General features: G+C 67.1%; 42 protein-coding genes (1 of these 42 running past the window's edge). 17 read left to right on the forward strand and 25 right to left on the reverse strand.

Features of this window, described 5'->3' with window-relative positions:
• Positions 1-170, reverse strand: partial view of a glutamine synthetase gene (locus QMX85_RS05585; protein WP_282339212.1) — the 5' portion only. It extends 223 nt beyond the left edge of the window; 170 of the gene's 393 nt are visible here — the first part of the coding sequence; it begins with the start codon at positions 168-170; the stop codon falls past the left edge of the window.
• Between the two features lie 120 nt (positions 171-290).
• Between QMX85_RS05585 and zigA the strand changes: the two genes are divergently transcribed.
• Positions 291-1493 carry a zinc metallochaperone GTPase ZigA gene (zigA, locus tag QMX85_RS05590; protein WP_282339180.1) on the forward strand — a complete coding sequence of 401 codons (1203 nt, stop codon included), beginning with the start codon at positions 291-293 and terminating at the stop codon, positions 1491-1493.
• Between the two features lie 9 nt (positions 1494-1502).
• Here zigA and QMX85_RS05595 read toward each other — a convergent pair whose 3' ends face one another.
• Entirely contained in the window at positions 1503-1862 is a 360-nt protein-coding gene (locus QMX85_RS05595; protein WP_273233906.1) for an NADH:ubiquinone oxidoreductase, read from the reverse strand.
• Positions 1863-1963: 101 nt separating this feature from the next.
• Here QMX85_RS05595 and QMX85_RS05600 point away from each other — a divergent pair, with 101 nt between their 5' ends.
• Positions 1964-2959 carry a CobW family GTP-binding protein gene (locus tag QMX85_RS05600; RefSeq protein WP_282339181.1) on the forward strand — a complete coding sequence of 332 codons (996 nt, stop codon included), beginning with the start codon at positions 1964-1966 and terminating at the stop codon, positions 2957-2959.
• 378 nt (positions 2960-3337) lie between these two features.
• Here QMX85_RS05600 and QMX85_RS05605 read toward each other — a convergent pair whose 3' ends face one another.
• The 3 genes from QMX85_RS05605 to QMX85_RS05615 all read right to left on the reverse strand — a co-directional run bounded on the left by QMX85_RS05605 (position 3338) and on the right by QMX85_RS05615 (position 7981).
• Entirely contained in the window at positions 3338-4648 is a 1311-nt protein-coding gene (locus QMX85_RS05605; RefSeq protein ID WP_282339182.1) for an MFS transporter, read from the reverse strand.
• 232 nt (positions 4649-4880) lie between these two features.
• Positions 4881-6218 (reverse strand): sigma-54 dependent transcriptional regulator, encoded by a 1338-nt coding sequence (locus QMX85_RS05610; protein WP_282339183.1) that lies wholly within the window; start codon positions 6216-6218, stop codon positions 4881-4883.
• On the reverse strand, positions 6203-7981 hold the full coding sequence (locus QMX85_RS05615; RefSeq protein WP_282339184.1) for an ATP-binding protein: 1779 nt from the start codon (positions 7979-7981) through the stop codon (positions 6203-6205). The genes QMX85_RS05610 and QMX85_RS05615 overlap by 16 nt, the downstream gene beginning before the upstream one ends.
• Before the next feature lie 132 nt (positions 7982-8113).
• Between QMX85_RS05615 and QMX85_RS05620 the strand changes: the two genes are divergently transcribed.
• Positions 8114-8998 carry an alpha/beta hydrolase gene (locus QMX85_RS05620; RefSeq protein WP_282339185.1) on the forward strand — a complete coding sequence of 295 codons (885 nt, stop codon included), beginning with the start codon at positions 8114-8116 and terminating at the stop codon, positions 8996-8998.
• Between the two features lie 4 nt (positions 8999-9002).
• On the opposite strand, the gene QMX85_RS05625 is transcribed toward QMX85_RS05620, so the two are convergent.
• From QMX85_RS05625 to QMX85_RS05635, 3 genes are all read right to left on the reverse strand, one after another.
• On the reverse strand, positions 9003-9455 hold the full coding sequence (locus tag QMX85_RS05625; RefSeq protein WP_282339186.1) for a DUF3301 domain-containing protein: 453 nt from the start codon (positions 9453-9455) through the stop codon (positions 9003-9005).
• Between the two features lie 100 nt (positions 9456-9555).
• On the reverse strand, positions 9556-10479 hold the full coding sequence (locus tag QMX85_RS05630; protein WP_282339187.1) for a hydroxymethylglutaryl-CoA lyase: 924 nt from the start codon (positions 10477-10479) through the stop codon (positions 9556-9558).
• A 108-nt stretch (positions 10480-10587) separates the two neighbouring features.
• Positions 10588-11784 carry a CaiB/BaiF CoA-transferase family protein gene (locus QMX85_RS05635; RefSeq protein WP_282339188.1) on the reverse strand — a complete coding sequence of 399 codons (1197 nt, stop codon included), beginning with the start codon at positions 11782-11784 and terminating at the stop codon, positions 10588-10590.
• Positions 11785-11961: 177 nt separating this feature from the next.
• Here QMX85_RS05635 and QMX85_RS05640 point away from each other — a divergent pair, with 177 nt between their 5' ends.
• The 4 genes from QMX85_RS05640 to QMX85_RS05655 all read left to right on the forward strand — a co-directional run bounded on the left by QMX85_RS05640 (position 11962) and on the right by QMX85_RS05655 (position 16728).
• The gene (locus tag QMX85_RS05640; protein ID WP_282339189.1) at positions 11962-12864 is read left to right on the forward strand and encodes a LysR family transcriptional regulator; all 903 of its coding nucleotides are present in this window, start codon (positions 11962-11964) and stop codon (positions 12862-12864) included.
• Positions 12865-13056: 192 nt separating this feature from the next.
• Positions 13057-14055 carry a TRAP transporter substrate-binding protein gene (locus QMX85_RS05645; RefSeq protein ID WP_282339213.1) on the forward strand — a complete coding sequence of 333 codons (999 nt, stop codon included), beginning with the start codon at positions 13057-13059 and terminating at the stop codon, positions 14053-14055.
• Positions 14056-14176: 121 nt separating this feature from the next.
• Positions 14177-14578, forward strand: a complete 402-nt coding sequence (locus QMX85_RS05650) for a DUF2946 domain-containing protein (protein ID WP_282339190.1) — start codon at positions 14177-14179, stop codon at positions 14576-14578.
• An 83-nt stretch (positions 14579-14661) separates the two neighbouring features.
• A complete protein-coding gene (locus QMX85_RS05655; protein ID WP_282339191.1) occupies positions 14662-16728 on the forward strand; it encodes a TonB-dependent copper receptor in 2067 nt (688 codons plus the stop codon).
• A gap of 45 nt (positions 16729-16773) precedes the next feature.
• Here the strand turns inward: QMX85_RS05655 and ybaL are convergent, their stop codons facing one another.
• Both ybaL and QMX85_RS05665 read right to left on the reverse strand, forming a co-directional pair.
• The gene (gene ybaL / locus QMX85_RS05660) at positions 16774-18444 is read right to left on the reverse strand and encodes a YbaL family putative K(+) efflux transporter (RefSeq protein ID WP_282339192.1); all 1671 of its coding nucleotides are present in this window, start codon (positions 18442-18444) and stop codon (positions 16774-16776) included.
• A 155-nt stretch (positions 18445-18599) separates the two neighbouring features.
• Entirely contained in the window at positions 18600-19085 is a 486-nt protein-coding gene (locus QMX85_RS05665; protein WP_090231474.1) for an acyl-CoA thioesterase, read from the reverse strand.
• 164 nt (positions 19086-19249) lie between these two features.
• On the opposite strand from QMX85_RS05665, the gene QMX85_RS05670 reads away from it, so the two are divergent.
• Together QMX85_RS05670 and QMX85_RS05675 are read left to right on the forward strand one after the other, a co-directional pair.
• A complete protein-coding gene (locus QMX85_RS05670; protein ID WP_282339193.1) occupies positions 19250-19660 on the forward strand; it encodes an antitoxin Xre/MbcA/ParS toxin-binding domain-containing protein in 411 nt (136 codons plus the stop codon).
• Positions 19660-20352: an RES family NAD+ phosphorylase gene (locus tag QMX85_RS05675; RefSeq protein ID WP_282339194.1), complete on the forward strand. Its 693-nt coding sequence runs from the start codon at positions 19660-19662 to the stop codon at positions 20350-20352. Before QMX85_RS05670 ends, QMX85_RS05675 begins: the two co-directional genes overlap by 1 nt.
• Here the strand turns inward: QMX85_RS05675 and QMX85_RS05680 are convergent.
• Complete coding sequence (locus QMX85_RS05680) at positions 20349-21044, reverse strand: Crp/Fnr family transcriptional regulator (RefSeq protein WP_282339195.1); 696 nt, start codon at positions 21042-21044, stop codon at positions 20349-20351. The two genes, QMX85_RS05675 and QMX85_RS05680, sit on opposite strands and share 4 nt — an antisense overlap.
• A gap of 193 nt (positions 21045-21237) precedes the next feature.
• On the opposite strand from QMX85_RS05680, the gene QMX85_RS05685 reads away from it, so the two are divergent.
• Positions 21238-21843: an HD domain-containing protein gene (locus QMX85_RS05685; RefSeq protein ID WP_273233925.1), complete on the forward strand. Its 606-nt coding sequence runs from the start codon at positions 21238-21240 to the stop codon at positions 21841-21843.
• 99 nt (positions 21844-21942) lie between these two features.
• Here the strand turns inward: QMX85_RS05685 and QMX85_RS05690 are convergent, their stop codons facing one another.
• Together QMX85_RS05690 and QMX85_RS05695 are read right to left on the reverse strand one after the other, a co-directional pair.
• Positions 21943-23310: a glutamine synthetase family protein gene (locus QMX85_RS05690; RefSeq protein ID WP_282339196.1), complete on the reverse strand. Its 1368-nt coding sequence runs from the start codon at positions 23308-23310 to the stop codon at positions 21943-21945.
• 110 nt (positions 23311-23420) lie between these two features.
• Positions 23421-24812, reverse strand: a complete 1392-nt coding sequence (locus QMX85_RS05695; RefSeq protein WP_282339197.1) for an aspartate aminotransferase family protein — start codon at positions 24810-24812, stop codon at positions 23421-23423.
• A 284-nt stretch (positions 24813-25096) separates the two neighbouring features.
• On the opposite strand from QMX85_RS05695, the gene QMX85_RS05700 reads away from it, so the two are divergent.
• The gene (locus tag QMX85_RS05700; protein ID WP_282339198.1) at positions 25097-26854 is read left to right on the forward strand and encodes a cation:proton antiporter; all 1758 of its coding nucleotides are present in this window, start codon (positions 25097-25099) and stop codon (positions 26852-26854) included.
• Between the two features lie 43 nt (positions 26855-26897).
• Here QMX85_RS05700 and QMX85_RS05705 read toward each other — a convergent pair whose 3' ends face one another.
• On the reverse strand, positions 26898-27305 hold the full coding sequence (locus tag QMX85_RS05705; RefSeq protein WP_090231480.1) for an SMI1/KNR4 family protein: 408 nt from the start codon (positions 27303-27305) through the stop codon (positions 26898-26900).
• A gap of 151 nt (positions 27306-27456) precedes the next feature.
• Positions 27457-28317: a TIM44-like domain-containing protein gene (locus tag QMX85_RS05710; RefSeq protein ID WP_282339199.1), complete on the reverse strand. Its 861-nt coding sequence runs from the start codon at positions 28315-28317 to the stop codon at positions 27457-27459.
• 248 nt (positions 28318-28565) lie between these two features.
• Between QMX85_RS05710 and QMX85_RS05715 the strand changes: the two genes are divergently transcribed.
• Entirely contained in the window at positions 28566-30248 is a 1683-nt protein-coding gene (locus tag QMX85_RS05715; RefSeq protein ID WP_282339200.1) for a methyl-accepting chemotaxis protein, read from the forward strand.
• A 55-nt stretch (positions 30249-30303) separates the two neighbouring features.
• Here the strand turns inward: QMX85_RS05715 and uvrD are convergent, their stop codons facing one another.
• Positions 30304-32502, reverse strand: coding sequence for a DNA helicase II (gene uvrD / locus QMX85_RS05720; protein ID WP_282339201.1), 2199 nt, complete (start codon positions 32500-32502; stop codon positions 30304-30306).
• A 160-nt stretch (positions 32503-32662) separates the two neighbouring features.
• Here uvrD and QMX85_RS05725 point away from each other — a divergent pair, with 160 nt between their 5' ends.
• A complete protein-coding gene (locus tag QMX85_RS05725) occupies positions 32663-35527 on the forward strand; it encodes an EAL domain-containing protein (protein WP_282339202.1) in 2865 nt (954 codons plus the stop codon).
• Between the two features lie 4 nt (positions 35528-35531).
• On the opposite strand, the gene yegQ is transcribed toward QMX85_RS05725, so the two are convergent.
• The 7 genes from yegQ to QMX85_RS05760 form a co-directional block, all read right to left on the reverse strand.
• The gene (yegQ, locus tag QMX85_RS05730) at positions 35532-36866 is read right to left on the reverse strand and encodes a tRNA 5-hydroxyuridine modification protein YegQ (RefSeq protein WP_282339203.1); all 1335 of its coding nucleotides are present in this window, start codon (positions 36864-36866) and stop codon (positions 35532-35534) included.
• 121 nt (positions 36867-36987) lie between these two features.
• Entirely contained in the window at positions 36988-37722 is a 735-nt protein-coding gene (locus QMX85_RS05735; RefSeq protein WP_282339204.1) for a hypothetical protein, read from the reverse strand.
• A 48-nt stretch (positions 37723-37770) separates the two neighbouring features.
• Positions 37771-38151 carry a RidA family protein gene (locus QMX85_RS05740; RefSeq protein WP_090231487.1) on the reverse strand — a complete coding sequence of 127 codons (381 nt, stop codon included), beginning with the start codon at positions 38149-38151 and terminating at the stop codon, positions 37771-37773.
• A gap of 67 nt (positions 38152-38218) precedes the next feature.
• Positions 38219-40327 (reverse strand): bifunctional GTP diphosphokinase/guanosine-3',5'-bis pyrophosphate 3'-pyrophosphohydrolase, encoded by a 2109-nt coding sequence (gene spoT / locus QMX85_RS05745; protein ID WP_282339205.1) that lies wholly within the window; start codon positions 40325-40327, stop codon positions 38219-38221.
• 56 nt (positions 40328-40383) lie between these two features.
• Entirely contained in the window at positions 40384-40647 is a 264-nt protein-coding gene (rpoZ, locus tag QMX85_RS05750) for a DNA-directed RNA polymerase subunit omega (RefSeq protein WP_090231489.1), read from the reverse strand.
• Between the two features lie 141 nt (positions 40648-40788).
• A complete protein-coding gene (gene gmk / locus QMX85_RS05755) occupies positions 40789-41403 on the reverse strand; it encodes a guanylate kinase (RefSeq protein ID WP_090231490.1) in 615 nt (204 codons plus the stop codon).
• 12 nt (positions 41404-41415) lie between these two features.
• Complete coding sequence (locus tag QMX85_RS05760; protein ID WP_282339206.1) at positions 41416-42279, reverse strand: YicC/YloC family endoribonuclease; 864 nt, start codon at positions 42277-42279, stop codon at positions 41416-41418.
• Between the two features lie 145 nt (positions 42280-42424).
• On the opposite strand from QMX85_RS05760, the gene rph reads away from it, so the two are divergent.
• Together rph and QMX85_RS05770 are read left to right on the forward strand one after the other, a co-directional pair.
• Entirely contained in the window at positions 42425-43147 is a 723-nt protein-coding gene (gene rph, locus QMX85_RS05765) for a ribonuclease PH (RefSeq protein WP_090231492.1), read from the forward strand.
• 23 nt (positions 43148-43170) lie between these two features.
• Positions 43171-43557: a DUF4870 domain-containing protein gene (locus QMX85_RS05770; protein WP_090231493.1), complete on the forward strand. Its 387-nt coding sequence runs from the start codon at positions 43171-43173 to the stop codon at positions 43555-43557.
• Between the two features lie 39 nt (positions 43558-43596).
• Here QMX85_RS05770 and QMX85_RS05775 read toward each other — a convergent pair whose 3' ends face one another.
• Complete coding sequence (locus QMX85_RS05775; protein WP_090231513.1) at positions 43597-44376, reverse strand: exodeoxyribonuclease III; 780 nt, start codon at positions 44374-44376, stop codon at positions 43597-43599.
• Between the two features lie 81 nt (positions 44377-44457).
• Between QMX85_RS05775 and pyrE the strand changes: the two genes are divergently transcribed.
• Both pyrE and QMX85_RS05785 read left to right on the forward strand, forming a co-directional pair.
• A complete protein-coding gene (gene pyrE / locus QMX85_RS05780; RefSeq protein WP_282339207.1) occupies positions 44458-45099 on the forward strand; it encodes an orotate phosphoribosyltransferase in 642 nt (213 codons plus the stop codon).
• Positions 45100-45154: 55 nt separating this feature from the next.
• Positions 45155-45730 carry a DUF4124 domain-containing protein gene (locus QMX85_RS05785; RefSeq protein WP_282339208.1) on the forward strand — a complete coding sequence of 192 codons (576 nt, stop codon included), beginning with the start codon at positions 45155-45157 and terminating at the stop codon, positions 45728-45730.
• A gap of 63 nt (positions 45731-45793) precedes the next feature.
• Here the strand turns inward: QMX85_RS05785 and argB are convergent, their stop codons facing one another.
• The gene (argB, locus tag QMX85_RS05790; RefSeq protein WP_282339209.1) at positions 45794-46699 is read right to left on the reverse strand and encodes an acetylglutamate kinase; all 906 of its coding nucleotides are present in this window, start codon (positions 46697-46699) and stop codon (positions 45794-45796) included.
• Positions 46700-46847 lie beyond the last annotated feature (148 nt).

The raw sequence follows: 46847 nt of genomic DNA on the forward strand, positions 1-46847 counted from the left end.
CCGACTTTCGCCACCGCATAGGCATTGCCCAAGCGGTCTTCGCAGACCAGCAGATTGGCGCTGCGCAGACAGTCCGTCTTCGGTAGCGGCAACAGCAGACGTGCCTGTGCCGGTCCGTACGCGAGCAGGGCGAGGACGAAACTGCAGCGGATCAGCGAAAGCGATTTCATCGACACGGGCGATTTTCCAGTCTTCTTTAAATGTTATGGTATAACAAAAAAACAGCCGCCCGGAGTGAAACCGGAAGCGACGGCAAAAACACCTACGTGATGCCCGATGAGGTAACCCGCATGACCCACCGTCTTCCCGTCACCGTGCTGTCCGGCTTCCTCGGCGCCGGCAAGAGCACCGTGCTCAATCATGTGCTGAGAAACCGCGAAAACCTGCGTGTGGCGGTGATCGTCAACGACATGAGCGAGATAAACATCGACGGCAGCGAAGTGCAGCGCGACGTCGTCCTCAACTGCGCCGAGGAAAAGCTCGTCGAGATGAGCAACGGCTGCATCTGCTGCACGCTGCGCGAGGACCTGCTGGAGGAAGTCAGCCGACTTGCCCGCGAAGGCCGTTTCGACTACCTGCTGATCGAGTCCACCGGGATCGCCGAGCCGCTGCCGGTGGCGGAAACTTTCACCTTTCGCGATGAGCAGGGGCAGAGCCTGGCCGACCTGGCGCGCCTCGACACGCTGGTCACAGTGGTCGACGGGGTGAATTTCCTCCGCGATCTGCATGCCGCCGACAGCCTCGCCAGCCGCGGTGAAAGCCTGGGCGAGGACGACGAGCGTTCGATCACCGACCTGCTGATCGATCAGGTGGAATTCGCCGACGTCATCCTGATCAGCAAGATCGACCTGATCGCTTCTGCCGAACGCGAGGAGCTGATGGCGATCCTGCGCCGGCTCAATACCCATGCCGAGATCCTGCCGATGAGCATGGGTGCGGTGCCGCTGAAGAAGATTCTCGACACCGGCCGCTTCGACTTCGAGCGCGCTGCCCAGGCGCCCGGCTGGCTGAAGGAAATGCGCGGCGAGCACATCCCGGAAACCGAGGAATACGGCATCGCTTCCGGCGCTTACCGCGCGCGGCGTCCGTTTCATCCGCAACGGTTCTTCGCCTTGCTAAACCGCGAATGGACCAACGGGCGCCTGCTGCGCTCCAAGGGCTTCTTCTGGCTGGCGAGCAAGCCGCAGGAGGCCGGCAGCTGGTCGCAGGCCGGCGGGCTGATGCGTTACGGCTACGCCGGGCGCTGGTGGCGCTTCGTGCCGAAGAACCAGTGGCCAGATGACGACGAAGGGGTGCGCACGATCATGCGCCACTGGAGCGCGGACAGCGGCGATTGCCGCCAGGAACTGGTGTTCATCGGGCAGAACATCGACTTCGACCGGCTCACCGCCGAGCTCGATGCCTGCCTGCTCAGCGATGCGGAAATGGACCTCGGCACCGAGGCCTGGTTGCAGCTTCCTGACCCCTTCGGACCCTGGACGGAGGCCGCCTAGCGGTGTCGCTCAGTCCGCCTTCGGGGTTATCCACTGGCCCTGGCTCTGGCCCTCGCAGGCCGGCTTGAGGAAGCGCGCGTCGCTGGCAACGCCGTAGTAGTGGATGTCTTCGAGGTAGGGCATGTTGGAGGTGCGCGCGCCGCTGCATACGCCGAAGGCGCCGCCCGGGCACTGCTCGACGAAACTCACGTCGACCTTCTGGTCCTTGAGTTGCGGCTCGCAGTAGCCGCTGCGGAACAGGCCGCTGGGAATGCTGCGGTTCTGCTGGCAGATCTTCACTTCGACGTGCTCGTCCTGGCTGTGCACCACGCAGGCCTCGGCGAACGCCAGACCGGGCAACAGCAGCAGGCTCAAGAGTAGGGCGCGCATCGGCATCTCCCATGGAAGGCCGGCGACTTTAGCACGCCGGATCGGCGTCGTTGAGCGCGCAGGGGCTTCACCGATGGCGAACGAAACCGCACCATGTGCAGATGCTGAAGAACATCCCGACCCACCTCATCGCCGGGCCCCTGGGCGCCGGCAAGACCAGCCTGATCCGCGCGCTGCTGGCGCAGAAGCCAGCGGCCGAGCGCTGGGCGGTGCTGATCAACGAGTTTGGCCTGATTGGCCTGGATGCCGCGCTGCTCAGTACCGACGCCGACGGTGTCAGCCTCGCCGAGGTCGCCGAGGTCGCCGGTGGCTGCCTGTGCTGCGTCAATGGCGCGCCCTTCCAGGTCGGCCTTGGTCGGCTGCTGCGCAAGGCACGGCCCGACCGGCTGTTCATCGAGCCGTCCGGGCTCGGTCATCCCGCCGAGCTGCTTCGCCAACTGAACGAGCCGCCGTGGGTCGGCGTGCTGGCGATACAGCCGCTGGTGATGGTGCTCGATGCTGCGGCGCTGGCGGCGGGCCAGGCGTTGCCGGACAGCCAGCGCGGCGCGCTGGACGAGGCGGGTCTGCTGCTGCTGAACAAGGCCGAGGGCCTCGACGACGCGACGCGCGTCAGGGTGCTTGCCGGATTGCCCGCGCGGCCCTGGCGCTGGACCCGGAATGGCGAGCTGGTCCTGGCCGACCTGCCCGGCCATGCGGCTACCGGCGAGACCGGCGGCGACACCGCCGCGCTGCCGGACGGCGCCTCCACGCCCGCGGCGCTCTGGCGCGATCCCGCGCAGGCGATCCGCCAGGTGCGTGAGCAGGCGGACGGCTGGAGCATCGGCTGGCGCTGGCACCCAAGCCAGCGTTTCGAGCTGGCGCGGTTGCAGCAATGGCTGATGCTGCTGCGCTGGCGACGCGCCAAGCTGGTGCTGCGGAGCGACGCCGCCTGGCTGTCGGGCAATGCGCTGAACGGCGAGGCCCTGCACTGGCGCGACAGCGAGTGGCGCCGCGATTCGCGGATCGAGCTGATCTTCACCCAGGCGCAGGATGTCGAGGCGCTATCGGCGGGGCTGGAGGCGTGTCGCTTGCCGGATGACAGGGCGGTGGTGGGCTGAAGCCCACCCAGCGGCGGCCGGACAAACAACACCTTCCTGATCATTGCGCTGCGTAGGGTGCGCCATGCGCACCACTGGTCCCGGCGCGCTGGTTGCGGTGCGCGCGGCGCACCCTACGGGCCGAGCGAGCGGCGCGTTCCCCGGTGGTGCCCCCAGCGGTGGCCGGACAAACAACACCTTCCTGATCGTTGCGCTGCGTAGGGTGCGCCATGCGCACCGTGGGAGCGGCGCGGTGGTTGTGGTGCGCGCGGCGCACCCTACGGGGCCGGCGAGCGGTGCATTCGCGGCGGCACTACGAACGAGAAACGGGCCCTTGCGGGCCCGTCGTCGGGAATAAAACGGCCACGGGTTAACGTGGCCAGAGCCAGTACGGCTCAGTCAATCCTTGTCCATCTGCGAATGGGTGCGGGTGTCCTTCATGAACACGTAGACCAGCAGCGAGCAGGCGATGCAGCCGGTCACGTACCAGTAGAAGCCGCTTTCCAGGCCGATGCTCTTGAACCACAGCGCGACGTACTCGGCGGTCCCGCCGAAGATCGACACGGTCAGCGCATACGGCAGGCCGACGCCGAGGGCGCGGATCTGGGTGGGGAACAGCTCGGCCTTCACCACGGCGTTGATCGAGGTGTACCCGCTGACGATGATCAGCGCCGCCATGATCAGGAAGAACGCGCCCCACCAGGTCTGGACGGTGTGCAGGGTGGTGAGGATCGGCACCGTGCACAGCGTTCCGAGCACACCGAAGGCGATCAGGATCGGGCGCCGTCCGATCTTGTCGGAGAGCGCGCCCACCAGCGGCTGCAGCAGCATGAACAGGAACAGCGTGGCGGCGGAGATCATCGTCGAATCGGTCTTGCTCATCCCGACGGTGTTCACCAGGTATTTCTGCATGTAGGTGGTGTAGGTGTAGAACGCCAGCGTACCGCCCATGGTCAGGCCGACCACGGTGAACACCGCCTTGGGATGACGCATCAGCGTGCGCATCAGGCTTTCGGTCGGCTTGTCCTTCTTCTTGGTGAAGGAATCGGTCTCTTCCATCCCGCGACGCAGGAACATGGCGACCACCGCGCACAGCGCGCCGATCAGGAACGGTACGCGCCAGCCCCAGCTTTCCAGCTGCTCGACGGTCAGCGTCTGCTGCAGGACGATCAGCACCGCCAGGGCGATGAGCTGGCCGGAAATCAGCGTGACGTACTGGAAGCTGGAGAAGAAGCCACGGCTTTCCTTGGTCGCCGTCTCGCTCAGGTAGGTCGCCGAGGTGCCGTACTCGCCGCCGACCGAGAGGCCCTGCAGCAGGCGCGCGACCACCAGCAGCACCGGCGCGGCCACGCCGATGGTTTCGTAGCTCGGGGTCAGCGCGATCATCAGCGAGCCGAAGCACATCAGCAGCACCGAGGCCAGCAGCGCGGCCTTGCGGCCCTTGCGGTCGGCGTAGATGCCCATTAGCCAACCGCCGATGGGACGCATGATGAAGCCGACGGCGAAGATCGCCGCGGTGTTCAGCAACTGCGCGGTCTGGTCGCCCTGGGGGAAGAAGGATTTGGCGAAGTACAGGGAGAAGGCGGCGTAGACGTACCAGTCGTACCACTCGACCAGGTTGCCCACCGAGCCACTGAAAATCGATTTGATGCGTTGCGAGGTGCTGCGGGGTGCTGCGTTGGAAGCAGACAGCGTGCTGGAGCTATCCATCGTTATTCCTCTGATGTTGTTGTTTTTGGGCGCCGCCTCGGCCGCGCGAGTGCCGGTTGTCCATAGCAGATGCTGTGCCATGGGCCGGAAGGCCCGTATCAGAGGGGTTGCGAGGGTTTTTAGGGGAGTCGATGCGCGGAATTATGCCGACTGCTGCGGCTGGATAAGCGGAAATCCGCCTGTTTGAGGGGCTCTCGGTGCGCACGGCGCACCCTACGGCGGGCCGATCATCTCATTCCTCGTCACGCAGGAATTCGCCGCGGGCCAGACCGTGGCGCTGCATCTTCTCGTTCAGCGTGCGCCGCGGCAGTTGCAGCAGGTTCATCGCCGTCTTGATTTCGCCCCCGCTGCGCGCCAGCGCCAGGCGCAGGCACTGCGCCTCGTAGGCTTCCATCAGCTCGGCCAGCGATGGCTCGCCGGCAGTGGCCGGCAGCGGGCTTTCGTCGAGGCCGAGCACATGGCGTTCGGCGGCGTTGGCCAGTTCGCGCACGTTGCCCGGCCAGTCGTGGCTGAGCAGTTGCGCCAGGTGCAGCGGCGTCGGCGCGGTGGCCTCGCGACCGAGCCGGCCGCCGGCCTCGCGGGAGAAATGGGCGAACAGCAGGGCGATGTCCTCGCGCCGCTCGCGCAGCGCCGGCAAGTGCAATTCGGCGACGTTGAGGCGGTAGAACAGGTCCTCGCGGAAGCGCCCGGCGCGCACTTCATCGCGCAGGTCGGGCTTGGTCGCGGCGATCACCCGCAGGTCGATGGCGATGCTCTGGTTCGAGCCGAGCCGCTCCAGGCGCTGCTCCTGCAGCACGCGCAGCAGCTTGACCTGCTGCGCCAGCGGCATGCTCTCGATCTCGTCGAGAAACAGCGTGCCGCCGTCTGCGTGCTCCAGCTTGCCGACGCGCTTGCCCTGGGCGCCGGTGAAGGCGCCGCTTTCGTGGCCGAACAGCTCGGTCTCGAACAGGTGCTCGGGAATCGCCGCGCAGTTGAGCGCGACGAAGGGCTTTTGCGCGCGCGGTCCGAAGTCGTGCAGGCAACGCGCGACCATTTCCTTGCCGCTGCCGGTCTCGCCACGCAGCAGCACGTTGACCGGCGTCTGCGCCAGCGCCAGCAGCTGCCGGCGCAGCGTGCGGATCGCCGGGGAAACGCCGAGCAGGCGCGACTCGAGCGCGTCGCCGTGCTCGACCTGGGCACGCAGTCGGCGGTTTTCCTGCACCAGGCGGCGCTTCTCCAGCGCCCGTCCGAGGGTTTCCAGCAGGCGTTCGGGGTCCACCGGTTTCTCGATGAAGTCGTAGGCGCCCAGGCGCATCGCTTCCACCGCCTGGGGCACGTCGCCGTGGCCGGTGACCATGATCAGCGGCAGCTCGGCGTCCATCGCGCGCACCGCCTGCAGCAGCGCCATGCCGTCCATGCCGGGCATGCGCAGGTCGCTGATCAGCACGCCGGCGAAGTCCGCGTCCAGGCTCGCCAGGCAGTCCCGGGCGTTTTCGAACAGGGTCACGGCGTAGCCGGACAGCTGCAGCCATTCACCGACCGCCTGGCGGATCACCGCCTCGTCGTCGACCAGAATCACCGGTCCGCGCATGCTGTTTCCTCCGGGGTGTGGATCGGCAGGCGCAGGCTGAACAGTGCGCCGTCGTCCAGGTTGGTGGCGCTCAGCTGGCCGCCGAGTTCGCCGACGATGGCGGCGGATACGGCCAGGCCGATGCCCAGCCCGGCGCCGGCCGGTTTGGTGGTGAAGAAGGCGTCGAAGACCTTGGTCAGGTGTTCCTCGGCGATGCCACCGCCATTGTCGGCGACTTCCAGCAGCCAGTCCCCGCCGTCGCGCCGCAGGCTCAGGCGGATGCGCGGCTCGACCTTGCCGGTGACCGCGTCCAGCGCGTTGCTGAGCAGGTTGACCAGCACCTGCTCGAGGCGAATCGCGTCGCCGCTCACCCAGGCCGGGCGCTGCACGCGCTGCTCGATGTGCACTTGCGCCTGCCGCAGGTTCGGCGCCAGCAGCTGCAGCGCCTTGTCCAGCACGCCGCCCAGCTCCAGGCGCTCGCGGTTGCCGCCGGGGCTCCGGCGCGCGTAGGTCTTCAGGTGGCTGGTCAGTGCGCTCATGCGCTGCAGCAGTTCGTCGTGGCGGGCGAGGGCGGCGCGCGCCTGCTCCAGCTGGCCCTGGTCGAAGAGCAGGCGCAGGCTGGCCAACTGCATGCGCAGGGCGGTCAGTGGCTGGTTGATCTCGTGTGCCAGCGCGGCGGACATCTGCCCCAGCGCGGCCAGCTTGGCCGCCTGCACCAGGCCGTCCTGGGCGGTGCGCAGGTCGGCGGTGCGCTGTTCCACCAGGCGTTCCAGCTCCGCCCGGCTGCGCTGGCGCAGGCGCGCCAGGCGCCAGCGCTGGTGCAGGAAAAGGCCGAGGAAGACCAGCGCCAGCCAGACGCCGCCGGCGGCCAGGCTCGCATCGCGGGCGGCGTTGCCGCTCTGCGGCGCGCTGAGCAGGTGCAGCGTCCAGCCCTCGTTGGGCAGCGCCATCGATTCCCAGAGCAGGTCCTCGGCGCCGTCGGGGCCGGCCACGCGCCGCAGGTGGCTGTCCTCGCCCAGCGTGCGCAGCTCGCCATAGCGAAGCGGCTGCAGAGGTTGCTTGTCGTACTGCCGGGTGGCCGCGAGTTCGGCGCGCTCGGCCTCGCCGAGCGGGCGCAGCTCGCGGTAGCGCCAGGCCGCGCGGTTGGCGAGGAACACCACGTCCTTGGCGTCGCTGGCGAGGATCAGGTCCGGGCGCGCGCTCCAGTCGGCCTCCAGGTCGGGAAACTCCAGCTTGACCACGATGGCGCCGAGGAAGCTGCCGTCGTCGTCGCGGATCGCCTGGGACATGAAGTAGCCGGGAATCCCGCTGACCACGCCCACCGCGTAGAAGCGTCCGCTGCCTTGCCGGCGGGTGTCGAAGAAGTACGGCCGGTAGCCGTAGTTGTGGCCGACGTAGCTGGTCGGCAGGCGCCAGTTGCTGGCGGCGACGGCCAGACCGTCGCGGTCCATCAGTTCGAGGATCGCCGAGCGCGCGGCGCCGTTGATGGCCTCCAGCTTGAGGTTCAGCCGCTCGCGCAGCGCGCCGTCTACCGGGCCGCGCAGGGCTGTCTTCAGCTCCGGATCGAGCGCCAGCACCGCCGGCAGCGAGCGGTAGCGCTCGATCAGCGTCTGCAGGTTGCCGCCGATCAGGCTGAGCTGTTCGCGCGCCTGCACGCTCTGCTCGCGCAGGGCCTGGCGTTCGGCCTGGCGCCCGGCGAAATGCATCGCCAGCAGCAGGCCGGCGGCGAGCAGCAGGATCATCACGATGAGGCGCAGGGAACGGGGTGGCACGGGTGAACTCATGGTGTGGCCGGGTGAGCCGGGGAGCGAGCGATCGAGGCAGGCCAGACCTTAACACGAGCCGTCGCCACGCTCTGCCCTTGTCCACGCCGACTGGATACACTGCGCTCCTCGAACAACAACGATTGCGCCCACATGCACTTGCATCCCTGGTCTTTACCCGTCGCCGAGGGATTCACCCTGCGCGGCTGGCACAGCGAGCCGTCCGGCAAACCGCTGCTGCATTTCCTCCACGGCAACGGTTTCTGCACTCGCACCTACGAACCCTTGCTGCGCCGGCTGAGCGACGATTTCGATCTGTGGCTGGGCGATTTCCAGGGCCACGGCGAAAGCGACCATGGCGGTACCTTCGTCGGCTGGAACCGCAGCGCCGAACTCGCCGTGCAGTGCTTCGAGTCCGGCCGCGGGCTGTTCGGCGAGGTGCCCCGGCTGGCCCTCGGGCACAGCTTCGGCGGCGTGCTCACCGGCCTGATCCTGGCCGAGCGGCCGGACCTGTTCCAGCGCGCGGTGCTGCTCGACCCGGTGCTCTTCAGCCCGCGCATGCTGATGGCGATGCGCTTCGCCGCGCTGTTCGGCCAATACGGCCGGCACCAGATGGCGCGCCGGGCCGCGGCGCGGCGCAACCACTGGCCGGACCGCCCGGCGGTGCGCGCCAATTTCGAGGGTCGCGGGATCTTCAAGGGCTGGTGCGAGGAGGCGCTCGACGCCCACATCGAGCACGCGCTGCGCCCGGCGGCGGACGGCGGCGTGGAGCTGAAATGCCGGCCGAGCCGCGAAGCCGAGGTGTTCTCCTCGTCGCCGCAGCGCCTGTGGCCGACGCTGCGCCAGGTGCGCACACCGACCCGGGTGATCCACGGCCGCGACAGCTACGCCTTCATCGCGCCCTCGGTGGCGCGCTGGTGCGCGGCGAGCCCGTCGCTCAGCGAACAGGCGGTCGACGGTGGGCATTGCTTCATGCAGGAACACCCCGAGCATACTGCCGTGCTGGTGCGCGGCTTCCTGCTGGAGCAGTCGTTCTGAGCCGCTAGCTCTTGCGCTTCCACTGGTCGATGCGGACCACGTTGTCGGTGCGCCGCGGCGTCGCTGGGGCGCTCGGCACGCTTTCCAGAATCACGCTGGCGGCGACTTCCACCACCGGCGCCGGGGGCGGTTCGGCGGCGCTCGGCAGCGGGTGCGCTTCCAGCTCGATACGGCCGAGGTGATTGCCGAACATCACCAGGGTGCCGGCGTGGCGCTGCTCGCCGGTGACGGTGAACTCGAAGGCGTAGACCCGCGCGAAGCGCTTGCGCCCGCGGCTGTCGGCGAGCAGGCCGAAACGACGGAAGGCGACGTTCTCGTCGAGTAGTTCCACCTGCACCTTCGCGCAATGCTGGCGCGCCAGGATCAACGCGCGCTCGCGCACGCCGTGGCCATGCCAGAGCCAGGCGCCGGCGCCAGCCAGTAACAGCAGCAGGAACAGATTGCCGAGGGTCAGCATGGAGGGTCCAGTCGAGGGGCGGAGACAGGAGCTTACCCCAACCCCGGCGACTTTCAACGGGGCGCATCCGGGCTTTTTTCGCGGCCCGCATGCGCCGCCTTCAGCCCTGCAGCGAACGCGGTTTCGGGTAGCGGCGGTCGGCCTTGCCGGCCTTCAGCACCTGCCCGGGCAGGGTGTGGCCGACGATCGCCGGCAGCCCGGTGGCGACCTCCAGCAGGGCGTCGAGATCGACCCCGGTGTCCTCGCCCATCTGCGCGAACATGTGTACCAGGTCCTCGGTGCAGACATTGCCGGTGGCGCCCGGCGCGTAGGGGCAGCCACCGAGCCCGCCGAGGGAGGTGTCGAAGCGGCGGATGCCGACCTGGAACGCCGCCAGCGCGTTGGCCAGGCCCATGCCGCGGGTGTCGTGCACATGCAGGGTGAAGCCGACCTGCGGCCAGCGCGCCAGCGTTTCGCGGCAGATCCGCGCGACCTGCGCCGGGTTGGCCATGCCGGTGGTATCGCACAGCGTCACGCCTTGCACGCCGATTTCCAGCAAGCGCTCGATCAGGTGGTAGACCCGTTCTTCCGCGATCTGGCCCTCGAATGGACAGCCGAAGGTGGTCGACAGCGAAGCGTTGATGAACACGCCGCTGCCGCGACTTACATCGATGATCTCGGCGAACTGCGCCAGCGACTGCTCCGGAGTCATGCGCAGGTTGGCCAGGCCGTGGGTGTCGCTGGCCGACATTACCAGGTTGATCTCGTCCACCCCGCAGGCCAGGGCGCGCTCGCAGCCCTTCACGTTGGGCACCAGCACGGTGTATTCGACGCCCGGCACACGGGTGATGCCGCGCATCACCTCCTCGGCATCGCGCAGGTTGGGAATCGCCTTGGGCGAGGTGAACGAGGTCGCCTCGATCTTCGCCAGGCCGGTGCGCGAAAGCGCGTCGATCAGGGCGATCTTGGTCTCGGTGGCGATGAAGTCGGCTTCGATCTGGAAGCCGTCTCGGGTAGCGACTTCCTGGATGTAGAGACGGGTCATGGGGCAATCCTGTTGGGTCGGATGTGGCCCGGGTCGAGCGCAGCGACACCCGGGACGGATCTCCTGGGTATCACGTCGTTCAACCCAGGCTACCGGCGATGGCTGGCTTCAGATGATCCCGCGCTCACGCAGGCCGGCGACCTGCGCGTCGCTGAGGCCGAGGCCGGCGAGCACGTCGTCGCTGTGTTCGCCCAGCTGCGGGCCGCCGGCGCCAATTCGTCCCGGGGTGCGGCTCAGCTTGGGCAGCACGCCAGGCACCTTCAGCGGACCGGCGCTGGTCTGCACCTGCTCGATCATGCCGCGGGCCAGGTAGTGCGGATCGGCGACGATGTCGGCGGCGGTGTAGGGGAATCCAGCCGGTACGCGGGCCTCCTTGAGGGCCTCGATCACCTCGTCACGACCGTGTTGCAGGGTCCACTCGGAAATCGCCGTGTCGATCCGCTCGGCCTGCAGGCTGCGCCCGTCGTTGTGCGCCAGGGCAGGATCGTCAGCGAGGTCCATACGGCCGATGAGGCGCATCAGGCGCTTGTAGATGGAATCGCCATTACCAGCGATCAACACGTAGCGGCCGTCGTTGCAGGGGTAGGAGTTGGACGGGGTGATGCCCGGCAGCGCGCTACCGGCCGGTTCGCGGACATAGCCGAAGGCGTCGTACTCGGGCACCAGGCTTTCCATCATGGCGAACACCGACTCGTACAACGCCACGTCGATCTCCTGGCCCCGACCGCTGCGCGCCCGCTCCTGCAAGGCCAGCAGCACGCCGATCACGCCATACAGCGAGGACAGCGAGTCGCCAATGCTGACACCGACGCGCACCGGTGCCTGGCCCGGGTAGCCGGACAGATGGCGTAACCCGCCCATCGCTTCGCCGATCACGCCGAAGCCGGGCAGGTCGCGATAGGGGCCGGTCTGCCCGTAACCGGAGATGCGCAGCATGATCAGTTTCGGGTTCAACGTCGCCAGTTCGCGATAGCCCAGGCCCCAGCCCTCGAGAGTGCCGGGACGGAAGTTCTCGATCAGCACGTCGGCCTCGGCGATAAGCCGGCGGGCGATCTCCTGGCCTTCGGCGGCTTTCAGGTCGAGGCTCAGCGAGCGCTTGTTGCGCGATTGCACGTGCCACCAGAGCGAGGTGCCGTCCTTGAGCTTGCGCCATTTGCGCAGCGGGTCGCCGACGCCCGGCGGCTCGATCTTCACCACGTCGGCGCCGAATTCGCCGAGCATCTTGCTGGCGAAGGGGCCGGCGATCAGCTGACCCATCTCCACCACCTTGATGCCCTGCAGCGGCAGGCTGCTGCTCTGGGTCATGTCTGCTCTCCTCGCAGGATGTGTTGCGTATGGCACTGAGCATGGAACAGCGCCTGACCCCGGACAATCAATGAATTGCCAAGTTATGCTTCGCCAAACGCGAAGACCGGCTGATTTTTATCGCCAAACGTTCGATTTCATTCCTTTCAATTCGTGATTCACGAATGCAGGAGCCCCATGCGCCGCATCGATTTCGTCACTCTCAAGCTCTTCGTCAGCATCGCCGACGAGCGCAGCCTGACACGCGCCGCCGAACGCGAGCACCTGGCCCTGGCCGCGGTGAGCAAGCGCATCAGCGACCTGGAAGGCCAGCTCGGCAGCGCGCTGCTGTACCGACAGCCGAAGGGCGTCGAGCTGACCCCGGCGGGCCACGCGCTGTTGCACCACGCGCGCACCCTGCTCGACAACCTGCGCCAGATGAGCGCCGACCTCAGTGAATTCAGCCTCGGCGTCAAAGGCCACGTGCGCATCCATGCCAACACCTCGGCGGTGATCGAATTCCTTCCCGAGGACCTGAGCCGCTTCGCCCGCGCGCACCCGGAGGTGAAGATCGACCTCGAGGAGCGGGTCAGCAGCGAAACCATCCGCGCGGTGCGCGAGGGCCTCACCGACATCGGCATCTTCGCTGGCCACGTGCAGGCCGACGAACTGCAGGTGTTCGGCTATCGCCGCGACCAACTGGCGCTGGTCACCCCGCGCGATCATCCGCTGGCGTCGCGCAGCCAGGTCAGCCTGCGCGATGCCATCGGCTACGACTTTATCGGCCTGCAGCAGGATGCCTCGTTGCACAGCCTGCTGCAGCACACCGCGCACCAGCTCGGCGAGCCGCTGCGGATGCGCATCCAGGTGCGCAGCTTCGAGGCGATCAGCCGGATGATCCAGACCGGCATGGGCGTCGGCGTTCTGCCCGACGAAGCGGTGCGCAGCCTCCTGCCGGCGCTGGACGTCGCGGTGATCCCGCTCATCGACCCCTGGGCGAAGCGCGAACTCAAGGTCGGCGTGCGCAGCCTGGAGAGCCTCTCGGTCACCGCGCGGCAGATGCTCGAACACCTGATTGGCGGTAATCCGCTGGCCGGCTAGGCGCTTTTTTGTGCGCCAAGCCCTCGCGGACGACGAAGCCTGATCCCGCTTTCGCGCGTTCACGGCGGCCGATTGAAGGCTGCCTTCGCGAAATCCGAAGGCTCGCTTAGCCAATTAAGAATTTCAGCGGCTTGCCGCCGCGTCGTAGATTCATCCGCGGCTCGACAACTACAACTAAGGGGCTCCTCCATGATGCGTACTTTCCTGCGCGGCACCGGCCGCATGCTCGCCGCTTCGGCACTGTTCCTCTGTCTCGGCGCCCAGGCTGACCCGATCCTCATCAAGTTTTCCCACATCACCGCCGACTCCACGCCCAAGGGCCAGGGTGCGCTGCTGTTCAAGAAACTGGTGGAAGAGCGCATGGCCGGCAAGGTGGCGGTGCAGGTCTACGCCAACTCCTCGCTCTACGGCGACGGCAAGGAAATGGAGGCGCTGCTGCTCAACGAAGTGCAGATGCTCGCCCCGGCACCGTCCAAGCTGGAGCAGTACACCAAGCAGCTGCAGCTGTTCGACCTGATGTTCCTGTTCGATGACGTGGCGGCCGCGCAGCGCTTCCAGAATTCCCCGCGCGGCAAGGCGCTGCTCAAGTCGATGGAGCCCAAGGGCGTCACCGGGCTGGCCTACTGGCTCAACGGCATGCGCCAGCTGACCGCCAACAAGCCGCTGCTCGAACCCAAGGATGCCCGCGGCCTGAAGTTTCGCGTGCAGCCTTCCGACCTGCAGGCCGCGCAGTACAGCGCACTGCGCGCGGTACCGCGGAAGATGGCTTTCGCCGAGATCTATCAAGGCCTGCAAACCGGCGTGGTGAATGCCCAGGACAACCCCTGGTCGAACATCTACAGCCAGAAGTACTACGAAGTGCAGAAGTACATGGTCGAATCCAACCATGGCATCGGTAACTACGTGCTGATCACCAACACGCAGTTCTGGAACGGCCTGCCGGCGGACATCCGCAGCCAGCTGGAGACGATCATCGACGAGGTCACGGTGACCGTTAACCAGCAGGCCGAAGCGCTCAACAACAAGGCCCGCCAGGCGATCGTCGATGCCGGGCAGAACGAGTTCATCGTGCTCACTCCGGAGCAGCGGGCGAAGTGGCGCGATGCGGTGCGGCCGAGCTGGAAGCCCTTCGAGGCCGACATCGGCGTCGACCTGATCGAGGCCGCTCAGGCGGCCAACACGGCGCCCTGATCGCGGGCTATACGCGGCCCGGCGGCGCTCGCCGGGCCGCGGCGTTTTGTCTCAAATCAGCCAGCAGGACGGCGTAGCCGGGTAGGATGGCGACCCTTCCGGCCAATCTCCCGACCCTCACGTGAGCCATTCCCGACGAACCCGCAGCAGCGCCTGGCTTGGCCTCTTCGCCATGCTGCTGGTGTTCGCCGGTCCTTTGCTGTCGCAGGGGATGGCGCACCACGCCATGCCGGGGATGCAGGCGTCGATGGACATGGCCGCGATGCCGGGCATGCACGACATGCCGGGCATGGCGCATGCCGACGCCCATCCCGCCAGCACCGGCGCCGACGATGCGCTGTGGGCCCAGTGCGGCTACTGCACCCTGTTGTTCAGTTGCCCGGCCCTGGTCGCGGCGCCCTTCGATCTGCCGCCGGCGGGTCTGTTCATCACCCCGCTGGCAACCCCGCGGATCGTCGACGGCCACGCCGCCTCGGCGGTGTTCCCCGGCGCACGCAGCCGCGCGCCACCGCTGTTTTCCTGATCGTCCCCCCGACCCGCTAACCTCGCCGGCGCGCCTGTGCGCGCGCGGCGCAGCGGCATCCGTCTCCCGATCATGGAAAGCACATGTCCACATTACGTACCCGCGCGCGCCTGGTTTTCGTCGCCAGCCCGCTGCTGCTAAACGCGCCTTTCGCGTTGTCTGCGCCTGACGAATCGAGCCCGCTCGAATTGGAAACCCAGGTGGTCACGGCGGTTGCGCCGGAATCCCCGCTGACCGTCGTCACCGACCCGAAACAGCCACGCCAGCCGGTGCCGGCCAGCGACGGCGCCGATTATTTGAAGACCATCCCCGGCTTCTCGGTGATCCGCGCCGGTGGCAGCAACGGCGATCCGGTGCTGCGCGGGATGTTCGGCTCGCGGCTGAACATCCTTACCAACGGCGGCCAGATGATCGGCGCCTGCCCCAACCGGATGGATGCGCCGACGTCCTACATTTCGCCGGAAACCTTCGACAGCCTGACCGTGATCAAGGGCCCGCAGAGCGTGCTCTACGGTCCCGGCGCCTCGGCCGGCACGGTGCTTTTCGAGCGCGATCCGGAGCGCTTCGGCGAACTCGGCGCGCGCCTCGACGGCAGCGTGCTGGTGGGCTCCAACGGGCGCTTCGACAAGGTCGTCGACGGCGCCGTGGGCGGCTCGCAAGGCTATCTGCGGGTCGTCGGCAACCAGGCCCGCGCCGATGACTACCGCGATGGCAACGGCCACCACGTGCCGTCGAAATGGGACAAGTGGAACGGCGATGTCGCCCTCGGCTGGACGCCGGACGCCGACACCCTGGTCGAGCTCAGCGCCGGTGCCGGCGACGGCGAGGCGCGCTACGCCGGGCGTGGCATGGACGGTGCGCAGTTCAAGCGCGAAAGCCTGGCCCTGCGCCTGAAGAAGTCCAACATCGGCGAGGTGCTGCAGGAGCTGGAGGCGCGGGTGTACTACAACTACGCCGACCACGTGATGGACAACTACAGCCTGCGCACGCCCTCAGGGACCGGCATGATGGCCGGGCCTATGGCGGCCGACGTCGACCGCCGCACCCTCGGCGGGCGCGTCTCGGCCACCTGGCGCTGGGCCGACTGGCAACTGATCGGCGGGGCCGATGCCCAGGTCAGCGAACACCGCGAGCGCAGCGCCTCGGGCATCGACACCTACGACGACCAGCCCTGGAGCCACGACGCGACCATGCGCAACGCCGGGCTGTTCAGCGAGCTGACCTGGTACGCCGCCGAGCGCCGCCGGCTGATCGGCGGCGCGCGCCTCGACCGCGCCTCGGCCCGCGACTACCGCTCCAGCCTCGGTTCGGGCATGGGCGCGGCGGCCAACCCCACCGCCGGCGACACGCGCAGCGACAGCCTGCCAAGCGGCTTCCTGCGCTTCGAGCAGGACCTCGCCGACTCGCCGACGACGCTGTATGCCGGCGTGGGCCACGTGCAGCGCTTCCCCGACTACTGGGAGCTGTACTCGCCGGACGCCGGCCCGGCCGGCTCGGCGAACGCCTTCGACGGCGTCCGCCCGGAAAAGACCACCCAGCTCGACATCGGCGCGCAATACGCCGGCGAGCACCTGCAGGCGTGGGCCTCGGCCTATGCCGGCCAGGTCCGCGACTACATCCTCTTCGAGTACCGCAACGGCGGGATGATGGGCAGCAGCTCGCAGGCGCGCAACGTCGATGCGCGGATCATGGGCGGCGAGCTGGGTGCGGCCTATCACCTGAGCGAGCACTGGAAGGCCGACGCGACGCTGGCCTATTCCTGGGGCAAGAACAGTTCGGACGGGGAGGCACTGCCGCAGATGCCGCCGCTGGAATCCCGCCTCGGGCTGACCTACGAGCGTGACGACTGGAGCGTCGGTGCCCTCTGGCGGCTGGTCGCCGAGCAGGGCCGGGTGGCGCAGGACAAGGGCAACGTGGTCGGTAAGGACTACGGCGACAGCAGCGGCTTCGGCGTCTTCTCGCTCAACGGCAGCTATCGGCTGAGCGAGCAGGTCAAGCTCAGCGCCGGCGTCGACAACCTGTTCGACAAGGCCTACGCCGAACACCTCAACCTGGCCGGCAACGCCGGCTTCGGCTACGCCGCCGACGATCCGCAGCCGGTGCAGGAGCCGGGACGCACGCTGTGGACCAAGGTGAACTTCAGCTTCTGACCGCAGGCGTTCGCAGGGCGGGCCGCGGCCCGCCCTGCGTTCCGCTCAAACCGCCGCTACCCGACGCTCTTCCAGCCGCTCGAACATGCTGCGGGCGATTTCCCGCTCGCCCATCACCACGAGATCCGCGCCGCTCTGTTCGAGGTGTTCCACCTCGGCGTCGAAATGCGCGCGGGCGATGATGCACAGCCGCGGGCACAGCTCGCGCGCGTGCTGGACGATCTTCGCCGCCTCGAACCCATTGGGTATCGCCACCAGCAGCCAGCGCGCCGAGCCGATGTTGGCCTGCTCCAGCACGCCCGATTTCACCGCGTTGCCAAGCACCGCACTGATGCCCGCTTCGCGCAGACCGTCGATGCCGCCCAGGTCATCCTCGATCACCACCAGCGGCGTGCCGGTTTCGCGCAGGCGCGCGCTGATCAGCCGGCCGACGCGGCCGTGGCCGATGAGGATGGCGTGGTCGCGCTCGTCGATCGGCGGCGGCGCGTCGACCTCCGCCGGCGCCGGTGCCGGGCCGGGTTCGCGCCGGTCGAGCCAGGGTTTGAGGCGGGTGATGGCGATGAACAGCAGCGGGTTGACCAGGATCGACAGGATCGCGCCGGCCAACAGCAGGTCGCGACCCTGGGCCGGTAACAGCTCCAGGCCGATGCCGAGGGCGATCAGGATGAAGCTGAACTCGCCGATCTGCGCCAGGCTGGCGGCGATGGTCAGCGCGGTGGACAGCGGGTGGCCGAAGGCACGAACGATCAGCAGCGCGCCGATCGACTTGCCGAGGACGATGACCAGGAAAGTCGCCAGTACCGGCAGCGGTTCGGCGATCAGGATGCTCGGGTCGAAGAGCATGCCGACCGAGACGAAGAACAGCACCGCGAAGGCGTCGCGCAGCGGCAGGGTCTTCTCCGCCGCGTCGTGGCTGAGTTCCGATTCGTTGAGGACCATCCCGGCGAAGAACGCGCCCAGGGCAAAGGACACGTCGAACAGCACCGCCGAACCAAAGGCGATGCCCATGGCGATGCTCAACACGGCGAGGGTGAACAGCTCGCGCGAGCCGGTGCTGGCCACCTTGCCCAGCAGCCAGGGCACGAAGCGGCGGCCGCCGACCAGCATCAGCACGATGAAGGTGGCGACCTTGCCGAGGGTCAGCAGCAGCTCCATCGGCAGGCTGACGTCGGCATTCGCCTGCTTGCCGCCGAGCAGCCCCGACACCGCCGGCAGCAGCACCAGCACCAGCACCATCAGCAGGTCCTCGACGATCAGCCAGCCGATGGCGATGCGCCCGCGCTGGGTGTCGAGCAACTGGCGTTCCTCCAGCGCGCGCAGCAGCACCACGGTGCTCGCCACCGACAGCGCCAGGCCGAACACCAGGCCGGCGCCGAGCGTCCAGCCCAGCGCCCGGGCCAGGCCCATGCCGAGCAGGGTGGCGAGGACGACCTGCACCAGCGCGCCGGGAATCGCGATGCCCTTCACCGACATCAGGTCTTTCAGCGAGAAGTGCAGGCCGACGCCGAACATCAGCAGGATCACGCCGATCTCGGAGATCTCCAGCGACAGCGCCTGGTCAGCGACGAATCCGGGGGTGAACGGGCCGGCGACCACGCCGGCGAGCAGGTAGCCCACCAGCGGCGAGATGCGCAGGCGGTTGGCCAGGCCGCCGAAGATGAACGCCAGCACCAGCCCGGCGGCGAGGGTGGCGATCAGCGGGGTTTGATGGGGCATGCGGCTCTCCTTGGCGCGGGACCCGGTCGCCGCGCGCCGCGGAGCGGCCTGGGGCGAAGCGGGGGCAGACGCGCGAAGCGCGCCTTCCACTCCTCAGAGTAACCGCTCAAGGACCCCGGTTGGCGCCGGTTTGTCCTTGATTTTGCAACGGAATCTTACTCGTAGCTGTCCTTCAGCCCCTGGTAGCGCTGCTCCAGTTCCTGGCGGATCTGGCGGCGCTGCTGGGCCTGGGCGAAACGCCGTTTCTCGTCGTAGGTTTCCGGCTGCAGCGGCGGCACCGGCGACGGTTTGCCGTCCTGGTCCATCGCCACCATGGTGAAGAAGCTGCTGTTGGTATGCCGCACCGAGCGCTCGCGGATGTTCTCGGTGACCACCTTCACGCCGACCTCCATCGAGGTGCGCCCGGTGTAATTGACTGAGGCGAGGAAGGTCACCAGTTCGCCGACGTGCACCGGCTCGCGGAAGATCACCTGGTCCACGGACAGCGTCACCACGTAGCGACCGGCATAGCGGCTGGCGCAGGCGTAGGCGACTTCGTCGAGGTACTTGAGCAGGGTGCCGCCGTGCACGTTGCCGGAAAAGTTGGCCATGTCCGGCGTCATCAGCACCGTCATCGTCAATTGGGTGGTTCCGGCTTCCATGGCGTCCCTCGTCTGTTCGTGGCTGGTTTCGCGCAACCATAGCCGAGGCGCAATCCTGGCGTCGCCTGGCTTCTGCCTCGGCGGCGGGATTAACGCTGCGCCGATTTGCATTTGTTGAGATATCGACAAATAATGTAGATATGTCTACGAGATGAGTGCCTTCCATGGTCATGTCCGCCCTGCGTTCCGATTCGTCCGAATTCGCTTCGGAAGAAAGCCGCCGCGACCTGGCGCGGATCGTCGCGGCGCTCTTCGAGCGCTGGCGCCTGGATACCGACCTGCAGATGCAACTGCTCGGCATGAGTCCGAAGAGCCGCAAGCAGCTGCCGAAATACCGTGCCGGCGAACTGGCGCTGCCCAACAGCCGCGACACCCTGGACCGTGTCGGCTACCTGCTCGGCATCCACAAGGGGCTGCGCCTGCTGTTTCCCGAGGACGAGGCGCTGCGCTTCTCCTGGGTGCACCGGCGCAACCGCGTGCTCGAAGGCGCCACGCCGCTGGAGGTGATGGTCCGCGACGGCCTGCTCGGGGTGGCGCGGATCGCCCGGCTGGTCGATTTCCAGCGGGGTCGCTGATGGCCTTGCTCGACAGCACCTGCGATTTCTCCGCCGCGACCTACCGCAACATCGCCTCGTTGCGGGTATCCGCCAACCTGTTCGACGACCTGGTCGACGACGCGCGCGCGCAGGAACTGGCCAACGCCGCAGAGATGCGCGTGCGCCGCGTCGGCCCCGGCGTGATCGAGCGCGGCCTGGCCTACAGCGAGGCCATCGGCTATCCGTTCGAGGCCGACGGCATCGTCGCCAGCCGCTACGGCGACGGCAGCATCCGCGTCTGGTACGGCGCACTGGACGAAGACACCGCGCTGGCCGAGACCTGCTACCACCAGATCCAGATGCTGCGCGACATCGAGGGCGTGGACGGCCCGGTGACCCGCTACCGCAAGGTCTGGCGGGTGCAGGCAAGCGGCCTGTTCGTCGATTTGCGCGGCAAGACCGGGGAATTCCCCGACCTGCTCGGCGACGACTACGGCTACCCGCAGTCGGTCGGCAAGCGCCTGTCCCACGAAGGCCTGCCCGGTGTGCTCTACCCGTCGGCACGCTGGCGCGGCGACTGCCTGGCGGCGTTCCGCGCCGATCCGCTGTCCTCGCCCGTGCAACTCTACGACCTGACCTACCGCATCGATGCGGCGGCCGGCAGCGTCGAGGTCGAGCGCGAGCCGGGAAAACTGCTGGTGCGCCTGAACCTGGCGCAGCTGCGTCGCTAGGCGTCGTCTTCCAGTGCGCGCAAAAGCGGCAGCGAGAGGATGTGCACCTGGCCATAGCCGAGGGTGATGGCGCCCGCCGCGACCATCGTCTTCAACTCCAGCGCCAGCGTCTGCCGGGTGATGCCGAGCATCATCGCCAGCGCGTCCTGGGTCACCTGCACCACCGCGCGGCCGCTGTCGGCCATGGTCGCGTCGCCGTGGGCGAGCTGTTCCAGGCGGCGCACGATGCGTGCACGCGTCGAACGCAGCATGGCGTCCTCCAGCAGTTTGAAGGCGAGTCGCGTATGGGCGGCCTGCAGCACCGCGATGGCATGGGCGAAGCGGCCGTGGCGCATCAGCGCGGCGAACGCCGCCGGTTCGATGCAGAGCAGTTCGGCGTTGCCCTGCGCGGTGATGTCGTGGATGCGCGGCAGGCCATCCAGCGCCGAGGCCTCGCCGAACCAGTTGCCCGGCTCAAGCAGGCCGAGGATCGCTTCCTTGCCGTCCGCACGCAGCGTCGAGACCTTCAGCGTGCCCGCCACCAGCCCGTAGAAGGTGCTGCCGGCGTCGCCCTGGCGAAACACGAACTCGCCGCCGTTCAGGCGCTTCGGCTTGCCGGCGGCGAGCAGCTCGTCGCGGATGTCGGCGGGCAGCGCGGCGAACCATGGGTTGCCGAGCATTCGCGCGGCGAGGAGATCGTCAGCGAAGGGCATTCGCGTGCTTCCTTGGAGTTGTCGAGGCACTGTGACCCGAGTCGCCGGGAGCCGCAACCCGCCGAATGGCGGAGCTGCCGTGGCCAGCCAGCCTGGCCAATTGCAAGAAACCTTGCAGTTCGCCGGCCGCGCTTTCTCTAGGCTGCGATGACGCCAGCGGCCCACGCCGGCGATCCATAACAAGGAGAGCGCCATGAGTGCCCGTGCCGGTTTCACCTCGTTCCAGAACAGTACCCGCGATGACTGGCAGCTGATCGGCGCCGAATTCGTCGGCTTCGCCAAGGGGCTTCCCGACCGCGTCATCGCCCACCTGCGCCTGCTGGAGGGCGACTACGGCGGCTTTCCGATCGACCGTTACGCCCACTCGCTGCAGACCGCCACGCGGGCGCTGCGCGACGGACGCGACGAGGAATACGTGGTCTGCGCGTTGCTGCACGACATCGGCGATACGCTGGCGACCTTCAACCACCCGGATATTGCCGCGGCGATCCTCAAGCCCTTCGTCAGCGAGGCCGATCACTGGATGGTCCAGCACCACGGGATTTTCCAGGGCTACTACTTCTTCCATCACCTGGGCCTGGACCGTGATCTGCGCGAGCAGTACGCCGACAGCCCGCACTACGAGCGCACCGCCGAGTTCTGCGAGCTGTACGACAGCCCGGCGTTCGACCCGGCCTACGCCAACCTGCCGCTGAGCGAGTTCGAGCCGATGCTGCGCCGCGTGCTGGCCAAGCCACGCAACAGCATCTACGGCAAGGCGCTGGAGCCGGCAGCGATGCCGGCGCAGCAGCCGGCCTGAGAGCGTTCGACGGGACGTCCAGGTCGCGCGTTTACCCCGGGTAAACCGCGTTCCTGGCGGCTGGCTTCAGCCCGCCAGATCCAGACGGGTTGCGACGGCTCAGGCCTGGGTCAGGTACCAGCGCCAGTCCTGCTCGCCGACCTCGCCCATGAACTGGCGGTATTCGGCCTGCTTGATCGCCAGGAACACCTTGAGGAACCCCTCGCCCAGCGCTTCGCGTGCCCAGCTCGAGTGTTCCAGCGCGCGCAGCGCGGTGAGCCAGTCGGTGGGCAGGAAGTCCGTAGCCTGGTCGTAGCCGTTGCCTTCGATGGGCGCGCCCGGATCGAGTTGCAGGCGGATGCCGTGGTGGATGCCCGCGAGGATCGCCGCGGCGGCCAGGTAGGGGTTGGCGTCGGCGCCGCAGATGCGGTGCTCGATGTGGCGACTCTTCGCCGGCCCGCCCGGCACGCGGAACGACACGGTGCGGTTATTGATGCCCCAGCTCTTCGCCAGCGGCGCGTAGCTGTTGGCCTGGAAGCGGCGGAACGAGTTGGCGTTGGGGCAAAACAGCGCCAGGGAGTCCAGCAGCGTGGCCATCATCCCGGCGATCGAATGACGCAGCAGGGGCGTACCGGCAGGGTCTTCGCTGGCGTAGAGGTTGTTGCCCTCGGCGTCGGCGAGGCTGACGTGCATGTGCATGCCAGTGCCGGCAAGGTCGGCGAACGGCTTGGCCATGAAGCAGGCCTGCAGCCCGTGGCGGTTGGCGACGCCCTTGACCAGGCGCTTGTAGCGGATGCCTTCGTCGATGGCCTGCAACGCGTCGAAGCGGTGCTCCAGGGTGATTTCCACCTGGCCGGGCGCGTATTCGGAAATCGCCGTGCGTGCCGGCAGACCCTGAGCCTCGCAGGCGTCGTAGAGATCGTCGAGGAAGGGTTGCAGCTGTTCCAGTTCGTAGATGCCGTAGACCTGGGTGGCGTGCGGTCGCGTGCCGTTCATCTGCCGCGCCGGCAACGGGCGGCCGTTGGCGGCGCGTTCGCGGTCGAGCAGGTAGAACTCCAGTTCCACCGCCATCACAGGGTGGTAACCGTCGCCCTTGAGGCCGTCGATCACCCGCGCCAGGAGATGGCGCGGATCGGCCGGGGTCGCCGGCAGGCCCAGGGTCGGATGCATGCTCACCTGCAACTGCCCGGTCGGGCGCTCGCGCCAGGGCTGCAGGCACAGGCTGCCAGGCAGTGGGAAGGTCCAGCAGTCGGCATCGCCGACCTCCCAGACCAGCCCGGTCTCGTCGACGTCCTCGCCGTTGATGGTCAGCCCGAGGATGGTGCTCGGCAGCGGCCGGCCGGACTCGAACACGGCGAGCAGTTCCTCGCGGTGCAGCAGCTTGCCGCGCGGCACGCCGTTGGCATCGACGAGGAACAGCTCGATGCTGCGCACCTCGGGGTTGGCGGCGAGGAAGTCGTGGGCTTCCTGGATATCGGCGAATTGCATGGTGAGGTCCTTTTTTCTCCCCTCTACCGTTTACGGGAGAGGGGCCGGGGGAGAGGGGCGGAGGACGCGACAAGGGCCCTCTTCCCAACCTTCCCATGAATGGGAAAGGGTTAAAGCCGCGCGCCGGGAATCGCCAGCAGCTCGCTCAGCCCCTCGTCGAGGGTGGCGAGCAGCCGATCGACATCCGCCGCGGTGGTGTCCGGGCAGCACAGGGTCATGTTGTGGAACGGCGTGATCAGCACGCCGCGGTTGATCAGGTAGAGGTGCAGGGCCATCTGCAGGCTGTCGTGGAACGCCGCTTCGGCCTGCGCGCCGGTCTTCGGCGGCTGCGCGCAGAACTGGAACTCGCAGCGCGCACCTAGCTGGCTGACCGACCAGGCCAGCTGGTGACGGCCGATCAGCGCGCGGAAGCCGTCGGCCAGGCGTTCGGCCAGCGCCAGCATGTGCGCGTAGGCGCTCTCGGTCATCACCTGTTCAAGGTTGGCGCGCATGCAGTGCATGGCCAGGGCGTTGGCCGACAGCGTGGTGCCGATGCCGCTGTGGCCGTGGCCGTGGACCATCTCGCTGGCGTGCTGCTGGGCCAGGCGCATGTCCTGGGCCATCTCGGCCGTGCAGCCGTACACCGAGCAGGGCACGCCGCCGGCGATCGGCTTGCCGAGGGTGATGAAGTCCGGCTCGAGGTTCCAGGCGCGGGTGCAGCCGCCGGGCCCGGTGGAAATGGTGTGGGTCTCGTCGATCACCAGCAGGCTGCCGTACTTGCGGGTCAGCTCGCGCACGCGCTGCATGAAGCCCGGCTCCGGCAGGACCATGCCGATGTTGGTCATCGCCGGCTCGCAGAGCACCGCGGCGATGTCGTTCTGCGCCAGCGCGGCCTCCAGTGCGGCGAGGTCGTTGAACGGCACCACGCGGCTGTGCTGCACCAGGTTGCGCGCCTGGCCGATCAGGCCCGCGCGGTGCACGGTGTGGCCGTCGCGCTGGCGCACCATGGCCTCGTCCACGGTGCCGTGATAGCAGCCGTCGAACACCAGGATCACCTTGCGTCCGGTGATCGCGCGGACCCAGCGCAGGACGAAGCGGTTGGCGTCGGTGGCGGTGGTCGCCACCTGCCAGTAGGGCAGGCCGAAACGCTGGGCGAGCAGTTCGCCGCAGACCACCGCGTCCTCGCCGGGCAGCATGGTGGTGAGGCCGTTGCCGGCCTGCTCGGCGATGGCGTGGGCGATCGGTGCCGGCGAATGGCCGAACATGGCGCCGGTGTCGCCGAGGCAGAAGTCGACGTACTCATGGCCGTCGACGTCATGGAAGCGGGCGCCCTGGGCGCGCCCGACGAACAGCGCGGAGGGCGTCGACCAGTCGCTCATCCAGTGCATCGGCACGCCGCCGAACAGCGAATGGCGGGCGCGCTCGGCCAGTGCCAGCGAACGCGGGTTGCGCTCGAGGAAGCGTTGCCGCTCGCGTGCGGTCAGAATCTGTACGGCCTGTTCTGCGACGCCACTGGCTGTCATGTTGAACACCTCGTTCGATTTTTCGCACATCCTCGGGGCTGAGCCCGCAGGCTGTCAATAGCGTACGAAAACGCCCGGCGGCGCTCTGGAAGCGCCGTTCGTGCCAACCCGGCGACGGCCGGGCGGGTGCATTGTTTCGCCATATTGCCGTCCGTCAGCGACGCGCCATGCGGATGGTAATCTGCGCTTCCGCTCGCCCGCTGTTCCAGGCGGCCACTCCCTTTTCGAATGTCGGGCTCCGGCGGGGCCAAGCGAGTATCGCCAGCAACACAGGAGCCGCGCCCATGCATGCCATCAGCTTCATCCAGGATCTGGCCGTGATCATGCTGATCGCCGGTGTGGTCACGATTCTGTTCCACCGCTTCAAGCAACCGGTGGTGCTGGGCTACATCGTCGCCGGCTTCCTGATCGGCCCGCATACGCCGCCGGTCGGCCTCATCCACGACGAGGAGACGATCAAGACCCTCGCCGAGCTGGGGGTGATCTTCCTGATGTTCTGCCTGGGCCTGGAGTTCTCCCTGCGCAAGCTGTTCAAGGTCGGCGCCACGGCCTTCATCGCGGCCTTCCTGGAAATCGGCCTGATGATCTGGATCGGCTACGAGATCGGCCAGTACTTCGGCTGGAACAACATGGATTCACTGTTCCTTGGCGCGATCCTGGCGATTTCCTCCACCACCATCATCATCAAGGCGCTCGGCGACCTGAAGATGAAGAACGAGCGTTTCGCCCAGCTGATCTTCGGCGTGCTGATCGTCGAGGACATTCTCGGCATCGGCATCATCGCCCTGCTCTCCGGGATCGCCGTCAGCGGCAACGTGGAAACCGGCCAGGTGTTCGCCACCGTCGGCAAGCTGACCCTGTTCATGATCGTCGCGCTGGTGGTGGGCATCCTCCTGGTGCCGCGCATCCTCGCCTACGTGGCGCGTTTCGAGAGCAGCGAGATGCTGCTGGTGACGGTGCTCGGGCTGTGCTTCGGCTTCTGCCTGCTGGTGGTGAAGCTGGAATACAGCATGGTGCTGGGCGCGTTCCTGATCGGCGCGATCATGGCCGAGTCGCGGCAACTGGCGCAGATCGAACGGCTGGTGGAGCCGATTCGCGACATGTTCAGCGCGATCTTCTTCGTCGCCATCGGCCTGATGATCGAGCCGCGGATCCTCCTCGACTACGCCTGGCCCATCGCCGTGATCACCTGCGCCGTGGTGATCGGCAAGATCGTCACCTGCAGCCTCGGCGCGATCGTTGCCGGCAACGACGGGCGCACCTCGCTGCGCGTCGGCATGGGCCTTTCGCAGATCGGCGAGTTTTCGTTCATCATCGCCGCGCTGGGCATCAGCCTGCAGGTCACCAGCGATTTTCTCTATCCGGTGGCGGTGGCGGTGTCGGCGATCACCACGCTGCTCACGCCCTACCTGATCCGCGCCGCCGACCCGCTGTCGGGCAAGCTCGCCCAGGTCATGCCGGAGCGCGTGTCGCGGGTCTTCGCGCTGTATGGCGACTGGCTGCGCAGCATCCAGCCGCAGGGCCAGAGCGCCGTGCTCGCCGGGATGATCCGCAAGATCCTGATGCAGGTGGGCGTGAACCTCGCCATCGTGGTGGCGATCTTCCTCGGCGGCGCCTATTTCGCCGGCACCCTGGCCACCTACCTGGCGCCCTGGGTCGCCCAGGACAACCTGCAGAAGGCGCTGATCTGGGGCGCCGCGCTGTTGCTGGCGTTGCCGTTCCTGATCGCCGCGTACCGCAAGCTCAAGGCGCTGTCGATGCTGCTGGCGGAACTGAGCGTGCGCCCGGAGAAGGCCGGCCGCCACACGGCGCGGGTGCGCAAGGTGATCGCCGAGCTGATCCCGCTGCTGTCGCTGGCCGGGATCATGCTGCTGGTGATGGCACTGTCGGCGAGCATTCTGCCGACCGGCGAGCTGCTGATCGTCATCGGCCTGCTCGCCGCCGGGGTGATCGCGCTGCTCTGGCGCTGGTTCATCCGCGTGCACTCGCGCATGCAGATCGCCCTGTTCGAAACCCTCGACAAGCCCGAACAGCCGCACTGAAACCGCTCATGCGGGGCGTCCGGGCGGCGCACTGATCGGCCGATCAGCTCTCCAGCCAGACGTCGCGCGCCCAGTGCCACACTGAGTCCCAGGTCTCGTCGGTGAGTTCGCCGTCGTCGCCATCCCACAGGGTGACCTGGCCTTCGATATCGACCACGTAGTAGTCGCGGCCGTCCTGGCACAGCGGCACCAGATCGCGCGGCAGGCCCAGGTCCCAGGCGGTGGCGGCGACGTCCGGCAGGTAGGTGTGCGATTGCGGGTCGGTGGCGGTGACCGGCTCCAGGCGGCCATAGACCACGTCGCTGACCTTGAGCAGGAACTCGCGCAACTCGAACGGCAGGTTGATCAGCAGCTGCTCCTCGATTTCGACCAGCTGGTCGTCGTCCGGCAGCTCCAGGGGCACCGGTACCGGCTCGTTCTGTTCGCGCAGCTCTTCGATGACTTCTTCCACGGCAAGCGTCCTCCCCAACGAAATGGATGCGTTTTATACAGTAGCGTGACCGCGGGGAAAAACCCGAGTCGCACCCAATCGCCGGTCGGCGCTAACTCCAGGCGATAAAAAACCCGGGCAAGCCCGGGCTTTTTCAGCGTTGCTCGGCGGGTCAGTTCTGCCGGATGCCCGCCACCAGCCACGGCTGGTTCTCGCCCTGCGCGCGTTCCATGCGCCAGCTCTCGCTGAACGCCTCGCCCTGATCGAAGCGCGAGGTCTTGGCGACGCCGGCGAAGGTCAGGGTTGCGACCGTCTTGTCCGGGTTGTCGTCGAGGCCGTCGAGCTGGACCTGCAGGTCGTCGACGTAGGTGGACTGGAAGCCGTCGCCCAGGTCGGCGCGCTCGCGCTTGAGGAAGTCGAGCATCTGCGGGGTGACGAACTCGGCGATCTTGTCCATCTCGTTGGCGTCCCAGTGCTGCTGCAGGGACATGAAGTGCTCGCGGGCGGCTTCCAGGAAGCGCTGCTCGTTGAACCAAGCGGGCGCTGCGATCACCGGGGCCGCGGCGCTGGGCGCCAGCGAACCGCCGAAGATGTTGCGGTTGGCGGCTTGCGGCTCGACCGGCATTTCGCGCTGGAACGGCGCATGGCCCGCTGGGGCCGCGGTCGGCTGCTGCTGGCGACGGCGCGCGGCGAGGAAGCGGAAGATCAGGAAGGCGATGGCGCCGAAGATCAGCATGTCGAACAGTTGCAGGCCCTGGAAGCCGTCGCCCATGAACATCGAGGCAAGCAGGCCGCCGGCGGCGATACCGGCCAGCGGGCCGAGCCAGCGCGAGGCGCCACTGGCGGCGCCCGCCTGGCGGCCGGGTGCGGCAGCGGCGGCGTTGTTCTGCGCCGGTTGCTGCATCTGACGGCTCTGGTGGCTCGGCGCGCTGCCGAAGGATTTGCCGCCACCGAAGCGCTTGGCGGCATTCACGTCGAGACTCAGGGTCAGGGCGACGCAGAAGGCCAGGGCAAGGCTGAGAAAACGTTGCATGTGGGTATCCCATTCATTGATCTACGCGCGACATCTTGAACAGGCGGGCCTGACAAGACCAGCCGCAGAGTGTTTCGGGCTTTTGCCTGGCCCGCGGCGAAGGCTCTGGCGCGCACCTCGAGGCACTCCGATACGCAGCGTCAGCACGCCGCAGGTCGGGGTCTGCTTCACTGCCATACAGCATTCGCGGCGAATGCCGATAACCCCTATCCATCCGGCCCGGTTCGGCCGTACCCGAGGAGTTGGCGATGCGACTGATGCTGAAGACCAAAGTGCTGATACTGGCGCTGCTACCGGTGATCCTGCTGGCCATCGTGCTGAGCTTGGCTACGGCGAAGATCCTGCTGAGCTTCGCCAACGATGAAGTGAACAGCATGCGCGAGCGGCTGATGGAAGAAAGCCGCGGCGAGCTGCAGCACTACATGCAGATCGCCCTGGGCAGCGTGCAGAGCCTGTACGACGCCTCCGCCGCCGGCGACATGGAGGCCCGCGCGCAGGGCATCGCGATCCTGTCGAAGATCAAGTACGGCAAGGACAGCTACTTCTTCGGCTACGACTCGGACATGGTCCGCCTGTTTCGCGGCGACAGCCCGGTCGACGTCGGCAAGAGCCTGAAGGGCCGCAAGGACCCCAACGGGGTGCTGGTCAACGACGAGCTGGTCAACGTGGCGAAGAACGGCAGCAACTACGTGCAGTACGCCACCGCGCTGCCGGGCAACGAGAGCATCAACGTGCCCAAGCTCGCCTACAGCTACTACCTGCCGAAGTGGGACATGGCGCTGGGCACGGCGGTCAACCTGGACCGCATCGAAGGGCAGCTGAGCGAGGTGCGCGCCGGCATCGACGAACGCATCCGCAGCATCGTGACCAGCATCGCGGTGATCGCCGTGGTGCTGCTGATCCTCTGCGGCATCGCCGGCGTGACCCTCGGCAACACCTTCCTGAAGCCGCTCAAGCAGATGAAGAACAACCTCGACGACATCGCCGCGGGCGAGGGCGACCTGACCCGTCGCCTGCCGGTGAGCGGCGACGACGAGCTCGGCCAGTTGGCCGCCTCGTTCAACCGCTTCGTCGAGAAGATCCACGGCCTGGTCCGGCAGATCGCCGACATGACCGGGCAGCTAAACGGCCTGGTCGGCGAGGTCGCCTCCCAGGTTCACCGGGGCGAGCAGGCGATGGACCGGCAGCGCCAGGAGACCGACCAGGTCGCCACGGCGATCAACGAGATGTCCGCCGCCGCCCAGGAAGTGGCGCACAGTGCGCAAGGCGCCGCCGAGGCCGCGCGCAAGACCGACGACGAGGGGCAGTCGGCCAAGCGTGTGGTGGACGACAGCGTGGCCAGCATCCATGCACTGGTCGGCGACATCCGCAGCAGCGGGGTGTCGCTGGACAGCCTGCAGCAGGACGTACAGTCGATCGTCAGCGTGCTGGCGGTGATCCGCTCGATCGCCGAGCAGACCAACCTGCTGGCGCTCAACGCGGCCATCGAAGCGGCCCGCGCGGGCGAGGCCGGGCGCGGGTTCGCGGTGGTCGCCGACGAAGTGCGCGCGCTGGCCAGCCGCACGCAGCAGAGCACCCAGGAAATCCAGGCGATGATCGATCGCCTGCAGCACGGCACGCAGATCGCGGTCAGCGCCATGCGCCGCTCCAGCGAGGCCGGCGAGGCGAGCAGCACCCAGGCCAACCAGGCGGGCGCTTCGCTGGACACCATCGCCGGGCTGATCGGCACCATCAACGCCATGAACGCACAGATCGCCAGCGCCGCCGAGGAGCAGACCGCGGTGGCCGAGGAGATCAACCGCAGCGTGCACCAGATCGCCGTGGCGGTGGAAACCGTGGCCGATGAAACCCGGCAGAGCGCACAGACCGCGCGCAGCCTCTCGCAACTGGGCGAGCGGCTCGGTGCGCTGGTGCGTCAGTTCAGGATCTGAGAGCGAGGCGGGCAGCCATCCGGGAGACGCGAAACGCGGCTCCTGGATGGCTACGTCAGAGCGGCTGCAGCTTGGCGTAGCCGAGCATCAGCCATTTGCTGCCTTCGCCGTCGAAGTTCACCTGCACCCGGGCCTGGGCGCCTGAGCCTTCGAAGTTGAGGATCACGCCCTCGCCGAACAGCGCGTGCTGCACGCGCTGGCCGAGGTTGAAGCCGGTGTCCGGCACCTGGGCGCCGTCGAACATCGAGGCGCCGCCGCGCGGCTGCTGCCCGTAAGGGCGGCTGACGCTGCCAGAGAGGCGCACTTCCTGGACCAGCGCCGGGGGAATCTCGCGGACGAAGCGCGAGACCTTGTTGTAGGTCTCGCTGCCGTAGAGCCGGCGGGTTTCCGCGTAGGTCACCACCAGCTGGCGCATGGCCCGGGTGATGCCAACGTACGCCAGGCGGCGTTCTTCCTCCAGCCGACCGGGCTCCTCCAGGCTCATCTTGTGCGGGAACAGGCCTTCTTCCATGCCCACCAGGAACACCAGCGGGAACTCCAGGCCCTTGGCGCTGTGCAGGGTCATCAACTGCACGCTGTCCTCGTGGTCGCCGGCCTGCTGCTCGCCGGCCTCCAGCGAGGCGTGGTCGAGGAAGGCCGCCAGCGGAGTCTGTTCCTCGTCGCCTTCCTCGCCTTCGTAGTTGTCGAAGGCCCGTGCGGCGGAGACCAGTTCCTCGAGGTTTTCCACCCGTGCCTGGCCCTTCTCGCCCTTCTCATCGCGGTGGTAAGCCAGCAGCCCGGACTGCTCGATGACCAGTTGCGCCATCGCATGCAGCGGCAGACCCTCGACCTTCAGCGCCAGCGTGTCGACCAGCTCGACGAAGGCGTTCAGCGCGCTGGCGCCGCGGCCGCCGATGACCTTGGTGCCGACCGCCTGGTGCAGCGCGGCCCACATCGACAGGTCCTGGGCGCGGGCGAATTCGCGTAGTGTCTCGACGGTCTTCTCGCCGATGCCGCGGGCCGGCACGTTGATCACCCGCTCCAGCGCGGCGTCGTTGCCGCGCTGGTGGATCAGGCGCAGGTAGGCCATCGCGTTCTTGATCTCGGCGCGCTCGAAGAAGCGCTGGCCGCCGTAGATGCGGTAGGGAATCCGTTCTCGCAGCAGCGCTTCCTCGAGCACCCGCGACTGGGCGTTGGAGCGGTAGAGGATGGCGATCTCGCTGCGCAGCGCGCCGTCGCGTACCGCGCGTTCGATGTTCTCGACCACGTAGCGCGCTTCGTCGTGCTCGTTGAAGGCGGCGTAGAGGCCGATCGGCTCGCCGTCGCCGCCCTCGGTCCAGAGCTCCTTGCCCAGGCGACCCTGGTTGTTGGCGATCAGCGCGTTGGCGGCCTTGAGGATGCTCGCGGTGGACCGGTAGTTCTGTTCCAGGCGGATGGTCTGGGCGTCGGCGAAGTCGTCGCAGAACTGCTGGATGTTCTCGATCTTGGCGCCGCGCCAGCCGTAGATCGACTGGTCGTCGTCGCCCACCACCATCAGGCTGTCGCCGCCCTGGGCGAGGATCTTCAGCCAGGCGTACTGCACCGAGTTGGTGTCCTGGAATTCGTCCACCAGGATGTGGCGGAAGCGCCGGCGGTAGTGGTCGAGAATGCCGCCCTTGTTGTCGCGCCAGAGGTCGAGGGCGCGCAGCAGCAACTCGGAGAAGTCGATCACGCCCGCGCGCGCGCAGGCCGTTTCGTAGGCTTCGTAGATCTTGCGCATGGTGGCGAGGAACAGGTCGCCGCCGGCCTGGATGTTCTGCGGGCGCAGGCCCTCGTCCTTCTGCCCGTTGATGAACCACTGCGCCTGTCGCGCCGGCCAGCGCTGTTCGTCGAGGCCCAGCTCGCGGATCACCCGCTTGACCAGGCGCTGCTGGTCATCGGAATCGAGGATCTGGAAGTTCTGGTTCAGCCCGGCTTCCTGCCAGTGCGCGCGCAGCAGGCGGTGCGCCAGGCCGTGAAAGGTGCCGACCCACATGCCGGCCGGGTTGATCCCCAGCAACTGTTCGATGCGATGGCGCATCTCGGCGGCGGCCTTGTTGGTGAACGTCACCGACAGCAGCGAATGCGGCGAGGCACCGATCACCTGGATCAGCCAGGCGATGCGGTGCACCAGCACGCGGGTCTTGCCCGAGCCGGCGCCGGCCAGCACCAGTTGGCGGCCGATGGGCGCGGCAACCGCCTGGCGCTGGGCATCGTTGAGGGAGTTGAGCAGGAGGGAGAGATCGTCGTTAGGCATCGCGGCATTCTAGGGGGCGGCGTCAGGCCGGGCAAACCGGCGTGCCCGGCGGAACGGCGATGCCTGACTGCTCGGTCGTCCTAAAAGCTGTTGGGCCTGGCCTCGTGCTCACGTTATGCTCCGGCGTCTTTTTAGGCTCAGACCACTACAAGAACCGCCTATGAGTGCCGCCACCCGGACGATCCGCCTGCCTGCCGAAGGCCGGGCCATCGGTCAGCAGTTCGCGACCCAGATCGCCATCGAGCGCACGCGCCTGCTGTACCAGGGCTCGCGGTTGCCGACGCTGTTCATGCTGCTCACCGGTCTGGCCTGCGCCTATCTGCTGTGGAGCCCGCAGGAAAGCCTGTGGCTGGCGGTGTGGCTGGTCTGGCTGGTGCTGCTGGCAGTGGTGCGGCTGGTCCAGGTGACGGCCTTCGATGCCGCCCCGGAACAGCGCCGGGCCGAGCCGCGCTGGTATCGCGCGTTTCTGCTGGGCGCCGCGGCTTCCGGTCTGGCGCTGGCGTTCCCGGTGATCATGCTGGTGCCCGCCGAGGACTTCACCCGCCAGGCGCTGGTCTACGGGCTGATCGCCGCGGCGATCCTTTCCGCCGGGGTGGCCTACGCGGTCAGTCTGCCGGCGCTGCTCACCTTCGCCTTGCCCTGCCTGCTGCCGACCGTGACCTACCTGCTGCTCAGCAACGCGCCCGCGCAACGTGCCTGCGGGGTGCTGGCGGCGATCCTCGGCGTGGCGCTGCTGCTGATGGCCTGGCAGATCAACCGGCTGCTCTGGTGCAGCCTGCTGCAGGGTTTCCAGAACCAGGCGCTGCTGGCGACGCTGGAGCAGTCCAAGCGCCAGACCGATGTGCTGAATGGCCGGCTGGGGCGCGAGGTCGAGCAGCGGCGGCGCGCCGAGCGCCGGCTCAGCGACGCCCATGACGACCTCGAACGGCGCGTCGCCGAGCGCACCCGCGAGCTGGACGAAGCGACCCGCGCGCTGAGCAGCAGCCAGGAGCGCCTGACCCTGGCGCTGGAAGCCAGCGAGCTGGGCCTGTGGGACTGGAACCTGGTCAGCGACGAAGTGCATCACTCGCAGCTGCGGGAAATCTTCGGCGTCGAGGAGGACACCGCGCCCGGCATGCTCCGCTACCTACGCACGCAGCTGCATCCCGAGGACCTGCCGGAGCTGCGCCAGGCGCTGATCGCGCACCTCAAGGGGCTCACCGAGCTGTACGTCGCCGAGTACCGCGTGCGCCACGTCGACGGCCACTGGCTGTGGGTCGAGGATCGTGGCCGGGCCGTGGAGCGCGACGCGAGCGGGCGGGTGACGCGGATGCTCGGCACGCGCCGCGACATCAGCGTGCGCAAGATCCGCGAGACCGATCAACTGCTGGCCGCCACGGTGTTCGAGGCGGCCAGCGAAGGCATCGTCATTCTCGATCCGGGATACCGGGTGCTGGCGGTCAACGGTGCCTTCAGCCAGGTCACCGGCTATCAGCGCGACGAGGTGCTCGGGCGGCGCGTGGCGGCGCTTTCCAGCAGCCGCGATTCGCAGCGCCAGTACCAGCAGATCGACGCCGAGTTGCGCGAGCACGGGCGCTGGCAGGGCGAACTGGTCGAAACCCGCAAGAGTGGCGAACTCTATCCGCAATGGCTGCAGCTCAACGTGGTCCGCGACGCGCGTGGCACGCTGCGCCACATCGTCGGTTTCTTCGCCGACCTCAGCGCGCGGCGTCATGCCGAAGAGCGCCTGCGCTACCTATCGAACTACGACGAACTGACCGGGCTGGCCAACCGCACGCTGTTCCGCGAGCGCCTGCACGAGGCCAGCCAGCGCGCTCGCCAGGGCGGCCGCAGCCTGGCCCTGCTGCACATCGATCTGGATCGCTTCAAGCTGCTCAACGACAGCCTCGGCCACGAAGTCGCCGACCAGGTGTTGCGGCAGATGGCCCGGCGCCTGGCCCAGGCGGTGCCGGAAGCGGACACCCTGGCGCGGATTTCCGGTGACGAGTTTGCCGTGCTGCTGGACTCCTACGGCAGCCTCTCGGCGCTCGCGCGCAGCGCCGAACGGCTGCTCGGCAAGCTGCGCAAGCCAATGGATGTCGGCGGCCAGGAACTGGTGATCAGCGCCTCGGTGGGGATCAGCCTGCTGCCGGACAACGCGCGGGAAATCTCCGCCCTGATCAGCCAGGCGAACACCGCCATGCAGCAGGCCAAGCGCCTGGGCGGCAACGGCTTCCAGTTCTTCACCGACAGCCTGCAGGCCTCTACGCTGCAGCGGCTGCAGCTGGAGAACCAGTTGCGCAAGGCGATCGACGACGGCCAGCTGGATGTCTTCTATCAGCCCAAGCTGCGCCTCGCCGACGACAGCCTGAGCGCGGCCGAGGCCCTGGTGCGCTGGCATCACCCGGAGCAGGGCCTGCTGGCGCCGGGGGCGTTCATCGGGCTGGCCGAGGAAACCGGGCTGATCGGCGTGATCGGGGAGTTCGTCCTGCGCCGGGCCTGCGCCGATGCCTGCGCCTGGCGTGCCCGGGGCATGGACATCCGCGTCTCGGTGAACATCTCGGTGCATCAGGTGCGCCTGGGCAATCTCACCAGCCTGGTGCGCCAGGTGCTGGACGACAGCGGCCTGCCGGCGCACCTGCTGGAACTGGAACTGACCGAGAGCCAGATGCTCGACAATGTCGAGACCATCGCGCGCAGCTTCCAGCAGTTGCGCGCGCTCGGCGTGAAGCTGGCGATCGACGACTTCGGCACCGGCTTCTCATCCCTGAGCTACCTCAAGCGCTTCCCGGTGGACGTGCTGAAGATCGACCAGAGCTTCATCCGAGACCTGTCCGCCAGCGCCGAGGACGCCGCGATCACCCGCGCGATCATCGCCATGGCCCACAGCCTGGAGCTGGAAGTGGTGGCCGAGGGCGTCGAGGAACAGGCGCAGCTGGATTTCCTCAAGGCCCACGGCTGCGACGAGATTCAGGGCTACCTGATCGCCCGGCCGCTGGCGGTGGACGCCTTCGTCGCGCTGCTGGAAGAACAGCGCCGCGACTGATCGCTCAGTGCTCCAGCTGGCGCATCAACAGCCCCAGTTCCGGCTGCACGTCTTCGGGCAGCGGCAGGTAGAGCACATGGCCGTCGCCCGGCGCCACCTCGACGCGCTGGCCAGCGGCAGTCTGCAGCGCGTCGAGGCGGAAGTGCAGATTGCCCTGCGGGGTCATCAGCTCCAGCTGGTCGCCGAGGGCGAAGCGGTTCTTCACCTTCACCTCGGCCAGGCCGTGACGACGCTCGCCGGTCAGCTCGCCGACGAACTGCTGGCGTTCGGACAGCGAACTGCCGCGCAGGTAGTTCTGGTATTCGTCGTGCACGTGGCGGCGCAGGAAACCTTCGGTGTAGCCGCGGTGGGCGAGGGATTCGAGATTGCCGAGCAGCGACGCATCGAACGGCTTGCCGGCCACCGCATCGTCGATGGCCCGGCGATAGACCTGGGCAGTACGCGCCACGTAGAAGTGCGACTTGGTGCGGCCCTCGATCTTCAGCGAATGCACGCCCATCGCCACCAGCCGCTCGACGTGCTGCACGGCGCGCAAGTCCTTGGAGTTCATGATGTAGGTGCCGTGCTCGTCCTCGAAGGCGGACATCGGCTCGCCGGGACGGGTGCTCTCCTCAAGCAGGAACACCCGGTCGCTCGGCGCGCCCTGGCCGAGCGTGGGGTCGACCTGCTGCACGCCGGCGGCGACGATCTCGCCCAGCTCGTTCTCCTGCGCGGCGCTGGCCTTGTACTCCCAGCGGCAGGCGTTGGTGCAGGTGCCCTGGTTGGGGTCGCGATGGTTGAGATAGCCGGAGAGCAGGCAGCGCCCGGAATAGGCCATGCACAGTGCGCCGTGGACGAACACTTCCAGCTCCATGCCCGGCACGCGCTGGCGGATTTCGCCGATTTCCTCCAGCGACAGCTCGCGCGAGAGGATCGCCCGCGTCAGGCCCTGGCGGCGCCAGAACTCCACGCTCGCCCAGTTGACCGCGTTGGCCTGCACCGACAGGTGGATCGGCATCTGCGGGAAGTGTTCGCGGACCAGCATGATCAGGCCGGGATCGGACATGATCAGTGCGTCCGGGCCCATTTCGATCACGGGCTGCAGGTCGCGTAGGAAGGTCTTCAGTTTGGCATTGTGCGGCGCGATGTTGACCACCACGTAGAACTGCTTGCCCTGCGCGTGCGCCTCATCGATGCCCAGCGCCAGGTTGGCATGATCGAACTCGTTGTTGCGCACGCGCAGGCTGTAGCGCGGCTGGCCGGCGTACACCGCGTCGGCGCCGTAGGCGAAGGCGTAACGCATCGACTTGAGGGTGCCGGCGGGGGAAAGCAGCTCGGGGCGGAACGGCGAGGAGGTCATGGCGGGCGGATCGCAACCGGAAAAGGGGGCGCGATTCTAGGCGGCGTGCGCCGCGGCGGGGTTGACCTGGGTCTAGCTGCGGCGAATGAGCGCGGGCTGCGTGCGGCCCGCGCTCGGGTAACTAGTCGCGCTCCAGCAGCCAGGCCCGGGCACCGGGTCGGTATTCGGGAATCTCGTCCGGCGCGGCGTCGTTCAGCGCCTCGATGATCCTCAACTGCTTGCCGTCGCGCTCGAACAGCCAGGAGCGGCCCTGGTCGCCGAGCTGCAGCCAGAGGCTGTCGTGATCCCCGGCCATCGAGGCGCAATCGCCGGCCAGGCACAGGGCGTAACGATCCGCGCCGGGCAGTCCTTCGAGGCTCCCGTCCGGGTGGAACAGCACCAGCCCGCCTTCGCCAAGGCCCTCGCGGATGGTCCAGGTGCCGCCCAGGTAAGCGGCGTAGAGCGCGTGCTCGAAGCTGGCGCCGGTCGGTGCATCGGCGGGGGCCGCGACGGCGGGATGGGTGAAGCGCTGCTCCGGCCAGCTCTGACTGGCCTGCTGCACCAGCTCGCCGTGGTCCAGGCTCAGGCGCTCCTGGAAGTCGCCGGGAAATTCCACCCGCCACTGGCGCTCCTGCTCCTCCACTAGCCGCCCTTCGCCCAACTCGAAGCCGTTGCTGAAGCTGGCGCTGCGCTGTTGCGGATCGATCCGCCATTCCAGGTTCGGACCGAACGCCAGCAGCGACTCGCGCAGGCTGCTGCCTCGCGCGGCGGCATCGATCGCCGCCTGGTTGATCCAGATGCCGCCAGGATCGCTTGGCGGGCTGGCGCAACCGGCCAGCAGGCTGCCGGCGAGTAACAGCAAGAGTGCATTACGCATGGGCGATGGCTTCCCTCGGGCGGCGGAGCCAAGGCCCCGCGGCGGCGATCATTCGAGGACGAGGATGGCGTCCATTTCCACCTGCGCGCCACGCGGCAGCGCGGCGACGCCAATGGCGGCGCGGGCCGGGTAGGGTTGCTGGAAGTAACGGCCCATGACCTCGTTGACGGTGGCGAAATGCGCCAGGTCGGTGAGGAAGATGTTCAGCTTGACGATGTCCTTGAACGAACCGCCGGCGGCCTCGGCCACGGCCTTGAGGTTCTCGAACACCTGGACGGTCTGCGCCTCGAAGCCTTCCACCAGCTCCATGGTCGCCGGGTTCAGCGGAATCTGCCCGGACATGTACAGCGTGTTGCCAGCCTTGATCGCCTGCGAGTAGGTGCCGATGGCGGCGGGGGCCTTGTCGCTGCTGATGACGGTCTTGCTCATGATGAACTCCTTCTGAGGGGTGTTTACCGCAGGGCGCGGGAAGGCCGCGCGCTCGGTGGGAAAGGGGTCAGGCGCGGACGCGGGTGATGCGCACCACGCCCATCAGGGTGCGCAGCTTGCGTATCACGCGGGCGAGGTGGACACGGTCGTGCACGCTGATCACCAGCTGGACCACGCTGATGCGACCGTCCCGCTCGTCCATGCCGATCTTCTCGATGTTGCCGTCGGCGGCGTTGACGCTGCCGGCGAGCAGGGCGATCAGGCCACGCTGGTGCTCCAGCTCGACGCGCAGTTCGACGTTGAATTCGCCGGTGACGTCCTTGGCCCAGGACAGCTGCACGCACTTCTCCGGGTTGTTGCGGATTTCGGCGATGTTCTTGCAGCTTTCCAGGTGCACGACCATGCCCTTGCCGGCGGACAGGTGGCCGACGATCGGGTCGCCGGGAATCGGCGTGCAGCACTTGGCATAGCTGAGCACCAGGCCTTCGGTGCCGCGGATCGCCAGCGGACCCTCAGCGCTCTGCGGCTGCTCGCCCTCGCTGGCCAGCAGGCGCCGCGCGACCACGTAGGCCATGCGGTTGCCCAGGCCGATGTCCTCGAGCAGGTCCTCGGGCACCTCCATGCGGTACTCGGCGAGCACGCCGCGCACGCGCTCTGGGGCGATCTTGTCCAGATGGCTGTCGAAGCCGGCCAGCACCTTGTTCAGCAGGCGTTCGCCCAGGCTGATCGATTCCGAGCGGCGCTGCTGCTTGAGTGCGTGGCGGATGTGCGTGCGCGCCTTGCCGGTGACCACGAAATTCAGCCAGGCCGGGTTCGGCCGCGCGCCGGGCGCACTGACGATCTCGACGGTCTCGCCACTTTCCAGTGGCTGCGAAAGCGGCGCCAGTCGGCGGTTGATGCGGCAGGCGATGCAGCTGTTGCCGACATCGGTGTGCACCGCGTAGGCGAAGTCGACCGCGGTGGAACCCTTGGGCAGCTCCATGATGCGGCCCTTGGGCGTGAACACGTAGACCTCGTCCGGGAACAGGTCGATCTTCACGCTCTCGATGAATTCCAGCGAGTTGCCGGCGCGCTGCTGCATTTCCAGCACGCCCTTGACCCACTGCCGGGCGCGGGCGTGGGTGCCCTTGGGCTGCTCGTCGTCGCTGGACTTGTACAGCCAGTGCGCGGCGATGCCGTTGTTGGCCATCTCTTCCATCTCGCGGGTGCGGATCTGGATCTCGATGGGCACGCCGTGCATGCCGAACAGCGTGGTGTGCAGCGACTGGTAGCCGTTGGCCTTGGGAATCGCGATGTAGTCCTTGAAGCGCCCCGGCAGCGGCTTGTACAGGCTGTGCACCGCGCCAAGCACGCGGTAGCAGGTGTCGACCTTGTCGACGATGATGCGGAAGGCGTAGACGTCCATGATCTCGTTGAACGCCTTATGCTTGCCGCGCATCTTCTGGTAGATGCTGTAGAGGTGCTTCTCGCGGCCGACCACCTCGCCTTCCAGCTCGTCGCGCTGCAGGCAATGGGTCAGCGATTCCTCGATCTTGTTGACGATTTCCTTGCGGTTGCCGCGGGCCTTCTTGACCGCCTTGGCGATCAGCCCGGAGCGCATCGGGTGCATCGCCTTGAAGCCGAGGTCCTCGAACTCCACGCGCATCGCATGCATGCCCAGGCGGTTGGCGATGGGTGCGTAGATTTCCAGGGTTTCCTTGGCGATGCGCCGGCGCTTCTCGCCGGACAGCACTTCCAGCGTGCGCATGTTGTGCAGGCGGTCGGCCAGCTTGACCAGGATCACGCGGATGTCGCGGGCCATGGCCATGGCCATCTTCTGGAAGTTTTCCGCCTGCGCTTCGGCCTTGGTCTCGAAGTTCATCTGGGTCAGCTTGCTGACCCCGTCGACCAGGTCCGCCACCGTCTCGCCGAACTGGGCGATCAGCGCTTCCTTGGCGATGCCGGTGTCCTCGATGACGTCGTGGAGCATCGCGGCCATCAGGCTCTGATGGTCCATGTGCATGTCGGCGAGGATGTTGGCCACCGCGAGCGGGTGGGTGACGTAGGCTTCGCCGCTGCGACGGCGCTGGCCGTCGTGGGCTTGCTCGGCGTAGAAGTACGCGCGGCGGACCAGATTGACCTGGTCCGCGCCGAGGTAGGTCGAAAGTCGTTCGGCGAGGGTATCTATGCTAGCCAAGGCAGGGCTCCTGCCGGCGTCCAATCGCTACCCTGTGACTTCGACCGGGCATAGGCTTAAAGGGCCTCGTTGGCCTCTTCCTCGTAACTGGCGAAGAGCGGCTCGTCGTCGACGATCTCTTCCTGGGCGATCACGTCGTAATCGATCAGGCCTTCGGCGATTTCGCGCAGGGCGACGACGGTCGGCTTGTCGTTTTCCCAGGCTACCTTGGGCTCCTTGCCGCCGGTTGCCAGCTGACGGGAGCGCTTGGTGGCGAGCATGACCAGCTCGAAACGGTTATCCACGTGGTCCAGGCAGTCTTCAACGGTAACGCGAGCCATGGTGTTCCTCTGAATCTTGAAAAGTCTGGGAGCTTTGCCCGATCGGGCGAGCGGACTGGATAGTCTAAAAAATCACCAGCATTTAGGGAAGCGGTAAATCTGTTTCCGCCGCGCGCCAAGGTATACCCCAGGCGCTGCCCCTCACGCCAGCAGTTGCCGCAGCAGCTCGCCGAAACGCAGTTGCTGCGCGCCCTGCTGCAACTGGTTGGCGCGGAAGATCGCCTTGAGGTCGTCCAGGGCGTGGGCGAAATCGTCGTTGATCACCAGGTAGTCGTACTCGACGTAGTGGCTCATCTCGCTGACCGCCTCGCGCATGCGTCGCTCGATGATCTCCTCGCTGTCCTGGCCACGGTTGGTCAGGCGCTGGCGCAACGCTTCCTGGGTCGGTGGCAGGATGAACACCGATTTCGCCTGCGGCATCAGCCGGCGTACCTGTTGCGCACCTTGCCAGTCGATTTCCAGGATCAGGTCGTAGCCTTCGGCGAGAGTGCGCTCCAGTGCCCGCTGCGAGGTGCCGTAGAGATTGCCGAAGACCTCGGCATGCTCGAGGAAGTCGTTGTGCTCAAGCAGCTCGGCGAAGTGCTGGCGGTCGACGAAGTGGTAGTTGACCCCGTCCACCTCGCCGGGACGCATCGCTCGGGTGGTGTGCGAAACCGACACGCGTACCTGCGGCATGGCGTCGATCAGGGCCTTGACCAGGCTGGTCTTGCCCGCGCCGGACGGCGCGGAAACGATGTACAAGGTGCCGCTGCTCATTTGTTCGATAACCTATTCGATGTTCTGCACTTGTTCGCGCATCTGTTCGATCAAGACCTTGAGGTTCACCGCGGCCTGGGTCGAGCGCGGATCGAAGGCCTTGGAGCCCAGGGTATTGGCCTCGCGGTTGAGCTCCTGCATGAGGAAGTCCAGGCGCCGTCCCGCGGCGCCACCCGCCTTGAGCACGCGGCGGACTTCGCCGACATGGGTACTCAGGCGATCGAGCTCTTCGGCGACGTCACTCTTTTGCGCGAGCAGCACCAGTTCCTGCTCGAGCCGCTGCGGGTCCAGCTCGGCGCGCATCTCGGCGAAGCGGTCGAGGATCTTCTGGCGTTGCCCGGCGAGCATCTGCGGGACCTGCTCGCGCAGCGCGGCGACTTCGCCGACGATCGCGTCCAGACGCTCGTTGAGCAGGCGCGCCAGTTCGGCGCCTTCGCGCCCGCGGCCGCTCCTGAGCTCGGCAAGCGCTTCGCCGAACAGCGCCAGCGCGGCGGCGTTCATGGCCTGCGGGTCCGCGGCATCGGCCACCAGCACGCCGGGCCAGGCGAGCACTTCCAGCGGGTTCAGCGGCGCCGGCTGCTTGATCAGCGCGGCGACGCTTTCGGCCGCCGCGATCAGCTGCGCGGCGCGCTCGCGGTCGACCTGAAGTTCTTCGCCGCCGCCCACTTCGGCCAGGCGCAGGGTGCATTCGATCTTGCCGCGCGAAACGCCCTGGCGCAGGGCTTCGCGCACCGCCCCTTCGAGGTCGCGGAAGGCGTCCGGCAGGCGCAGGTGAGGTTCGAGATAACGATGATTGACCGAGCGCAGCTCCCAGCTCAGGGTGCCGTGGGCGCCGGCCCGCTCGACCCGCGCGAAGGCGGTCATGCTGTGCACCATGGGGAAAACCTCTCGGTGAAGACGGGAAAGACGGTACGAAAGGCGCAGGATTGTAGCGCAGTGCGTCGGTGGCTCCCAAACGGCGATGTCCTGCGGCGAACACGGCCCTTATACTGCGCGACAGTTTTCTGCCTAGGAATTACCCATGAAGCGTCCAAGTGGCCGCGCCGCCGACCAGCTGCGCCCGATCCGCATCACCCGCAACTACACCAAGCACGCCGAGGGTTCGGTGCTGGTGGAGTTCGGCGACACCAAGGTGATCTGTACGGTCAGCGTCGAATCGGGAGTGCCGCGCTTCCTGAAGGGCCAGGGCCAGGGTTGGCTCACCGCCGAGTACGGCATGCTGCCGCGTGCCACTGGCGACCGTAATCAGCGCGAAGCCGCGCGTGGCAAGCAGGGTGGTCGCACCCTGGAAATCCAGCGCCTGATCGGCCGTGCCCTGCGTGCCTCGCTTGACATGAGCAAGCTCGGCGAAAACACCCTGTACGTCGACTGCGACGTGATCCAGGCCGACGGCGGAACGCGTACCGCCTCGATCACCGGTTCGATGGTCGCCCTGATCGACGCCCTGAAAGTGCTGAAGAAGCGCGGCGGGCTCAAGGGCGGCGACCCGCTCAAGCAGATGATCGCGGCGGTTTCCGTCGGCATTTACCAGGGCGAGCCGGTGCTCGATCTGGATTACCTGGAAGACTCGGCTGCCGAAACCGACCTGAATGTGGTCATGACCGACGCCGGCGGGTTCATCGAGGTGCAGGGCACCGCTGAAGGCGCGCCGTTCCAGCCGGAGGAACTGACCGCCATGCTGGCGCTGGCATCGGCGGGCATGCAGCAGATTTTCGAGCTGCAGCGCGTCGCGCTGGCCGACTGATCGTCGCCTGAGGAGTTGCCGTGATGGATGAGTTCGACACCCTGACCCCGCCGGAAAACGCCCCGCTCAAGCCCAGCCAGCAGGCGCGGCAGTGGGCGATGCTCTGTCACCTGGCGGCATTCGCGGGATTGGTCGTGCCTTTCGGCAACCTGCTCGGGCCGTTGATCGTCTGGCAACTGAAAAAAGACATCGACCCGTTCGTCGACGCGCAGGGCAAGGAAGCGCTGAACTTCCAGATCAGCGTGGCCATCGCGGTGATGGTCTGCTTCATGTTGATGCTGCTGGTAATCGGCTTTCCGCTGCTGGCTCTGGTCAGCATCGGCGCGCTGGTGCTGAGCATCATCGGCGGACTCAAGGCCAACGAGGGCGTGGCCTATCGTTATCCCTTCACCTGGCGGCTGGTGAAGTAAGCGCGCCGCGGCGACGGGCAAAACCCGTAGCCGCGCGGCTCAGACGCTGAGCATCCAGTCGTAGTCGACGGTCAGCGGCGCATGCTGGGAGAAGCGCGGCTGACGCGGCAGCTTGGCACTGCGCACGAATCGGCGCAGGCCGGGCGTGAGCAGCTGATAGTCGAAGCGGTAACCCAGGTTGAGCAACTCGGCCTGTTCGCTGTCCGGCCACCAACTGAACTGATCGCCTTCGCGGCTGACTTCGCGCAGCGCATCCACGTAGCCCATGGTGCCGACCACTTCGTCCATCCACGCGCGCTCCGGCGCGAGGAAGCCAGTGACCTGTTGGCAGTCGCGCCAGTTCTTCACGTCGAGCTTCTGATGCGCCACGTACAGCGAGCCGCAGTAGATGTACTCCCGGCGCTTGCGGCGTTGCTTGTCGAGATAGTGGGCGAAATCGTCCATGAACTTGAATTTCTGGTTCAAGTTTTCGTCCCCGCCCTGGCCGGACGGCAGCAATAAGGTCGCGATGCTGACCTTGTCGAAATCCGCCTGCAGATAGCGCCCGTAGCGGTCGGCCATTTCGAAGCCGAGGCCGCTGATCACCGCCTTGGGTTGCAGCCGCGAGTAGAGCGCCACACCACCCTGACTGGGTACTTCGGCATCGCAGGCATACAGGAAATAGCCATCCAGTTGGAAGGCTGGGTCGTCCAGTTCGAAGGCAGAGGCACGGGTGTCTTGCAGGCAGATCACGTCGGCATTCTGCGCTTGCAACCAACTGAGGAGTCCTCGTTCGGCTGCAGCCTGAATACCATTCACGTTCACACTGATGATCCGCATAATGGCCCCCAAAAACACGTGCATGTATGATACCCGAGCTCTCTACATTTAGCTAAATCCATGCCGCTTCAAGGATTTTTCATGCAGGACTACCAGCGCGACTTCATCCGATTCGCCATCGAACGCGGTGTTCTGCGCTTCGGCGAGTTCACCCTGAAGTCCGGCCGCACCAGCCCGTACTTCTTCAATGCCGGTCTTTTCAACAGTGGCATCGCGCTCTCCGAGCTGGGACGTTTCTATGCGGCTGCCGTGGTGCAGAGCGGGATTTCCTTCGATGTGCTGTTCGGTCCGGCCTACAAGGGCATTCCGCTCGCGGCGGCAACCGCCGTCGCCCTGGCCGAGCGCCATGGGCTCGATTTGCCCTGGTGCTTCAATCGCAAGGAAGCCAAGGACCACGGCGAAGGCGGCAGCCTGGTTGGCGCGCCGCTGGTCGGACGCGTGCTGATCGTCGACGACGTGATTACCGCCGGCACGGCGATTCGCGAAGTCATGCAGATCATCGACGGCCAGGGCGCGCAGGCCGCGGGTGTGCTGATCGCACTGAACCGCCAGGAGCGGGGGCGCGAGACGCTTTCGGCGATTCAGGAAGTCGAGCGCGATTTCAAAATGCCAGTAGTAAGTATTGTTTCCCTCGAACAAGTACTGGAATATCTCGCCGGTGATGCTGAACTGAAAAAATACCTGCCAGCTGTCGAAGCGTATCGCGCGCAATACGGCATCTGATCTTCACCCCTTGGGCGCTCTGAACATGGCTGAACCGGGCTCGTTCCGTTTTTGGATGCTGTTGCTGGCTCTGCCGATGCTCGCGCAGGCCGCCGAGAAGGGCGATCAACAACTCTATCGTTACGTCAACGACAAGGGCGTCACGGTCCTCGACCGCCAGGGTGTGCCTTCGCAGTACATCGGCAAGGGCTACGAGGTGCTCAACGAGAGCGGCCGGGTGATCCAGGTTGTGCCGCCGGCGCCCAGCCCGGAGGAGATGCAGCGCCGCCTCGCTGAGAAAGCCCGTGCCAGTTCGGATGCGCAACTGTTGCGCCTGTACTCCAGCGTCGAAGACGTCGACCGCGCCAAGGCCCGCAAGCAGGCCGAGCTCGACGGGCTGATCAGCGTGGCGCGGGGAAATCTGCAATCGCTGCGTACCCAGCAGGCCAATCTGCAGAGCCAGGCCGCCGACAAGGAGCGCGCCGGCCAGGCGGTTCCGGATCAACTGGTGGCGCAGATCGATAACGTAAAGGCCGATCAGGTGCGTCTGCTCGGCGACATCAAGCGCTACGGCGACCTGCGCAAGCAGGCCGATGCCTCCTTCGCCGCCGATCGTGCCCGTCTGAGCGAGTTGCTCGGTCTGCCGCAGTAACCCCGATTCCGAGTTGAACGAACCGATGCCCCGGGCCCTTGCGGCCCGGAGTGTTGCGCCTCGTCAGTGACGCTTGCGGGTGGTGATCTGGGTGCCCACACCGGTGTCGGTGAAGATTTCCAGCAGTACCGCATTCGGCACCCGGCCATCGATGATGTGCGCGCTGTGCACGCCGCCCTGCACCGCTTCGAGCGCGCAACGGATCTTCGGCAGCATGCCGCCGTAGATGGTGCCGTCGGCGATCAGCGCGTCGACTTCCTCGGTGGTCAGCCCGGTCAGCACCTGGCCGGTCTTGTCCATCAGGCCGGCGATATTGGTCAGCAGCATGAGTTTTTCCGACTTCAGCGCCTCCGCCACCTTTCCGGCCACCAGGTCGGCGTTGATGTTGAACGACTGCCCGTCGGCACCGACGCCGATCGGCGCGATCACCGGGATGAAGTCGCCCTTCACCAGCATGTTCAGCAGGTCGGTGTTGATCCCGACCACTTCGCCGACCTGGCCGATGTCGATGATCTCGGGCGTGGTCATCTCCGGTGTCTGCCTGCTCACCTGCAGTTTCTTCGCACGGATCAACTCCGCGTCCTTGCCGGTGAGGCCGATGGCGCTGCCGCCATGGCGGTTGATCAGGTTGACGATGTCCTTGTTGACCTGGCCGCCGAGGACCATCTCCACCACGTCCATGGTCTGCGCATCGGTGACGCGCATGCCGTCGATGAAATGACTCTCGATGGACAGCCGCTTGAGCAGATCGCCGATCTGCGGGCCGCCGCCGTGTACCACCACCGGGTTTATCCCGACGGCCTTCATCAGCACGATGTCGCGGGCGAAACCGTCCTTCAGCTCGTCGCTTTCCATGGCGTTGCCGCCGTACTTGATGACCAGCGTCTTGCCCACGAAGCGGCGGATGTAGGGCAGTGCCTCGGAAAGGACCTGGGCGACCTGGGTGGCGTCTTCACGACTGAGGGGCATGGGTAACTCCGGCGTATCGAAAAGCGAAGGGTGGAAATGACAGCGCGACGCAGAAGCGTCGCGCGGGTGGAATGATACCGAGCAAGTCGGCGGCGCATCACCCGCCCGCGGGGCAAAACGCTTATTTAAAATACGGCGCGCCCCCCCC

Source organism: Pseudomonas sp. PS02288 (assembly GCF_029959715.1).
Classification (GTDB): domain Bacteria; phylum Pseudomonadota; class Gammaproteobacteria; order Pseudomonadales; family Pseudomonadaceae; genus Pseudomonas_O; species Pseudomonas_O kuykendallii.

Coding starts and splice junctions, on each gene's coding strand:
- zigA (WP_282339180.1), top strand. CDS start 291: ATGACCCACCGTCTTCCCGTCACCGTGCTGTCCGGCTTCCTCGGCGCC.
- QMX85_RS05595 (WP_273233906.1), bottom strand. CDS start 1,862: ATGCGCGCCCTACTCTTGAGCCTGCTGCTGTTGCCCGGTCTGGCGTTC.
- QMX85_RS05600 (WP_282339181.1), top strand. CDS start 1,964: ATGCTGAAGAACATCCCGACCCACCTCATCGCCGGGCCCCTGGGCGCC.
- QMX85_RS05605 (WP_282339182.1), bottom strand. CDS start 4,648: ATGGATAGCTCCAGCACGCTGTCTGCTTCCAACGCAGCACCCCGCAGC.
- QMX85_RS05610 (WP_282339183.1), bottom strand. CDS start 6,218: ATGCGCGGACCGGTGATTCTGGTCGACGACGAGGCGGTGATCCGCCAG.
- QMX85_RS05615 (WP_282339184.1), bottom strand. CDS start 7,981: ATGAGTTCACCCGTGCCACCCCGTTCCCTGCGCCTCATCGTGATGATC.
- QMX85_RS05620 (WP_282339185.1), top strand. CDS start 8,114: ATGCACTTGCATCCCTGGTCTTTACCCGTCGCCGAGGGATTCACCCTG.
- QMX85_RS05625 (WP_282339186.1), bottom strand. CDS start 9,455: ATGCTGACCCTCGGCAATCTGTTCCTGCTGCTGTTACTGGCTGGCGCC.
- QMX85_RS05630 (WP_282339187.1), bottom strand. CDS start 10,479: ATGACCCGTCTCTACATCCAGGAAGTCGCTACCCGAGACGGCTTCCAG.
- QMX85_RS05635 (WP_282339188.1), bottom strand. CDS start 11,784: ATGACCCAGAGCAGCAGCCTGCCGCTGCAGGGCATCAAGGTGGTGGAG.
- QMX85_RS05640 (WP_282339189.1), top strand. CDS start 11,962: ATGCGCCGCATCGATTTCGTCACTCTCAAGCTCTTCGTCAGCATCGCC.
- QMX85_RS05645 (WP_282339213.1), top strand. CDS start 13,057: ATGCGTACTTTCCTGCGCGGCACCGGCCGCATGCTCGCCGCTTCGGCA.
- QMX85_RS05655 (WP_282339191.1), top strand. CDS start 14,662: ATGTCCACATTACGTACCCGCGCGCGCCTGGTTTTCGTCGCCAGCCCG.
- ybaL (WP_282339192.1), bottom strand. CDS start 18,444: ATGCCCCATCAAACCCCGCTGATCGCCACCCTCGCCGCCGGGCTGGTG.
- QMX85_RS05665 (WP_090231474.1), bottom strand. CDS start 19,085: ATGGAAGCCGGAACCACCCAATTGACGATGACGGTGCTGATGACGCCG.
- QMX85_RS05670 (WP_282339193.1), top strand. CDS start 19,250: ATGGTCATGTCCGCCCTGCGTTCCGATTCGTCCGAATTCGCTTCGGAA.
- QMX85_RS05675 (WP_282339194.1), top strand. CDS start 19,660: ATGGCCTTGCTCGACAGCACCTGCGATTTCTCCGCCGCGACCTACCGC.
- QMX85_RS05680 (WP_282339195.1), bottom strand. CDS start 21,044: ATGCCCTTCGCTGACGATCTCCTCGCCGCGCGAATGCTCGGCAACCCA.
- QMX85_RS05685 (WP_273233925.1), top strand. CDS start 21,238: ATGAGTGCCCGTGCCGGTTTCACCTCGTTCCAGAACAGTACCCGCGAT.
- QMX85_RS05690 (WP_282339196.1), bottom strand. CDS start 23,310: ATGCAATTCGCCGATATCCAGGAAGCCCACGACTTCCTCGCCGCCAAC.
- QMX85_RS05695 (WP_282339197.1), bottom strand. CDS start 24,812: ATGACAGCCAGTGGCGTCGCAGAACAGGCCGTACAGATTCTGACCGCA.
- QMX85_RS05700 (WP_282339198.1), top strand. CDS start 25,097: ATGCATGCCATCAGCTTCATCCAGGATCTGGCCGTGATCATGCTGATC.
- QMX85_RS05710 (WP_282339199.1), bottom strand. CDS start 28,317: ATGCAACGTTTTCTCAGCCTTGCCCTGGCCTTCTGCGTCGCCCTGACC.
- QMX85_RS05715 (WP_282339200.1), top strand. CDS start 28,566: ATGCGACTGATGCTGAAGACCAAAGTGCTGATACTGGCGCTGCTACCG.
- uvrD (WP_282339201.1), bottom strand. CDS start 32,502: ATGCCTAACGACGATCTCTCCCTCCTGCTCAACTCCCTCAACGATGCC.
- QMX85_RS05725 (WP_282339202.1), top strand. CDS start 32,663: ATGAGTGCCGCCACCCGGACGATCCGCCTGCCTGCCGAAGGCCGGGCC.
- yegQ (WP_282339203.1), bottom strand. CDS start 36,866: ATGACCTCCTCGCCGTTCCGCCCCGAGCTGCTTTCCCCCGCCGGCACC.
- QMX85_RS05735 (WP_282339204.1), bottom strand. CDS start 37,722: ATGCGTAATGCACTCTTGCTGTTACTCGCCGGCAGCCTGCTGGCCGGT.
- QMX85_RS05740 (WP_090231487.1), bottom strand. CDS start 38,151: ATGAGCAAGACCGTCATCAGCAGCGACAAGGCCCCCGCCGCCATCGGC.
- rpoZ (WP_090231489.1), bottom strand. CDS start 40,647: ATGGCTCGCGTTACCGTTGAAGACTGCCTGGACCACGTGGATAACCGT.
- gmk (WP_090231490.1), bottom strand. CDS start 41,403: ATGAGCAGCGGCACCTTGTACATCGTTTCCGCGCCGTCCGGCGCGGGC.
- QMX85_RS05760 (WP_282339206.1), bottom strand. CDS start 42,279: ATGGTGCACAGCATGACCGCCTTCGCGCGGGTCGAGCGGGCCGGCGCC.
- rph (WP_090231492.1), top strand. CDS start 42,425: ATGAAGCGTCCAAGTGGCCGCGCCGCCGACCAGCTGCGCCCGATCCGC.
- QMX85_RS05770 (WP_090231493.1), top strand. CDS start 43,171: ATGGATGAGTTCGACACCCTGACCCCGCCGGAAAACGCCCCGCTCAAG.
- QMX85_RS05775 (WP_090231513.1), bottom strand. CDS start 44,376: ATGCGGATCATCAGTGTGAACGTGAATGGTATTCAGGCTGCAGCCGAA.
- pyrE (WP_282339207.1), top strand. CDS start 44,458: ATGCAGGACTACCAGCGCGACTTCATCCGATTCGCCATCGAACGCGGT.
- QMX85_RS05785 (WP_282339208.1), top strand. CDS start 45,155: ATGCTGTTGCTGGCTCTGCCGATGCTCGCGCAGGCCGCCGAGAAGGGC.
- argB (WP_282339209.1), bottom strand. CDS start 46,699: ATGCCCCTCAGTCGTGAAGACGCCACCCAGGTCGCCCAGGTCCTTTCC.